Raw genomic sequence first — 56,556 nt, 5'->3', positions numbered from 1 at the left:
GCGCTCATGACGCTGTGGCGCGCGCCGTGCAGGGCGGACAGGTTCAGGCGGGCGGCCTGAGCAAGGCGATTTTCGACTCGCTGGTCGCCAAGGGCTCCGTCGACGGCGCCAAGATCAAGGTTCTCGCCGAGAGCGATCCCATTCCCAACTATCCGATGGTGATGCAGGGCGACCTCGACTCCAATCTGAAAGCGGCGATCAAAAAGGCCTTTCTCGATCTCAAAGACCCCGAGATCCTGAAAACATTCCGCGCGGACGGGTTTGTTCCCACCGGCGACTCTGCGTACGACATCCTGCGCGAGACCGCCAAAGTGCTGTCTCTCGACCTGACCAAGATCAAGGGATGAGCGCCAGCGTAGCCCACGACGCCATGATCGCACATGACGCCATGATCGTCCGCGACGACAGATCGCGGGCGAAACGCATGTTCCTCGTCGCCGCGCTCGCGCTCGTCGTGCTGGCCTCGATGTGGGCGACCGGCGTGCTCGACCCGGAACGTTTCGCCGACGCCTGGCCCGCGATCGTGCAGATCTCGCGCGAAATGTTTCCGCCCGATTTTCGGCGCGCCGCGCAATGGGCGCGGCCTCTGCTCGACACTTTCACAATGTCGATCTCCGGCACTGCATTGGCCGTCGCGCTCGCGGCGCCTCTGTCCCTGCTGGCGGCGCGGACGACGACGCCGAGCATGATCCATTATCGCATGGCGCGCCTGCTGCTGAATCTGCTGCGCTCGATTCCCGAGCTGATCATGGGCATTCTCTTCGTCGCCTTCGTCGGATTCGGATCGCTGCCGGGCGTGCTCGCGCTCGGCCTGCATTCGGCCGGCATGGTGGCGAAATTTTTCGCCGAGAGCATAGAGCACGCCGACCCCAAGCCGCTGGAAGTCGCGCGCGCCGCCGGCGCGACGCCGTTTCAGATCATCTGGCGCGCGCTGCTGCCGCAAATTCTGCCGCAGCTCGCCGACACCGCCATCTATCGTTGGGAATATAATTTCCGGGCCTCCACCGTGCTCGGCGCGGTGGGCGCGGGCGGCATCGGCTTCGAGCTGATCTCGTCGCTGCGCATCCTCGATTACGCGCAGGTCTCGGCCATCATCATCTGCATCTTCGTCTGCGTGACAATCGTCGACGGCGTCGGCGCGCTGCTGCGCGAGAGACTGGAATGAAAGAACGAGAAGAATGACCGAAAAGCCGTCGATCGTCGTCACAAATCGCATTTTCGCCGAAACCGCGGAGCGTCTCGCGACGGTGGGAACGGTCGTGATCAATCCGTCGGAGGAACCATGGCCGCGCGACGAGCTGCTCGCCCGCGCGTCGCAGGCGGAAGCGGTGATGGCGTTCATGACCGACCGGATAGACGCGGCGTTTCTCGCCGCCTGTCCAAAGCTGAAAATCATCGCCGCGGCGCTGAAGGGCTACGACAATATCGACATCGCCGCGGCGGAAGAGGCCGGGGTATGGGTCTCGATCGTGCCCGACCTCCTCACGGCGCCGACCGCCGAGCTCGCCATTGCGCTGATGTTGGCGCTCGGACGCAATGTCCTCGCGTCCGACAGACGGATTCGCGCGGAGGGGTTCCACGGCTGGCGCCCGACGTTCTATGGGCGCGGCCTCGCGGGCGCCACCGTCGGAATCATCGGCTATGGCGCCGTCGGCCAGGCGATCGCACGCCGCCTGTCCGGATTCGATTGCCGAATTCTCGCGACCGATCTCACGCGCTCGCATGACGAAGCGGCCGAGATCGCTCCTTTCGAGCAGATCATCGCAGTTTCGGATTATGTGGTTCTGGCGCTGCCCCTGACGTCGGCGACCAAATATATTCTCGATCGCGAGACCATCGCGCGGATGAAGCCGGGCGCGCTTCTGATCAATCCGGCGCGCGGCTCACTGGTCGATGAGGCCGCTGTGGCGGAGGCCCTCGCTTCCGGCCATCTCGCCGGCTATGCGGCGGATGTCTTTCAATGCGAAGATTGGGCGCAAGCGGATCGCCCCAGCGGCGTCGACCCGCGTCTCGTCGCGCCCGATGCGCCGACGGTGCTGACGAGCCATATAGGTTCGGCCGTCACGGAGGTGCGCCGCGCCATCGAACGCTCGGCGGCGGAGAGCATCGTCGCGGCGCTGTCCGGCCGCGCGCCGCGCGAATTGGCGAATTTTCGGCAGAAGTGACGAATGTGCTGAATTTGAATCACGTCCAGACCTTGCTGAAGGTCGTCGAGCTCGGTGGCTTTCGCGCCGCCGCGCGTCAGCTCGGACTGTCGGCCTCGACGGTCGTCGAGCATGTCGATCAGCTCGAAGCGGAATTGGCTGTTCGAATACTGGTGCGCGACCGCGGCAATGTGGCGCTCACCGAGCAGGGACGATCGTTCGAGCCCTTGGCGCTCGCTTTGATGGAGATCGAGTCGCATTGTCGTTCGCTGAGATCGTCGCGACCGCTGCGCGTCGCGGCGGCGAGCAATGTCGGCGTCTATCTGCTGCAACCAGCGCTCGCCTCCTTCGCCGCCGCCCATGGCGCCGCGATCGAGCCGTGGATCGGCGCCAATCCCGCGGTCGCCGAGCGTCTGGAATCCGGAAAGGCCGATGTCGCGCTCATGGAATGGTGGGACGATCGTCCATCCTTCGCGGCCCGCGCATGGCGAAAAGAGCCCATGGTCTTGGTCGCGCCCAAGAGCCATGAGTGGGCGCGTCGCGGCGAGATCGGTCCAGAGGAATTGACGAGCGAGCCCCTGCTCGGCGGCGAGAGCGGCACGGGAACAGGCGCGGCGTTGCGCCGCGCTCTCGGGCCGCTCGCGGAGAGTTTGAAAGTTCGAACCGGCTATGGCAGCACGGAAGGGGTCAAGCGCGCTGTCCGGGCGGGGCTCGGCGTGTCTATCGTCCTCGCCGCGGCGGTGCGCGAAGAAATTGCCGATGGACTGCTCGCCTCGGTCGCGATCAAAGGCGTTCGGCTGGAAAAAGAAATCATGATCGTCTCGAGGAGCTGGTTCAGCGCCAGCCCATCGATCCAGACGCTCATCGAGCATCTGGTGGATGAGGCGAGAACATGATCGCCCGCATCCGTCCAGGCGCCATGCCGCGTCGGCCGAGCGACATCGGCAAATATCGGCGCCCGCACGCCGCGAGCCGCCGTGGCGGTCGAGCGCCGGCGTCCCGCCAGCCTCGCGCGGTCAGCCGCAGCGTCCAGAAACGAAGTCGCCGACGAGCCGGCTCCGCGGCCTCTCGAATATTTGCCGGCTCGGTCCCGCTTCGACGAGGCGTCCGTCCATCATGAACAAGACATGATCGCTGATGCGCCGCGCCTGGCCGATGTCATGCGTGACCACGACGATCGGATAGGACTCGCGAAGCGCCAGAATCTGCTCCTCTATGTGGCGGGTGGAAAACGGATCGAGCGCCGAGCATGGCTCGTCCATCAGAATCGCGCGCGGCCTATTAGCGAGCGCGCGCACCAGGCAGAGCCGTTGCAGCTGTCCTCCCGAAAGTCGCGACGCGCGCTCGTGCAGACGATCCTTCACCTCTTCCCAAAGATTGACCTGTTCCAGAAACACGCGCGCGTAGGATTCGCGATCGGCTTTCTTGCAGAGGCCGTGGAAGAGCGCCCCGAACAGGACATTCTCGAGGATCGACATTGGAAACGCCACCGGCTGCTGATGGATGAGGCCGAGGCTGCGCCGCGCCGCGCGCGGATCGACGCCCGGCGCATAGAGGTCGAGGCCGCCGAAGCTCACCGAGCCGGAGACGCGGGTCGCGCCGGACGTGAGCTCCAGCGTGCGATTGAGCGCCCGGACCAAGGTCGACTTGCCGCAGCCGGACGGACCTATGATCGCAGTGACCCGCCGATCCGGAATCGCGCAAGAGATGTCGTGAAGCGCCGGCCTGCCTCGATAGGCCGTCGTCAGCCGCTCGACCTCGAATGCGGCCGGCGGATTCGGCGCCTGCTCGGGCTCGGATGCGCGCTCCAATGCGATCATCGGTGTCTCCTCGATAGGCCGCGCGCTCAGCGCGCGAGCCGCCGTTTCAACGCTCCCGCACAGACATTCGCGATCAGCAGCCCGCACACCAGCGCCAGCGCGGTCGCATACACACGCAAGGCGACGCGCATCTCCGCCCGGCTGCCGACGTCGCAAGAGGCGCAGGATCTGGCGGCGCCCCCACCGCCCCCATCCTCGCCTGGAGCAGCGTCAACGCCGACGCGGATGGGCGCCCGATCGATCTCGACGCCAGCGCATTCGCGGCCTCGCGTGTCGACATCATTTTTGACGACGAAAGTTCCTGAGCGGCGATTGCAGTCGCCGCACAATCTGCATAACATCGCCACCGGCGACGGCACTCAACAGATTGATTTTACAGGATTTATGCGCCCGCACTTCGCCTCCTACCCGGCCCACCAATGAAATCAAATGGATAAGATCGAAATTAAATTGGATGCCTCGATCGTCCACCGATTAGACCACCGAAACGCTCAATGGCGCCCGATCGCTAACGCCGCCTCGTCTTGGTAGTCCGGCGCGAGGTGACCGTAATGATTGATGATCATTTGTTCGCCTGTCCCGATGAAGTCCGCGATCATGCGAGTCGGCAGTCCCTTCGCCACTAGCCAAGACGCCGCGGAGCGCCGCAGCGTATAAGCGGTGACTCCCGAATCGAGCCCGGCAAGTTTCACGGCACGACCCAGAGCAACCTTGACGCTCCCGATAGGCGCGCCGTTGAATGTAACGACAAAGCCTCGCTCATTGTCGATCCGACGCCATCGCTTCAGATGAGCCTGGAGGCGCGGCGATAGCTTCACGCTCGGCTGTCTTTTGTCATACCCATCACTATATCCTTCCGCTAATCAGTTCGTTGGCATCGATATCGGCAATGTCGGCGCGCTCGGCCCGCAATGGGCCTACGCTGGCACACCCGGCAATGATTTGCGTCCAAATACGGTGTCTGTCATAGGTGAGAACGACGGCGGCACCTATCCGAACAATATTCCGAAACTACAGATCGGCTTGCCACAAAAGGCGGCCCCTGACATCATAATCACGGGCCACGATGCGCTTAGTAGTGCTGGCGGTGATGTAATCAAGCCGATAAACGGTGGTATGTTCCGTGTCTGCTACTACATCGCATCCAGAATTGCTGGTTCTGCCGGCAGTTGGTCTCTCGGACTGGAGTGGAACGATGGCGTTTCACAAGCGGCCGTAATCAACAGCGTGTCTGCCGCAACCGCCAATCTCGAGAGCGATGGATGCCGCACAGTCTATAATGTTTCTGGTAATACGATAGGCTATTCCGTCGTCCATACTGGAACGGTTGGAAGCCCTACTTTCGATCTCCACATGACAGTCGAGCGGCTAAACTGACAGCTGCTCTCTGCAGAGCTTTATATCGAGTGATCCGAGCGCATCCCGCCATCCGTCAACTCTGCCAGCGAAGTGGCCTTCTACGCCGTCGTGCCATTCGCCGTAGTCTCCGACAGTGACGACGCGGATGTCCGACGAGCTATCTGTTGTGGGGATCGTTGGATTGACGACAATGAGCGTCGGGGCGGCCGCGGGAAAGCTTCGGCGCAAAGCGGCCAGCACATCATCATAGATCGATGCTGAAAAGCACGCCGCCCGTAGATCATCGCTTATGGCTTGATGCGCGCCGTCGCGATCCAGAAATAGGCATGGCCTGCGCGCACCATCGAGCCAGCGCGCCATTCTGTCGCCGAGGAATGTGTATTTCTCGGCGACAGAATGGATTTCGCTCCTCCAATCCGCGACGACGCGGTGGTTAGCGTCGCGAGAAAACGAGTGGTGGAGCAAAATTCCAGTCGGCAGGGGCATGATGCTATCGACGCCTTCACCGAGCGATACAGGCTCGAGTGTGCCATCGGCAATATCGATACGGATGCGCGCATCGATCAAGCCGGGAATGGAGGCTATAGGGGTCACAAACCAATCTAATAGGCCTGACCGATCTACCCCGTAGAACGCGCGCAAGTTATGCGTCATCTCGCACAGCGTTCCGAGCGATAGGATTAGGTCTGTTTCAATCGGCATTCTGGCCCCCATTAACTGATTATCTAGTATCTGGCTAAAATACCCGACCATCCCATAAAGCACGCCTCCACGCCTCCCCGCAAGAATGAGCGCGGCCGAGGCCCTTATCCAAACGCCAGCCCAGGAAATCCATCATGACGATCTATCACCGCCTCGTCGCGGCGCTCGCGCTCGCGGCGACGATGCTTTGCGCCGCCGCCCCGGTTCGCGCCGATACGACGATCTATTCGCCGTCGGCGACGCCTATTCTCGCCACCGATTGGACCGATCTCGGCGCCGAGCCGGCGGATGTCCAGAATCTGAGCGTCGGGACTGTCTACATCGCCGGCGCGACCTCCAAGCCCTCCTCGAGCGCGCTCGGCTCTGTGCTGATGTCGAGCCAGGGTAGGGCCAGCTATTCGATTTCGACGCATCTCTGGGCGCGCGCGGTCGACGCCAGCGTGACGACATCCGCGAAGTCTCCCTTCGTCGCGGTGACGAGCTATCCCGGCGCGATCGTCGGCAGCGCGCAGAAGATCACCACAGCGGCGACGATCGCCAGCGGCCAGACGGTGAGCGGCGCGATCGATCTCGGCACAGCGCCAACTCTGGGCGATCGCCGGATATTTCCGCCCCCATTCGCTCGCTTCGAATGCGCCGAGGGCCGCAGCGCCGGCCTCGTCGTCGAGCGCCGCCCATTGCGAGGCATGATCGCCGCGGTACTCCAGCACCATCCGAACCGCCCGTTCCCGAACCTCAGGTGAAAATTTGTTCGATGTCTTCTTCTTCGCATCCATAGGCCCATCTTCTCAAGAGTTCAGGCCTCCGGCAATCTCAGGGCGGTTCAAGCCGCATCGCGCCGTCGAAGGAGCGTGCGTCACGCCGTCACAACTCTACTTACCCGCCGTCGAGCGGCAGGCGACACGCAATCCATTGCGCTCGACCACGAGCAGACCGAACAACGGCGCGTCCGTCTCATCCGTCGTGACACCCCAAATGGCGATGGAGTCCAACGCGTCGAAACTGTCATCTCGAATGATGAGCACATGGCGCCGCTCGCCTTCGTAGCCCTTGCCTCCGGCAATGGTCGCGGACGTCGGACGTCGCGGCGCCCGCCATGAGCCGAACCTCCGAGGCTTCGCTGCCCGCGCCAATAGTCCGAGCGAATTCGACTCATCTCGGATTGCGATCTCGCTCCGTCGGTCTAATTCAAGGTATGATCCGATTCGTGAAGTCTCCAAAAATTGCTTTAAGGGAGTAGGCCAATGAACATCAGCATCGCGCACCTCCAGCCGATCGTCTCGCTGCTCGCCGGCGTTCTCATTCTGATCATCCCTCGGCTTCTCAACTACATCGTCGCGGTCTTTCTGATCGTATCGGGAGTTCTGGGCCTCGGGTGGATCAAATGACAGGACGGCTTTGGCGATCCAGGAACGGTTCAAATTGCTGTGCCAGCTCTCCCAGAGTCTTCTCGCCTTTGATCGCGGCCAAAGCCACCTTCGCTTTAAACGCCGGGGAATGCGTCCGGCGGCTCTTCTTCGTCATCGAATGCTCCTAATTCGTAGCGAGAATCCTCGCCACTGTCAGAAAATCCACTCGAGCTACTGTCCGAATTTCCGAGGCCGGCTCTCTCTACAGTAGTGGAGTCGTCCTCAGTTTCGGCGACAAGGTCATCGGCGTCGGCTTCGAGACACTGGCGACGCCCGCTCTGCGGTGATCGGTCAGGTAGAGCCGGCGGCGCGAGAAGGCGTCTGAGAAGTGCAGCGTCGATGTCTTCGGCATCCATCTAAACATCGGCAAGTCCATCCACTTCTTCGAACCGCGATCGCCGCTCTGCAACCCGCGTTTACCGTCGAAGGCTCGCGCGGGCGTAAATCTAAATATTTTGTTGCGCACCGCAAAAAATAAGTCCTATTTATGGCTCAGACGCCGCAATGCGGGGTCGTAGCGTTGTTTCGAGAAGTGGTATTTTGCCCATGAGCACTCGTCGTATTTGGGTCGCCGGTCACAGAGGCATGGTCGGTTCGGCCGTCACACGTTATCTGGAAGCGCGAGGCGACAAAGTATTGAAAGCCGATCGCTCGGTTGTCGACCTCCGCAATCAGATCGCCGTTGAAGTATGGCTGAAGCAAAATCGGCCCGACGCCATCATCTTCGCCGCGGCGAAAGTCGGCGGCATCTATGCGAACGACACTTACCCCGCCGATTTCATCTACGACAATCTGGCAATCGAGACGAATATCATCCATTCGGCCCACGCGGCGGATGTCGACCGTCTCATCTTTCTCGGATCCTCCTGCATTTATCCGAAATTCGCGCCTCAGCCCATCCGCGAGGACTCGCTGCTTACCGGCCCTCTCGAGCCGACCAATGAGTGGTATGCGATCGCAAAGATCGCCGGCATCAAGCTCTGCCAAGCCTATCGCAAGCAATATGGCCGGCGTTACATCTCGGTGATGCCCTGCAATCTCTATGGCCCGAACGATAATTTCGATCTCCAGACGAGCCATGTGCTGCCCGCGCTCATTCGCAAATTCCATGAAGCGAAGGAGTCGAGGAAGGCGGAGGTCGTCGTATGGGGAACCGGGACGCCGCTTCGAGAATTCCTGCATGTCGACGACCTCGCGCGCGGCGTCGTCTTCTGCCTCGACAATTACGACGGCTATGAGCACATCAATTGCGGCGCAGGTTCGGAGATCACGATCCGAGGGCTGGCGGAAACCGTGCAGAGAGCGGTCGGATTTTCCGGCGAGCTCGTTTTCGACACGTCGAAGCCGGATGGCACGCCCCGCAAGCTGATGGACTCGGGCCGCATTCGCGCCCTCGGATGGGAGCCTGAAATCTCGCTGGAAAACGGAATTGCCGGCTCCTACCGCTGGTTCCTCGAGAATAAAAGCGTCTCTCCCGCGCTGGAACTCGCGACCGCATAAGCTCGATTGCCCGCGTGATTTCGATCGTCATCGCTGGAAATAGCGTCGAACCTTCATGCGATGGACCCTGAGATCGATCTCCGCCATTGCTCGAAGAGCGCAAATCTTCTGGGCTGACGGCGCCGCCGGCGCCACGCCCTTTCCTGCAAATTATTTCGACGGGTGGGCTTCATCAGCATTTATGCATCCACCTCGCCTCCTCCCGGCCCACCAGGGAGGCCTGTCGATATTGTCCCTCGGCGGAAGATTCGCCCGGTCTCGTCCTCCGCCGTGTTGCGCTTATGCAACAGAGAAAGGGCTTTCGCTGGTCCGCCCGCCCCTGAGCTTGACACTGCATAGCGTCCGGGGCTTCCGTATGGAGAATGGACACGTTCGCGCTCTGGCCGAAGGGAATTGCCCGCGTAGTGATCGTGGGCCTCTTGGCTTGGGCGCTCCTCTTGCCAGGCATGGCCGCCGCCGCTTTGGCCCATTCGGCCGAACACGGACTCGTCGCCGCGGACGCCGGCCATTGCGCAGCTCCCGACCGCGCCGGCGACCACCGTCATTCCTCCGGCCTGCATTTTTCTTGCTCCTGCTGCATTCCATGCCGATCCGGTCAGATCGACGGTTCAGCGGGATTTCTCTCCGTCATTCCGAACGGAGCAGATTTTTCATTCCCGGCCGCCGAGATCGCTCCAGGAGACGTTTTTCCGATCGTGGGGACATCATGGCCGGCGGGTTGGACCAGTTCCTGGTCGCAGCGCGCCCCGCCGCGCATTTTTTCGATCCCATTGCCGCCAGCCCTCGAGGCGTAGCGATCCCTCAACGGGACCTGCCGCTCGGGCTTTGATAGCAATCTCGATCAGCCCTCGCCGGTGAAAAATGCTCGATTCTGCCTTGCGGCGCTCCGTGGGCGAGCTTTTCAAGCGCCACGGTCGTCAGCTTCTCGTCTACCTGCGCGGCAAAGCGGGCGCGAACGACGCGCCGGATCTGTTGCAGGAGACCTTCATCCGCGCGCTGCGCCGTGGCGGCCTCGAAGCCATGCCCGATCCGGAGGCGTTTCTCCAGTGATCGCGACGAACCTCGCGCGGGATCGCGTGCGGCGCCGCAATACCGAAGCGAAATATCTCGAATTCAAAGAAGAGCTGCCGGATGCGCCCTCGCCAGAAGCTCCGCCCGGGGAAGCGAGCGAGGAACGTGAAAGGTCGCAGCTTCTGATCGCGACGATCGATTCGCTTCCACCCCGTTGCCGCAAGGTCTTTGTCCTCGTCATGCGAGAAAACATGCCCGTGAAGGAGGCCGCGGCGCGGCTCGGCATATCCGACAGCATGGCGCGACGGCATATCCGCCTCGCCTTTCGGCGCTGCCGCGAGGCGGCGCTCTGATCATGCGCTCATATGGGGAGGTTCCGCTTTTTCCATCCAGCGCGTTGTACTCTATAGATGACCCGCGCAGGGCGACCAGGAATGGGGCCCGACGGCGTTCTGCGGCGCCCTCCCTGACATCAATCTCCATGCCGATTAGGCGGCGACGCGCATGAGCTTCGACAGCGACACGCCGGAAGACCCACACGACAGCGCTGTGGACTGGATCCTTCGCAAGAAGGAAGGACCGTTGACGCGCAAGGAGCAGGCGGCGCTCGACGCTTGGCTCGCAGCCGACCCCGCGCATGCGGCGGCGTTGCGCGAGGCCGAGGGCTTGTCCGCCGAATTTTCCAGGCTGAACATGCGCCGTCCTGCGACGCAGCCGCGGGCCGGGCGGAGAAAGCGCCCATTGGCGGCCGCTGCGGCCTGCGCCGTCGCCGCCACGGCCTTCTTCCTTTCCCGCGGCGACCTCTCCCCATTCGTTTTCTCCGACTATTCCACCGGCGCCGGCGAAACGCGGCGCATGACGCTCGACGATAGATCGCGTGTCGAGCTCGGCGCGCGCTCGGCCGTCGCGCTCCATTTCACCGCGGCGAGCCGCCGCCTCACTCTCCTGCGCGGAGAAGCGTGGTTCGATGTGGCGCCCGATGCGTCGAGGCCCTTTATCGTCGAAGCCGCTGGAGGCACGGCGACGGCGCTCGGCACATCTTTCGATGTCGCTCTCGATGAGGGCGGCGCCCGCGTGACGGTCACTGAGCATCGCGTGGCGGTCGCGAGCGGCGGCAAGGAGGTCGTCGCCCAGGATGGGCAGGAGACGAGCTTTCTGCGCGGCTCTTCCGCGAGCGCGCCCGCCGCCGCGAATGTGGCGAAGCTCACCGCCTGGCGGCGCGGCAGGCTGATCGTCGAAGACGAGGCTCTCGGCGATGTGCTCGCTATGCTCGGCCGCTATCGCCACGGAGTGGTTTATTGTCTGCGTCGCGAGATATGCGCGCGCCGCGTGACCGGCGTCTATCGCACGGATGATCCGCTACAGGCCGTCGCCGACATCGAAGCCGCGCTCGGCCTCTCCGCCTATCGCCTGTCGAACTATCTGATCCTGCTCCATGAGTGACGAACCTTGATCCGCCGCGCATCTCTCGCGCGGGTTTCGCGATTTCGGACGGTCCGCACTCGGAACGCGCGCCGAAAAAATTCTTCGACTTTTTTTTCGTCATGGTTCCGAGGCGCAGATCGACCGCGTTGAATCCAATGAGGGGGCATTTTCGCGTCCTCATGAGATTCGAAGGGCGGCACAATGGCGAGGACGGGGGCCCCGAAGGGGAAGAGCGATATGGGTTCGGCAATCGCGGCGGCGACAGTCGGGTTCTTGATGGCCGGAGCAGGATCGACGTCTCGTCCGGCCGAGGCCGCCATCGCTCCGCAAGAGCGAGACGGCGCCATCAAATTCTATCGCATCGACCAAATCCCGCTCACGGAAGCGCTCACCGCCTTCGCGGATCAGAATGATCTTCGCCTGTCCTATGATGCGCGGCTGACGCGCGGCGTGAGAACGCGCGGACTGTCCGGCAAGTTCACCATGCAGGACGCCTTGCGCACCCTGTTGGACGGAACCACGCTCACTTACAGATTCGCCGATAACGGCCGCTCGGTGCTGATCACTCTCGCGCAGGCGGACAATGGCGTCCGCAATGACGCCGGGGCGGAGGCGCTGCCGCCGATCGATGTGGGGGCGGAGCGCGCCGCGCCGGCAGGACGGCCGGGCGGCGGCTCCGGCGGGGACGCCAAAACCTACAGTCCCAAGAACACATCGACAGCGACCAAGACCGACACGCCGATCATGGAGACGCCGTTCTCGGTGAAGGCCGTGCCGCAGCAAGTGCTGCAGGATCAGCAGGTGATCCGCGTCGAGAAGGCCCTGCAGAATGTGAGCGGCGTGCTTCAGGTGCCATCGAACCAGGGTGGTCTGGATGTGTTCCTGCTTCGAGGCTTCCGCAATGACACGATCTACCGCGATGGCTTCTTCCTGCCGAGCGTGATCGGCGGAGGCGCCACCAAACGCAACACCGCAAATCTGGAGCGCGTCGAGGTTCTGAAAGGGCCCGGTTCGATTCTCTACGGTCGTAGCGAGCCGGGCGGAATCATCAATCTGGTAACGAAACAACCGCTGGAAACTCCTTATCGCGCAATCCAGCAACAAGTCGGCTCATTCGATAATTATCGAACCACGATCGATTCGACAGGACCGCTCACGAATGACGGGTCACTCCTCTATCGTTTCAACATGGCGTATGAAAACCTCGGGTCATTTCGTGATTTCGTCCATAACGAGGGAGTATTCATCGCGCCTGTGGTGCGTTGGAACATCAGTCCCACTACTCAGGTGACCGCCGAATTCGAATATCAGCAATTCGATGGAAAGCCCGACCCTGGAATCCCACCGATCGGCGACTGGCCGGCGCAGGTGCCGCGCAGCCGCTTTGTCGGAGACCCGCTGAATGATCGCAACAAGGGCTTTAGGGTCCTCGCCGGCTTCCACTGGTCGCATGAATTCGATCAAGACTGGAAAACTCTGCAACGATTCACCTATGAGCATATGTCGATCGACTCGCGAACGCTCTTTTTTGGAAAGGCGTCTGCGAGCGGGACGCTCAATCGCTCGTTCAACATTGGTGCGGACACCAACACCGATCGATTCTACACGACAGTGAATCTCCTCGGAAAGGTGGAGACCGGGCCAATCAAGCACAAGCTGCTATTCGGTTTCGATTTCTTTTATATCGATGATAATCTGACAAACAATTGCTGTACGTCGGTGCCGGCATTCAATATTTTCTTCCCGACCTATCTACCCACCATGCTCCAGTTCAATGATCCAGCGCTGAGCACGCGTTTGGATTATAGCCAAGAGTGGTATAGCTTCTATTTTCAGGATCAGATCGAGCTTCCCTACAATTTCTTCCTGCTGGGCGGGTTGCGATACGATAATGCCATCGGTCGCAATAATATAAAAAATATTGTATCCACAAATGACGGCCGTGTGAGCCCTCGCGGAGGAGCGCTCTGGAGACCGGTTTCATGGCTCTCTGTGTACGGCAGCTATTCCGAAAACTTTGGAGCCTCGAACAGTCTGTTCCAGACCAACGGGGTGCTGTTGAAGCCCCAAACTGCGCAGCAATGGGAGATCGGGGCAAAGACAGAGTTCTTTGACGGACGCTTGTCCGCGACACTGGCCTATTTCGACCTCAAAAAGCAGAACGTTCCCGTTCCCGATCCCTTAAATCCCAATTTTTCGCGTACCATCGGCGAAGCGGAATCGCGAGGCATCGAGTTCGACTTGGCCGGCGAGGTTGCTCCTGGCTGGAGAGTCATCAGCGCCTATTCCTATCTTCCCTTCGCAAAGATCACCAAGGACGCCGACTCGGCAGGCGGGTATGGAAATCAAGGCAAGCGGCTGTACCACGCTCCTCAACACTGGGGCAGCCTCTGGAGCACCTATGAATTCCAGACTCCGGAATTGGCCGGACTGAAAGTCGGCGCGGGTTTCATCGCTGTCGGACCTCTGCCGGGCAATGCGGCCAATAATTACGAAGTGCCAGGATACACCACGGTAAACATGATGACGAGCTACTCATGGTGGTTCGGCTCCACGAAATGTACGGCTCAGATCAATATCGACAATCTGCTGGACAAGCCGTATTTCGTCGGCACGAATAGTGGCAGTTTCATCCTGCCCGGCGCGCCGCGCACAATTCTCGGCTCGCTCAAAGTCGAGTTCTGACAATGGCGCGCTCCTTCTTCGTCTTCGCGCATCGTTGGGTCGGGCTGACCATGGCCGGGTTTCTGATCGTGGTCGGCCTCACCGGCGCGCTGCTCGCCTTTCTGCCGGAGCTGAACCATTTTCTGTCGCCGCGGCTCTTCCCCGCCGGGCAGGCGGACGTCACGCTCGACGCCGGCGAGCTGGCGTTTCGCGCCGAGGCGCTGGTCCCGGAGGCGCGCGCCCGATCGGTCTTCTTCAACGCAATGGGCTCGGCGACCATTCGCATGGAGGCGCGCCCCGGCGCGCCTCCCCCGGACTTCAATCAGCTGTTCCTCGACGCGGGCTCCGGCGAGGAGCTGGGGCGCCGCTCGACGATGGGGCTCCCCGATGGGCCGGACACGATCCTGCCCTTCGTCTATCGTCTGCATTATGCGCTGGCGCTCGGCGAGATCGGCGGCTGGATCCTCGGCCTCGTCGCGATCGCCTGGACGATCGATTGCTTCATCGGCTTCTATCTGACGCTGCCGTCGCAGGGCGGGACGCATAGGCACGGCTTTCTCACGCGCTGGAAGCCGTCCTGGCTGGTGAAATTCCGCGCCTCCTTCTATCGCGTCAATTTCGATCTGCATCGCGCCGGCGGCCTATGGCTGTGGGCGGCGCTGCTCGTGTTCGCCTGGTCGAGCGTGTTCATGAATATGAACGGCTTCTATATGAGCGTCACCGAGCTGCTGCTCGATTTCGAGCGGCCGATCTGGGCGCGACGCGCACCGCCGCTTACGCATGAGGAGCCGCTGGGATGGCGGCAGGCGCAGGCGATCGGCGCGCGGCTGATGGATGAGCAGGCGCAGGCCAACGGCTTCACGGTCGACCGGCAGGTCGCGCTCGCCCTCGCGCGCGAAGAGGGCCGCTATCGCTATAGCACGCACAGCAGCCGCGACATCGGCGAGAAATACGGCAGCACCTCGGTCTTTTTCGACGCCCAAACGGGGGCGTTTCTGAGCCTCGATCTGCCGTCTGGACGACGCATCGGCAATACGCTGACCACATGGCTGATGGAGCTCCATATGGCCAATGTGCTCGGCTTCGCCTATCGCATTTTCGTCTGCGTTCTCGGCGTGGCCATCGCCATGCTCTCCGTCACCGGCGTCACCATCTGGTTGAAGAAACGTGCGGCGCGGCGCTTCCGCAAGACGCAGGGCGCGGCAGCCGGCGCGCCGCTGGAGACGACGAACGCCGAGTAGCCAAGGCGTTCGAAGCCATTGCCCCGATCGAAAGCAGCGCGACGATGAGGCCGATCGCCGTCGCCTTCAGGGCGAGCGCGAGGCCGGCCATGATCTTGCTGGCATCGGCCGAGGCGTCGAGACCCATATTGTAGAAGGTCAGCATGATGCCGAGCAGGCCGAAATAGGGATGACGCCGAAATCGACTGCCGTCGACAGCCGCTCCATCTGCATCGCTCAAATCGCCCGGACAGGATAGCCGCGACTCTGCGGCGCATTCCGAGGGTTCCTGTTTCTACCGCGTCCGAATAATGGGGGATCGACCTAACGGGAGCCACCGGAATCTATGTGTGTTACATCACGTAGCGGCAGGATGGCGCCTATCGGACAGAACGGACGCGGTCGTATTATTCATCATGCGCCGAAATATTCACGATAATCTGCATATTACGAAGCGTATCTGCTGGATATCGCTCAGATCATGCCAACTTGCGCGGACTATACTTTAAATAAAACACCTAAATTGCCTTATTTTACAATTATTTATTTTAGCTATGACCATTATAAGCGCAATACTACGATAAATGCGGCCACTGCGATGACTCACATCAGGCGGCGCCCGATATTTGACCCATTTGCACCGCTTTTTCGCATTACGTAGGGTACTTGATGATGTAATCACTCTACTTAATGATATTCGGGTCGCGCGCATCGCGCCTGCACCTGAAAGCCGGGTGGGATGCGCCGCAGCCGATGAGGCCGGGAGCCGTCCATCTCGGAGGCCATTAGGGGACGAGAGGTTTATGGCGATGAGCTGCGCCAGGATCGAGACGCCGAATACGAAGACCCGCCGGGCTGCGGATGTCTCGACCCGCCGGCGCATATCCCAAGCCGATTCGTCGGTTAAGCGGAGCGATTCCGCCACGACGGCGATCGCGGCTGCGCTCGCCCATCCGACGGGAAGCGCGATCGCGGCTGCCGCGCCGTCCGTCAGTGAAAAGTTGCAAGACGAAGGGCCGGCGGAAACAACGTCGCCCGTTACGCGCGCTCGTCCCCGCCGCATAGCCGCGGCAACCGCGACTAGCCTCCGGAAGCCAGTCGCGCGCAGCGCAGACTATGGCGCGCGCATTCGCAGCATCGATGTCAACGGCCAGCATTTCGATCTCGGCAATGGCGGCAGGAACAACGCGCCCGCGCCCAAAGCCCAATCATGATTTCCCGGATCAGAAAGGTCGATCCTCAAATGAAGATCCGCATTCTTCTTCTCTCCTGCGCCGCCACCCAGGCGCTCATCTTCGCCGCGCCGCAGGCCTTCGCGCAGAGCGCCCCTGCTCCTGTGCTGCCCTACAATATCGGCGACGCCGTCCGTCAGGCCGAGGAAGCGCGCCCCGCGCCGCCGCGGCAGGCTGCGACGCCCGTGCTGCCGCAGATCGCCGAGCCGCGCTTCACGCTCGCCAGCAAGGAGACGCTGTTCGTCAAGCATCTGGTCGTCGAGGGGCCGTTGCTCGTCGACGAGGTCGAGCTGCGCGAAATTCTCGCGCCCTATGAAGGCCGCAAGCTCACGCTCGGCGACATCTATGGCGCCGCCGACAAGGTCACGCTGCTCTATCGCGGCAAGGGCTATCTCGTCGCCAAAGCCTTCGTGCCCGCGCAAGACGCGCGCAGCGGCTCCTTGAAGATCAAGCTCGTCATCGGCAAATACGGCAGCGTGCTGGTGAGGAACTCATCCGCCGTCGATACGGACTTCCTGCAAGGCGTCGTCGACAACGCGCTGGAAGACGAAGCGCTGATCCACAGGCAAGCGCTGGAGCGCGCGCTGCTGCTCGTGTCCGATCTGCCGGCGGCAGGCGTGCCGCGCATCATCGTCTCGCCGGGCAAGAGCCAAGAGACCTCCGATTTCCAATTCGCCGTGCCGGAAGGAAAGCGCATCGAAGGCTATCTGCTCGGTGACAATTTCGGCTCGCCCTATACGGGCCGCGATCGTCTGAACGGCGGCTTCGCCATCAACTCTCCGCTCGGCTTCGGCGACCGTCTGTCGGGCTCCGCGATCGTGTCGGAGCGCGCCGCGCTCGCCAATGGCCGCGTCGCCTATTCGCTGCCGCTCAGCTATGACGGGCTGCGCGCCGAGATCGGCGCCTATCGCACCACTTACGCGCTCGGCGGCGCCTACAAGGATCTCGACGCCACCGGCAGCGCCTATGCGCTCACCGCGACGCTGAGCTATGCGCTGATCCGTCAGCGCGAGGAGAGCGTCTCGCTCTTTGCGAACTTCACCCACAAATGGCTGAACGATAAGATCGCCGACACATCGACCGCCAATCGCAACATCGCGCTCGGAACGCTCGGCGTGACACGCGACACGGTGCAGGATCTGCTCGGCCTGCCGCTGGCGACGAGCTCGACGCTCTCCTTCACCTCCGGCTATGTGAATTATCTCGACGTCACGCAGAAGATTCAGAACCGCGCAGGCGTCGATACGGTCGGCAATTATTATCGCATCAATCTGTCGATCAATGCGACTGTCGCGCTGGATGAGAAATTCTCGCTGTCGACTTATCTGCGCGCGCAAAAGGCGCTGTTCGGCAATCTCGACACCAGCGAGCAATTCAGTCTCGGCGGCTTCTGGGGTGTTCGCTCCTTCGATGAAGGATTGGCTGGCGACAGCGGCTATATCGTGACGCCGGAATTGAAATATGCGCTGCCGCAGATCGAGAATTATCGCCATGCGCTGGGCGTGTTCACAGACATCGGCGCGGTGTGGCTGGAGAACGGCTCCTATACGACGACGCAGCGCAGCTATACGGGCGTGAACGATCTCGGCCTCGCCTATTATGCGACCTATGACATGGGCGGCGGCAGCCTTCTGGTGCTGAAGGCGCAGGCGGCGCACACCTATGGGACGAACAGTGGAGCGACCGCCTATGACCGGCATACGAAAGGCCTGTTGCAGGTCGGATTCACATTCTGAATAAGGTCACGAATAGCGATAAGACCAACAAGGGAAGATCGGCGCACGACAACAACACATGGAGCGTAGCGTGGCATTTCTCCTCAGTGAGCGTATCGAACGGCTCGATCGAAGCTTCCTCGCGGTGAGCGAGCAAAGGCTCCTCGATGTGATCCTCGCTGCCTTGCCGGCGTCGGTCACGCCGCTGCGCCTGACCAAGATCGGCGTCATCGGCGCCGTCGTCGCCGCGGCGGCGCTCGTCGGCTGCCGCTGGTCGTCGGCATGGTTGCCGCTTTTCCTGTCCGGAATTGTCCTCAACTGGCTCGGCATGGCGCTCGACGGGCCGCTCGCCCGACGCCGCAACGAGACCGATCGGAGGCTCGACGTCATCGGCCAGGTCAACGACCTCTTGTCGCAAGTCCTGCTCATCGTGATGTTCGGAGCGTCGCCCTTTCTGTCGTTCCAATCGGCGCTCGTCATTCTCGCCTGCTATCTGCTGTTCTCGGCCTATAATTACGTGCGCACGATCGCGCATCATGCGCGGCCGATGGCTTATATCGGCCTCGGCCCGAGCGAGTTCCGCATTCTCATGGCGGCTTGGCCCTTTATCGCTCAGGCGACGGGCGTCGATGAGGGCTTGTCGCGACTGGACACCGCGATCCTGATTCTCGCCGCGATCGGCGTCGCGGGACTCGCCATCAAAGCTCTTTCCGACGCCCGGCAGATCGCCGCCGAGGAATAGATCGAGGCCGCGCATTTCGGGAGCCGGCCTCGAACCAGGCGGACCCAAATGCGCCGTCAGAGCGCGCCGATGATTCTCAGAATGGCAGGCGAGCTCATTGGCCAATGATCCGATGGGACAGCCGCCCATTTCGTCAAAAGCATCGATCAATCTCGATGTCGCCGGCGAGGTCAAAACCGGGCCGCTCGACCATAAATTATTGTTCGGCTTCGACTACTTCGACTATCATAGCCTGTTTCTGGGCGACAATCCGGGGCCCAAGGCGGCGCCGGAAATCCCCGCCTCCAACATATGGGCGCCGGTCTATGGCGGCATAAACTGGTCGGTCCTCGCCGCGCAGCAGGCCTACGCCCACAACAACAAGAGCCGAAACCAGTCGATCGACGCCGGCTATTATGTTCAGGACGATATTTCTTACGACGACTTCATCCACTTTCTGATCGGCGGGCGCTACGACATCGCTTTCGACGCCAGCTCGGAACTCGCGTTTGCGACGGTCAGCGGAAGTTCGTGCTACCCGCTCTGCGACGGCCATTACAATCCGCCGTGGAAGGGCAATCCGACCTATCGCAAGATTTCGCCGAACGGCGGACTCTGGGTCAAGCTGACTCCGGAATATTCGATCTATGCGAGCTATTCGGAATCCTTCGGCAATTCCAACGCCACCGCGCGAAGCGCCAGCGGAACGCAGTTCAAGCCGCAGGAAGGCCAGCAGTTCGAGATCGGCGCCAAAGCCAGCCTGCTCGGCGGCAAGGTCACCGCTTCGATCGCCGCTTTCGACCTCACCTTGACCAATGTGCTCACTGCCGATCCTGTCAATACCGGCTATTCTATCGCCGCCGGCAAGGTGCGCAGCCGCGGCGTCGAATTGGACGTTGCGGGACAGATCACTGACAATATCAGCATCATCGGCAGCTACACTTACGACGATGCGATGGTCGTGAAAGACAACACCATCGGCACGGGCGCCATTCTCGGCAAGCGACAGCCGGGCGTGCCGCGTCACGCCGGAAACATCTGGGCCAAATACGATACCGCGCCCGGCGAGAAGGAGGGCTTCAGTTTCGGCTTCGGCGCGTCCGCCAATGGCCTGCGCGAAGCAACCGCCACCAACGCCTATGCGCTGCCCGCCTATGTGCGCTTCGACACGATGATCGGCTATCGAACCTTGCTCGAAGGCCATGCCGTCGAAGCGCAGCTCAATGTGGTCAATCTCGCCGACGCCAAATATTTCGACACCACCGTCAACAGCCAATATGCCGTCTATGGACAGCCGCGCACTTTCATCGGATCGGTGAAAGTCAAGTTCTAGCGTCCCTGCGATCGATGAGGGCGGCCGTCGCGGCGGCAGCCTCTCCCCAAGCGAAGGACGGACCATGCGCGCTTTCTGGGTTTGGCTGCATCGCTGGACCGGGCTGCTGATGACGGGCTTTCTCGTCGTCGTCGGCCTCACCGGCAGCATTCTGGCGTTCCACAATGAGCTCGATCGGCTGGCGACGCCCTGGCTCTACGCCACGCCGCAGGACGCGCCGCCTCTCGACTTCGCGGCGCTCGCCGAAAAGGCGGAGGCGCTCGTTCCTCAGGGACGGGTGCGCAATATCGGCTATCGCTTTCCCGAGCAGGTCATCGTCGGCATGACGCCGCGCAAGGACGCCGCGACGGGAAAGCCCTATGAGCTCGGCTTTCGTCAGCTCTTTCTCGATCCCTGGACCGGCGACGAGCTTGGACGGCGCACGCCCGGCGACCTCTCACAAGGTCGCATCAATCTGATGACCTTCATCTATCTGCTGCACGACGCGCTGATGCTCGGCCCGACTGGGATCACCATCCTCGGCGTCGTCGCGCTCGTCTGGACGCTCGATTGCTTCGTCGGCTTCTATCTGACGCTGCCGATCGCACGCAGCGCCTTCTGGCGTCGCTGGAAACCGGCCTGGCTTATCAAAAGTCGCGCCAGCGCCTATCGCGTCAATTTCGATCTTCATCGCGCCAGCGGGCTGTGGCTGTGGCCCGTGCTGCTCGTCTTCGCCTGGTCGAGCGTGATGTTCGACTGGCGCCCGCTCTATGACGGCGTCATGCACGCGTTCTTCCAATATGAAGCGCCGCGAGAAGCGCTCGAGGCGCTCCGCGCGCGCCCGACCCCGCACCACCGTCTCGACTGGCGCGCCGCGCAGGCGACGGGCGAGGCGCTGATGGCGAAAGAGGCGGCGGACCGCGGCTTCACCGTCACGCAGGCGCGCGCGATGACCTATTTGATCGATAAGGGCGTCTATATTCTGTCGTTCCGCAGCAGCCTCGACGTGGACGCGATCCACGCCGGCAATTGCTCGGTCTATTTCGACGGCGACAGCGGCGCTCTGCTACGAGTCATGCTCCCGACCGGTCAATATGCCGGCAACACGATCACCAGTTGGCTCTACGCCCTGCATATGGGCGGCGTCTTCGGCCTGCCCTATCGCATTTTCGTCTGCGCTCTCGGCTTGATCGTCGCTATGCTATCGGCCACGGGCGTATACATCTGGTCGAAGAAGCGGCGCGCTCGACGACTGGGCGCTCGTCATTCTCGCTTCGCCGATGAGCGCGAGCCTCGCACAGACCGCCAACATTCCCTACCATGAGCGCCCTCGAATTCGAGCAATTTCCTCGAGCTGGCCGTCGCGACGGCGATCGCTTTGCTCGGCCTCCATTCGCGCGCGGCGCTCGCGACCGTCGTCGGCGTGCCGGCGAGGCGCCGGTCATGCTCTCCGTCGTCCATATCGTCCGCCGCTCTCGGGCATGGGACGAAGCCACCGCGCGCCTGAGCGACGCTGAGATCGGAGAATGAGCCGGAACCGCAAAGGCAACGACCGCAGGGGTGCGAATAGCGCCGCCCGTGGTTCAGGCGAGATCGTATTCATAGCGCAAATAGCCCGCTTCCTCTCGCGTCGTGGCGCGAAGGCCGGGCGCCTCGGCGAGACGGCGAGCAGCCGCCGGCGCGGAATCGAAGGCGACAGTGACGCGACGACCCAGCGGCGCGAAGGACCAGGGTTTCGCATCGGGAATGGAGCCGCCCCCGCGCAGGAAGCGCTCGACGGCGTCGCGATTGGAATCCGGCGCGCGCAGCACGACGTTTCGTCCGTCGAGCCCGGGGAACTTGCCGCCGCCGTCGGCGCGGTAATTATTCGTCACGACGATGAATTCCTGCGCGGGATCGACCGCGCGGCCGCCATAGCTCAGATCGACGATGCGCGAGGCGTCGGGGCGAAGATTGCCGCTCGCGTCGTAGCGCGCCGGCGCCGAGACGTCGATGCGATATTGGAGACCGGCTATGACATCGAAATGGTAGGAAGGCGTGCGGCGATCGATCAGCAGTTGCGGGCCTGCCGCGTCGCGATCGATGCGCCGGAACACGCGCGCCGCGCATTCCAGCCATTCGCGCAGCGCGGCGCCGGTCACGCGTACGGCGACGAGCGCATTTGGATAGGGGTAGATGTCGGCGACATGCCGCAGCGCCACGGGACCAGTGTCGAGATCGATATAGGAGTCGGGGGTGTAGCCCGCCCGAAACGGCGCGACGGCGGAGAGCAGCGGAAGCCCCGCATGCGGCGTTCCCTCGAGCAAGGGGCGCGCATAGGCGAGCTGCGCCGCATTGACGAGCGCGCCGACGGAATCGATCCCGATCCAGACGAAATAGGAGAACAGTGGAGACGCGATCTCGCCGATCGGCTGATCGACCCAGCGTCGCGTCGCCTCGTGCTCGGGCGCGACGATCGACGCGATCGCGGGATCGGCGTCGGCGAGCGCGGTGATTTTCGAAGCCTCGCGCTTATAGATCGGCCGCGCTTCCGTCCGAAAGCGGTCGACGGTCCAGCGCTCGCCGTCGCGCGCGAGCGTGAGATCGATGACGCCGAGATGGCTGCCCCAGAAGCCCGGCATCACCGCAGGGATTCCGGCGAGCGTTCCACGCTCGGCGTCGACGCCCTCGACGCCGGCGTAATCGGGACCGGGAAAGACGCGATGGGCATGTCCCATCATGATCGCGTCGACGCCGGGAACAGCGGCGATCTGAAGACAGGCGTTCTCGGCGCCGGCCGCGGCGCGCACGTCGATCCCGGAATGGCAGAGCGCAACCAGAATATCGCATTGCGCGCGCAGAATGGGAACATATCGGCGCGCCGCGACGACCATGTCGCCGCAACGCAGGCGGCCCTCGAGATGGGCCCGATCCCAGATCATGATCTGCGGCGGCGCGAGGCCGAGGACGCCGATCCGCAATTCGCGCGAAACGCCGCCGTCATCCATGAGCCGTCGCGTGAGAATGCGGAAAGGCGGCAGAAAAGCCGCGCCATCGGCGCGTTCGATATTGGCGCCGATATAGGGGAAGGCGGCGCCGGCGAGCGAGCGTTCGAGAAAGTCCAATCCGAAGTTGAATTCGTGATTGCCGGGCGTCGCCGCGTCATAGCGCATGTGATTCATCGCGCGAAAGACAGGATGCGCGCCGGAGGCGAGTCCCCCTTGCCGCGCGACATAGTCGCCGAGCGGGCTGCCCTGGAGAAGATCGCCATTGTCGAAAAGCAACGCATTTTGCGCTTGCGCGCGCGCCTCCGCGACAAGGCTCGCGATCTTGCTCAGTCCGACAGTCGGGTCCGGCCGCGCATGATAATAATCCCAGTCCAGCACGAACATATGCAGGTCCGACGTCTCGAGCAGACGCAGCTCGACGCGTGGCGCGGCGCGCGCAAGAGTGGGAAAGCCCACGGCGAGCGCCGCGCTCCCGGCGATAAGCTCGCGTCGCGTGATCGGCATGGGCGTTTCCCCCTCGGGTCGCGCGTCGCTATTCGGCCGCCGCCGGCAGCCTGTCGCGCGTTGCGGCGAGCAGCGCGCTCTTGAAGCCGTCGATGATGACGTCCGCTTGACGATGCAGCAGATTATGGGCGATCAGCCCGACGAGCGCCGTGCCGATGCCGACCGCCGTGGCGACGAGCGCAGCGGCGATGCCGCGGCTCACGGCGGCGGGATCGGAGACGCCGCCAGACGACAGAGCGTTGAACGTGTCCATTATGCCGAGGATCGTGCCGAGCAGACCGAGCAGCGGCGCCGCGGTGACGATCGTGTCGAGCATCCACAGGCGCGCGCTGACCTTGGCGTCGACCCGGATGAACAGCGCCGAGGACAGATCCTCGACGCGGGCTCGGGTGCAGCCGGGCTCATTCTGCACGGCGACATATTCCGCGAAGCTGCGGCTGAGCTCGTCATCGCCGAAAGGCTTCGGCGTCGTCGAGGTTCCGAGCGCATGGGCCTTTATCGCGGCGCGGATCGTGCGGGACCGCAGCGCCAGCACCGCGTAATAGACGAGCCGCTCGATGAGCACGAAGGCGAGCAGAACGAGACATCCGTAGAGGATATCGATGCAGACCGCGTGGAAGAAGGCGTGATCGATCTGCATGCTCAGAACCCCACGGAGAAGGTCGCGGTCGCCGAGAAGCCCTGGCCGACATAATAGGTCGGCGCGCTGGCAGAGACCATGTTGCCATAGACGCCGCGCGTCGCCACCGCATTGTTCTTGATGCTGTTGGCGCCGGTCAACGCATGGGTGCTGGTGATGTTGTAGAGATTGACGCGCAGCTCCGGCTTCTTGCCGAAGGCGATATCGTCGAAGCGATAGCCGACCATTGCGTCGACGCGGGCGTAGGGCGAGATGGATTCGTCGTTCATGAAGGTCGAATATTGCCGGCTCGTCACCTTGGCGGCGAGATTGCCGAGGATGTGGCCGTCGTCATAGTCGACGCCGAGCGCGCCAGTCCATGTCGGCGAATTCGGCAGATGCTTGCCCTTGGTCGGCAGGAAATCGTTGATCGAGGACACCGGCGAGCCAGCCGGCGTCGCGCCCGAGGTCGACAGATTGTCGAGAATGCGCGTCTGCAGATAGTTGGCCGAGAGATAAGGCCTGAAATTGTAGATCGGCCGCGTGCCGATCTCCGCCGCGACGCCCCAGAGATCGACCGCGCCTGCGTTGATCGTCGTGCTGACCGATGAGCTGGAGTTCGGCAGGAACACCGTCGTGCTGATCTGACGGTTTTCGTAATGCGAGCCATAGAGCGACACCGAGGTCGCGAACAGCGGACTCTGGTAGCGATGGCCGAGCTCGACTGTGACGGCTTTTTCCGGCGCGAGATGATTGGCGGGAGTCAGCGATCCATTGCTGGTGTTCACCGAATCGGCGAGCGCGAAATTCGGCGACGCGCGGAACGACGTCCCGACCGAGCCGAAGATCTGATGATAATCCGCGAACTTGTAGCGGAAGCCCGCTTGCGGCAGCGCGACGAGATCGCTCTGCGTGCGCAGCGGCGTGACGCCCGGCAGGAAATTATAGACGGAGCGATGGATCGAGGAGACTTTCACGCCGGATTCGATCGTCAGCTTGTCGTCGAGGAGAGTCCAGGTGTCGCCGACGAGGCCGGTGTTGGTGACGGTCTGCGTCAGCAGGTCACGAAATTGAGGCGCGCCGACGCCGGGAATGTTGATCGCGCCGGAGTCGAAGAAGGGATCGACGACCGAGCCGTCGCCGTTGAGGAAGGCGTAAGGCGCCGTCTGACGGTGGTTCGCATATTCGAACCAATAGCCGAGCATGAGCTTATGGTCGCCGAGATCGAAGGTGAATTTATTGACGAGTCCGGGGCGGAGCGTCTCGGTGATCGAGGGATTGTAATACATCCCTTTGTCGTTTTTGGTGACAACGCCATTATTGTTCCAGTCGGCGCCGCCGACGTTGTAGCGGCCGTAATAGAACGAGTTTTCCGTCACCGACGACACGCCGCCGCCACTGCCGTATCCGTACCAGAAATAGGGAATGGCGTCATAGGTCACGCCGCTATCGATCGAGATGGTCGTCGGCGCGCTGACGATCAGATTGCGGAACGGATTAATGCGCCATTTGTAATAGAGGCTGGCCTGATTGGCGGAGCGATCCCACGCCGCGGGCGGCGAGCCGGCCGGCGGATTGAAGTATGACGCCGGCAGAGCCGTATTGTAGCCGACGGCGTTGGCGCCGAGTATGTTGTAATTGCCGAGCGTCGGATTCTGGTAGAAATTATTGAGCGCATCGTTGAAGATCACCGAAAGGCCGACGCGATTGCCCTGCCCCGGCTCCCATACGCCCTTGAAGTCGACGTGCTGGCGCTCGTTGGAGCCAGGACCCGCCCAGTGATTTTCCGTGTAATGCGAATAGGACACATAGCCACGGAAATCGCCGATCTGGCCGGTCTCCGCGCGCGCGAATTCACGAGTCAGGCTGTGCATGCCATAGGAGAAATCGACGAAGCCGCCGCGCGTCTTCGAGGGATCCCGCATATAGATGTTGATGACGCCGCCGGAGGCGCCGATATGCGGGCTATCGAGATCGGGCGAGCCTTGCGCGATCGAGATCTGCTCTATGTTCTCGCTATCGACATATTCCTGCGGATAGAGCGCGTAATTGCCGGAATCGTTGACCGGCATGCCCTCGATCGTGAGGCCCAGCTGATCGCTGTTGTAGCCGCGAATGCGGATGTTGCCGCCATTGAGGCCGGAATTGTCGGTGCTGGTGATGACGACGCCCGGCAGGAGATTGATCATCTGATAGGGATTGGCGGTCGGCGACATTTTGGCGATAGCGTCGCGCGTCACTGTCGAACGCGTCTTTACCGCTTCTTCCTCGATCATATAGCCGCCGCCCAAATCCTGGCGGTTGACGCCGTCCGGCGGCAGCGGCGCGGCGCCGGCGCCGTAAATGTCGACGCGGCCGAAGTCGGTCGGCGCCGCGGTGAGGCCGCTCTGCGAACGGTTGTCATGCGCCGGCTTTTGCGGCTCCTGCGCAGATTGCGCCAGAACGAGGGTCGGCGTCGAGGCGCCGGCGAGCAGGGCGAGCGTGAGGACACGGAACTTCATCGGAAGACCTCTGTTGCGAACTATCTCGGGTGGAAGACGACAACGCCGCTGAGCGACCCTCCGCCCGCTGCGGAGGCGCAGGCGACGGCGCGTGAGCGCGCAGCGGAATCGAGGATCGCTGAGCCGGAGCTTTTGGTGACGGACGCCGAGCCGCTCGAGATCGCGATGCCGACGGAGCCCGAAGGCTTTTGCAGCCGCGCGTCCTTGGACGTCGGATAGGGCGCGCCGGCGAGACAGGCGCGAAAAGCGGCGACATTGCCGGACGCGCGCGCGCTTGGCTCGGCCGCGGCGGCTTCGCCTCGCCGCGCGACGGCAGGCTTCTCGCGCGCTTCTCTTCGCGAATCGGCCTTCGAGTCGTCGCTGCGTTCCTTGCGCGGACGCTCTTCCGCTTTCGGCTGCGGCTTTTCGGGCTTTTGCGGCTTTGGTCGCGCCGCGACCGGCGCCGGCGCGTCGCTCGGCGGCGGCGTCTCCTCGAGCGTCTGTGGCTGCGGCGCGTCTATGGGCGTCTCTTGAAGCGGCTCCGGCTGAAGCGGCTCCGACGCTTCCGTCTCGACCGGCAGATCGAGCGCGATCTCCGTCGTCTGCGCGCCTAGATCGGCCGGCGAGACCAGATTTGTCTCGGGCGCCATCGTCAGCGCCAGAGCGAGCAGCGTCAGCGCGCCGGCGAGGCCGGCGGCGTTGCTCGCGACGTCGAGCCTGTCCATCGCCAGTCTGGCCCGCACTATTTCGGCCTCGTGACGATGGAGGCGCTCGCGACCTTCGCCGCCTTGAGCGCGTCCAGGACCGAGACGAGATTTTGAAGTCCCGCGCCCTCGTCGCCGCTGATGACGACGGCGAGCGGCTTGTCCTCGCTCGCCAGGCCGCGCAGGCGCTCGGGGAGCTCGGATAACGAGATCGGCTTGCCGTCGAGATAGGTGTCGCCGGCGCGATCGATGCCGATCGTCACGCGGGTCCGCTCGACGACCTTGTCCGGATGAGCAGAGCTCGGCGGCGTGACTTTGAGCCCGAGCGCCGGCAGCACATTGATGCTGATCAAGACAAAGAAGACCAACAGGAACATCATCACGTCGATCATCGGAATAATTTCGATGCGCGCGTGTCTCTCGCGGCGCTCCGGCCAACTCCGCATCCGACCTGCTCCCTAGGTAGTTATCGACTTCGAACTACTCATGAGGGGGCATTTGATTCAGATTCATGACTATAAAAGTCACCTGACATTCAAAAATATGACGTCTTTTCGCCTTAATAGGCGCCCAGGCCCAGCATTGGCTAAGCATAAGTACGTGTCCGCGCAATTGTTGCGCTTCTGCCACAGGCGCCGCGAAATCGAATCTGCGCGCGCTTGCCTCAGGCTCGACGCGGCGATCCGAACGCCGCCGGCGGAGCGATTTTTCGTGCGGAGCTATGAAAGGGAGGAGTCGCCCGTCATCGATCGGCGCGAGCGCTGTCCATCATGGAGCGTCGAAGAAGAGATCGAGATTCGCCTCGAACAGATCGCCGATGTCCAAGGGATGATCGCGGTCGAGCAAGCCATTATGAATGATGGCGAACCAGATCGGCGCGATGAGCAGATGGGGATATTTCTCGAGCTCGACGCGGCGCAGCTCCCCGGTCGATCGCGCTGTCGCCGCCAAAGTCCGGATCTGATTCAAAAGCGGTTCGAACATCACGCGGCGATAAATGTCCGTCATCTCGGGAAATCTCGCGCCTTCGACGAGCACGAGGCGGGCGATGGCGGCGCGACCATTGCGCTCGATCTCGCGTATCGATACGAGCATGGTGCGCCGCAAGAACGTCGACGCCGTCTCATCGGGTCGGCGATTGGCCGGATCGGCGTCGATCACGGCGCCGGCGATCTTCTCCCGCACGACCGCTTCGAACAGAGCTTCCTTGGCCGGAAAATAGCGATAGGGCGTGCCCTTGGCGACGCCGGCGCGCTTGGCGACGCCGTCCATCGTCGTGTCGGCGTAGCCTTTCTCCAGAAATTCGCCGAGCGCCGCATCGACGATGACGCGGCGCGTCTGCGCAGTCTTCTCCGGACTCGGCCCTCTGCGCGCCCGCGGCGCTTCCGAGGCCTTGGTGATCTCGGTCGGTCCATCCGCCATGCGTCTCGTTCCTTTCGGCTCGACCCCACTCGCCAGATTACGGCTTGACATAAAATGACCTAGTAGTCATTTTTATCGAAGCCCCGGCCAGACGCAAGCGGCTTCGCTGCGTTCGCCGGTCCGCGCGGGACACTTTCATGACCTTTTTCAGCGGGAGCCATTGGTTGTTCACGGTCAAGACCTTCGTCGCCGGAATGACGGCGCTAGCCGTGAGCTTCTGGCTCGATCTGCCGCGGCCCTATTGGGCGCTGGCGTCGGTCTATATCGCGTCGCAGCCGCTCTCCGGCGCGACGACGTCCAAGGCCGCCTATCGGGCGGCGGGCACCTTGCTCGGGGCCGCGGGCGCGGTGCTGATGGTTCCCAATCTCGTCGACATGCCGCTCGCGCTCGCGCTCGCCATGTCGATCTGGGCGGGGCTCTGCCTCTATCTCGCTCTCCTCGACCGCACGCCGCGCGGCTATGTGTTCATGCTCGCCGGATATACGGCGGCGATCGTCGGATTTCCCGCCGTCGACGCGCCGGAGACGATTTTCGATCTCGCTCTGTCGCGAACCGAGGAAATCCTCGTCGGCATCGCCTGCGCCACGCTGGTGTCGAGACTCGTCTTCCCGCGCTCGGTCGGCCCAGTGGTCGCCGAACGGCTCGACGCCTGGCTGCTGCACGGGCGCGCCGCCGCGGTCGACGCGCTCGATCCGGAACGACGAATGGCGAACGATGCGCATTGGCTGCGCCTCGTGACGGATGTGGTGGAGATCGAGATGCTCGCAACCCATCTCGCCTTCGATGCGGCGGTCGAGCGACGATCCCTCGACAGAGTTCGTCGCATCGTGCCGCGCATGCTCATGCTGTTTCCGGTTCTGTCGGCGATTTCCGACCGGCTGGCGGCGCTCGTCGATCTCGGCGGCGAGTCGGAGCGCATTTGGTCGCTGGTCGAGCGCGCACGCGCCGTGGTCGCGGCGCCCGAATCCGCCGATGCTCACGAGGACGCGACCGAGTTGCGACGCGACCTCGCGGCGGCCGCATCGCCGAGCCTGGACGCCTCCTGGCGCGCGCTCGTCGAGGCGAGTCTCTGCCAGCGCCTGCGCGAGCTGCTCGACATTTTGCACGACTGCGCCGCGTTGACGCGGGCGCTCGCCGAAAAAAAGGCCGAGCCGGCGCCCTTGCGCCTCACGATCGAGCTGCGCATCGAACGCGTCCGCCATCTCGATCACGGCTCGGCGCTGCACGCCGCCTTCACGCTCGCCTGCGCGATTTTCGCCTGCTGCCTGCTCTGGATCGTCACGGCCTGGCCAGAAGGCTCGATCGCCGCGATGATGGCGGCGATCGTCGGAAGCCTCTACGCCTCCCAGGACGATCCGACTCCATCGATCGCCGGCTTCGCCGAATGGACGATCCTCGCCGCGATGATCGCGGGCGTCTATCTTTTCGCTATTCTACCGCACGTCCACAATTTCGAGACGCTGGCGCTGGCGCTCGCGCCCGTCTACCTCGCCTTCGGCCTGCTGATCGCTTCACCGCAGACGATCCGCATCGGCCTTCCGCTCGCCATCGTGACGCCCACCGCCATGGCCTTGCAGGAGCTCTATTCCGCGGAGGCCGAGGCTTTCGTCAATTCGAGCCTCGCAATGTCCGCCGGCATGGTGCTGATGGCGATCGTGACGGCCGCGATCCGTCCGGCCGGCGCGCAATGGCGCGCCCGCCGCTACGCGCGCGCGAACCGCGCCGCCCTCGTTCAAGCCGCCGATCTGCGAGCCGGCAACGATGAACGGCTGATGGGTCTGATGCTCGATCGGCTGTTTCTGCTCGCGCCCATCGCCCATGCGGTCGGACATACGCTGCCGCAGGCGCTGTGCGATCTGAGAACAGGCCTGAATATTCTCGATGCGCGCCGGGCGCGAAGCACGCTCGACGGCGCGCCCAGAAGAAGGATCGACGCACTGCTGATGCATCTTTCCCGATCGTTCCGCGCAGCGGCGCCGACGCCATCGCGCGCCTCTCTGCAGGCGATCGACCGCGCGCTGGCGACGGCCCGACGCGCCGGCGACGAGCGCCTGCTGCTCTCCCTGGTCGGCCTGCGGCGCTGCCTCTTCGCCACAGAGCCCGCGCCCGAACGATCTTCGACGGAGGCGGACATCGCATGAATGCGGAAATCAGCGTTTTCGGCGTGTTCCTATCGTCGCTGCTCGCCTTCGCGGTCGTCGCGTTCCTCCTCGAAATCATGATCAGGCGAGCGCTCGAAGCCGTCGGCTTCTACCGCTTCGTGTGGCATCCGGCTCTGTTCAACCTCGCCATGTTCGTCTGCTTGCTCGGCGCCTGCGTTCTACTCTTATCCACGGAACGGCTTTGAAAACGAAACTGCTCACTTTCCTTCGCATCGCGACGACGTCGGCGCTCGCGCTGGCGGCTGCGCTCGTCGTCTGGCGCCTCTGGGAACACTATGAAATAGAACCATGGACCAGGGACGGGCGCGTGCGCGCCGATGTCGTCGCCGTCGCCGCCGACGTGTCGGGACTCGTCAGCGAGGTGCTCGTCCATGACGATCAGTTCGTTCGCAAGGGCGACGTGCTGTTCCGCATCGATCGGGAGCGCTTCGTTCTCGCGCTGCGCCAGGCGGAGGCGATTCTCGACGGGCGCGCCGCCGCGCTCGACGCCGCGACGAAGGATCTCGCACGCTATCGCGCTCTCGAGGCGACGAAGACGATCGCAGTCTCCAAGCAGCAGCTGGACGCGGCGATCTCCACACAGGCCCAGGCCCAGGCGGCGTCGCGGCAGGCCGCGGCCGACCGCGATCTCGCCCGACTGAACCTGGAGCGATCCGAGGTCCGCGCCTCGGTCAGCGGGCCCTTGACCAATTTCGACCTGAGGCCCGGCGCCTATGTGACGGCGGGCAAGGGCGTCGCGGCGCTCATCGACGCGCAGAGCCTGCATGTGGACGGCTATTTCGAGGAGACGAAGCTGCCGATGATTCATGTCGGCGACCGCGCCGAGGTCCATCTGATGGGCGAGAACAAAAAGATAATCGGCCGCGTCGAAGGAATAGCGGGGGGCATAGAGGATCGCGAGCGCAGCGCCGGAACGTCGATGCTGCCGAACGTCAATCCGACATTCAGCTGGGTGCGGCTCGCTCAGCGCATTCCGGTGCGCATCGCGCTCGATCCGGCGGCAGGCGAGGTCGCATTGATCGCGGGCCGCACGGCGACCGTCGTCATCGCCGCCAAGAGCCCGCCCGCCTCGTGATCATCGGCGTTGAACAATTCACCTTGCTCGGCGAGGTCGGAAGCAAACGAGATCGCGCATTTCGACCCTTTCCGAAACGAGCTGCGGATCTCACCGGGCAATTAGTTAGGTCGGCGCCTGCCGTCGTGACGCCCCCCCCCAGTGGGGGCGCTCGCGTCGGCAATCCGTCGACGCGGCGCGCAGACGAGCCAAAAAGCGTTGAGCCGGCGCCTCGCCCGTGGCACCACAGAGAAGACGATTCTCCTCTCGATCTCGCCGACCGCCACCTAACTCACTGTTTTCCATGGTGAGCGCGATGGGACTCGAACCCATGACCCTCTGATTAAAAGTCAGATGCTCTACCAACTGAGCTACGCGCTCGCTCGAAAGTCTCTCGGAACCGCAGGGCAATCGCCTCGCGGGTCATCGTGACTACAGCGCTCGACCCCTACCCGTTGCCGACCGACCGGTCAACCCCGCCTCGACCGGATAGTCCCTCTATCCGACCCAGTTCACATAAAGCGCGAAGAGCGTGAACAAAACCGCAGAAACCACCGTCGTCACGACGGCCTTGATCCAGAGCTTCGGCGCGATCGGAGCGCCGGGGTCCCCTCCGGTCGGCGTGTCGCCCTCCTCCTCCGAAGAGCGAACCCCGAACGGCAGAATCGCAAAAAGCAGGATCCACCAGATGGTGAGATAGATCGCGACCGCGAGCGGCGTCGAGAATGGCAAAGTTTGCGCTCCTTGACCTCACGCCGCCTCCGGCGAAGGACCCGGCTCAGGCCTGCTCGAGCTCGAGCAGCGCCCCGTTGAAGTCCTTGGGGTGCAGGAAAAGCACCGGCTTGCCATGCGCGCCGATCTTCGGCTCTCCGTCGCCCAGCACGCGCGCGCCTGACGCTTTCAGCTGGTCGCGCGCCATCACGATGTCGTCGACCTCATAGCACAGATGATGAATGCCGCCCGCCGGATTCTTGGCGACGAAGCCCGCGATCGGCGATCCTTCGCCGAGCGGCTGCAGCAGCTCGATCTTGGTGTTGGCCAGCTCGACGAAAACGACCGTGACGCCATGCTCGGGAATAGCCTCCGGCTCGGAGACCTTCGCGCCGAGCGTGTTTTTATAGGTCGCCGCCGCCGCCGCAATATCCGACACGGCGATAGCGACATGATTCAAGCGTCCGATCATGATGCTTCCCTGAGACTTCACAGAAACCTAAATGCGCCATCAGGCCTCGATGATCAATACATGCACCTGAGGCTTCTTGCCCCAGACGGCATTGACGCTGGCCCGGACGGCGCGCTCCACCGCCGTCGCCGCCGCGTCGAAATCCCGGCGCTTCTGCCGCGGCAGATTGTCGAAGGTGCGGAAAATGGCGTCGTCCACGACCTCGCCCATATCCTGCCCGTCACGGCCCTTTTTGGGCAGGCCGGAGATCAGCACATCGGGGTCGCCGATGAGATCGCCGCGCTTGTCGATGGCCAGCGCCAGCGACACCACGCCCGAAAAGCCGAGCTTGACGCGCTCCCGCACGGCGCCGTCATTCTCCGAGACCAGCACGTCGCCATCTTTGAGAAGGCGCCCCGTCGGCGCCTTGCCGACGATGCTGGGCACGCCGGGAAACAGGCGCACGATGTCGCCATTGCGCGCGCCGATGGTCGTCTCCACGCCGCGCGCCTTCGCGAAAGCGGCGTGGACGGAGAGATGATGCCCTTCGCCATGCGCCGGCACCGACACCCGCGGCCGCACCCAATCATAGAACTGCGCCACCTCGCCGCGCCGCGGATGGCCGGAGCAATGAACGAGATGGTCGTGGTCGGTGATCACCTCGACGCCCAGATCGCAGAGCTTGTTGATGACGCGATGCACCTCCCGCGTATTGCCGGGAATGGCGCGCGACGAAAAAATGACCCTGTCGCCGGCGACGAGCTTGATGACCGGATGCTCCTTTTCCGCGACGCGCGCCATGGCCGCGCGCGTCTCGCCCTGGCTGCCGGTCGCCAGCACGACGATTTTGTCACGCGGCAGACCAGCGAACGCATCGAGGGACAGAAAGGGCGGCAGCCCGTCGAGAAAACCGCATTCGCGCGAGACCTGGATGACGCGCTCCATCGCGCGCCCGGCGATGACGACGCTGCGGCCCGCCGCCTGCGCCGCCTCGGCGACGGCGCGAATGCGCGCGACATTGGAGGCGAAGGTCGTCACCAGGACGCGATGCTTCGCTTCGCCGATGAGCTTGCGCAGCGTCTGCGCCACGTCGCTCTCCGAGAAGCTGTCGCCCTCGCGCAGAATATTGGTCGAATCGCAGATGAGCGCGTCAACGCCCTCGTCGCCGAGCGCCTGCAGCCGCGCCGCGTCGATGCGGTGGCCGACGCCGGGCTCGGGATCGATCTTCCAATCGCCGGTGTGAATGGCGAGCCCGAGCGGCGTGCGGATCGCCAGCGCATTGGCCTCCGGAATCGAATGCGCCACGGCGACGAACTCGACATCGAATGGGCCGATGTCGAGGCGTTGGCCGGTCGCCACGGTGACGACCTTCACATTCGGCGCCCCGGCCTCACCGAGACGCCGCGCCTCGAGCAGGCCGGCCGCGAAACGCGTCGCATAGACGGTGCAGCCGAGCTTGGGCCAGAGGAAGGACAAGGCGCCGATGTGATCCTCATGCGCGTGGGTGATGACCAGCCCCACGAGGTCGCGGCGGATTTTTTCGACGAAGGACACATCCGGCATCAGCAGATCGACGCCCGGCAGCTCCGGGCCGGGAAAGGCCAAGCCACAATCGACCATCAGCCATTTCCGCGCCTTCGGCGGCCCGAAGCCATAGAGAGCGGCATTCATCCCGATCTCGCCCAGACCGCCTAGCGGCGCAAAGACGAATTCGTTGGTTTCCTCGGTCATCGGCTTCGCTCCGGCTCGGGCCGGGCCGACGCGAGGGCCGGCAAGAAAATGTCTCCCGCTTCGATGGCGCGTCGGCCGCTGCGGGTGGAAATAATAAGGCGTCCGTCGGCGTCGATCGTCTCGAATGTCCCGGAAACCGTCTCGCGCGCCAACCGCGCCTCGATCTCGCCGCCCAATCCGGCAGCATGTCCGAGCCAGCGCTCGCGCAGCACGGCGAAAGCGGACCCGCCGGCCCACAGAGCCAACGTCTCCGCCATTTTGTCCGAGAGCAAAGCAAAGAGCGCGCCGGCGCCAGGGCCCGACAAACGCGACAAATCGCTCGCCGGCAAGGGGAGATCGTGCGGCGCGGCAACACAATTGACCCCGATGCCGATGACGCAGCCGAAATGCGCGCCCGCCCCGCCCGGCTGGACGCCCTCGAGCAGCACGCCCGCCAGCTTCTCTCCGTCGAGCAGCACGTCGTTCGGCCATTTGAGCGCGAGCCGATCGACCGCGCCAGTCGCCTCGATCAGCGCGGCGATCGTCGCGAGCCCGGCGACGAAGCCGAGCTGTGGCGCAAGGGCCGGCGGCCCGAAACCCGACAGCAGCAGGCTCGCATGAAGATTGCCCTCGAGCGAGCTCCAGCTGCGGCCGAGTCGGCCGCGGCCCTTGGTCTGGCGCGCGGCGACGATCCACAATGGACCATCATCGCCCGCCTCCGCGCGACGTTTGGCTTCGTCGTTCGTCGAGTCGATTTCGTCGTAAATCTCGAGACGAACGCCGCGCGCGAGAGCGCGATCACCGAGCTTCACGCCTTCCATCAGAACAAGGATTTCGCCGCCGCGGTCGCCGCTTCCACGACCGGCGCGGGATAGAGCCAGAAGCCGAGCAGGAACAGCGTCGAGACCGCGAGCACGGCGCGCAGCGACAAAGGCGAATGATCGAAGGCCGGAGCGGGATCGTCAAAATAGATCACCTTGACGACGCGCAGATAATAGAAGGCCGAGATCGCGCTCGCCAGCACGCCGACGATGGCGAGCGGAAACAGCCCGGCCTCGACCGCGGCCAGCAGCACGTAATATTTGGCGAAGAACCCGGCGAGCGGCGGCACGCCCGCCAGCGAGAACATCAGCATGGCCAGGAAGAAGGCCGCGACGCCATTGTTGCGCGAGAGCCCGGAGAGATCGGCGATCTTCTCGACCGGATGGCCCTCGACGCGCATCTGCAGAATGGCGGCGAAAGCGCCGAGCGTCATCACCAGATAAATGGCGAGATAGATGGCGACGCCGCGCACGCCCGCCTCATTGCCCGCCGCGAGGCCGACCAGGGCGAAGCCCATATGGCCGATCGACGAATAGGCCATCAGACGCTTGATATTGGTCTGGCCGATCGCCGCGAAGGCGCCCAACAACATCGAGGCGATGGCGAGGAAGATCACGATCTGCTGCCATTGAACGACAATGCCCGGAAAGGCCGTGAACACAATGCGCGCCGTGATCGCCACCGCCGCCATCTTGGGCGCCGAGGCGAAGAAGGCGGTGACCGGCGTCGGCGCGCCCTCGTAGACATCCGGCGTCCACATATGGAAAGGCGCGGCGGACATTTTGAACGCGAGGCCGGCCAGCACGAAGACGAGACCGAAGATCACGCCGAGCGGCGGAGCGCCGGTGATCGACTTGGCGATGCCGTCGAAGGAGATGGTGCCGGCGAAGCCATAGAGCAGCGAGGCGCCATAGAGCAGCATGCCGGACGACAGCGCGCCGAGCACGAAATATTTGAGTCCCGCCTCGGAGGCCCGCGCATCGTCGCGGTCGAATGCGGCGACGACATAGAGCGCGAGCGACATCAGCTCGAGGCCGAGATAGAGCGCGATGAGATTGTCGGCGGAGACGAGCAGCAGCATGCCGACCGTCGACAGCAGAACCAGCACCGGGAATTCGAAATGGCCGAGCCGGGCGCGCTGCAGATAGTCGCGCGACATCAATATCGTCACCAGCGAGCCGAGGAGCGTCAGCGCCTTCACGAAGCGCGCGAAGGCGTCGTCGACGAAGGCGCCCTCGAACAGCGAGGCGTCCGACGTCTGGCCGAAGAACAGCGCCAGAATGGCGAGTCCGATCAGCGCCACGGCGAGCTCGTTGACGAGGCCGAAGGCGCGTGTCCCGCGCCAAGCGCCGATCAGGATCAGCGCCAGCACGCCGAGGACGAGAATGGATTCCGGCAGGAAGTGATGCGCGAGCGCGGTTGAGAACGACATCGTCAGCGACCGATCATTGAACGGCCTGGGCGACGACTTTCGCCGCATTGGCCAGGGCCGTGTGAGATTGCAGGAGATTGGCGACGGAGGCCGCGGAAGCCTCGAGGATCGGCCCCGGGCGCAGGCCGTAATAAATGGTCAGCGCGATGAGCGGCACGAACAGGACGAGCTCGCGCGCCGTGAGATCGCTGATCGACTGCAGCGACGGCTTGTCGAGCGGTCCGAAGACGACGCGCCGATAGAGATAGAGCGCATAGGCCGCCGACAGCACGACGCCCGTCGTCGCGAACAGCGCCACCCAGCTATTGGCGACGAAGGCGCCGGCGAGCGTCAGGAACTCGCCGACGAAGCCCGAGGTTCCGGGCAGGCCGACATTGGCCATGGTGAAGATCATGAAGGTGACGGCGTAGAGCGGCATGCGATTGACGAGGCCGCCATAGGCGGCGATCTCGCGCGTATGCATGCGGTCGTAGATCACGCCGACGCAGAGGAACAGCGCGCCGGACACGAAGCCGTGCGAGATCATCAGGAACATCGCGCCCTGCACGCCCTGGGTCGTCAGCGTGAACAGCCCCATGGTGACGAAGCCCATATGCGCGATCGAGGAATAGGCGATGAGCTTCTTGATGTCCTCCTGCACCAGCGCGACCAGCGAGGTGTAGATGACCGCGATGACCGACAGCGCATAAATGAGCGGCGCGAAATAAGCCGAGGCGTCCGGGAACATGGGCAGAGAGAAGCGGATGAAGCCGTAGCCGCCCATTTTCAGCAAAATCGCCGCGAGGATCACCGAGCCCGCGGTCGGCGCCTCGACGTGAGCGTCGGGCAACCATGTATGCACCGGCCACATCGGCATCTTCACCGCGAAAGAGGCGAAGAAGGCGAGCCACAGCCATGTCTGCATCGACGGCGGGAATTGCGTCTCGAGCAGAGTGACGATGTCGGTTGTGCCGGTCTTGCCATAGATCGCCAGAATGGCGATCAGCATCAGCAGCGAGCCCACCAGCGTGTAGAGAAAGAATTTGAAGCTCGCATAGACGCGCCGCTTGCCGCCCCAAATGCCGATGATGAGGAACATCGGAATGAGGCCGCCCTCGAAGAAGAGATAGAAGAGCACGAGATCGAGCGCGCAGAACACGCCGATCATCAGCGTCTCGAGGACGAGGAAGGCGATCAGATATTCCTTCAGGCGGAACGTCACCGACTCCCAGGAGGCGAGAATGGCGAAGGGCGTCAGGAAGGTCGTCAGCAGCACGAAGGGCATGGAGAAGCCGTCCACACCCATTTTATAGGTGAGGCCGGAGCCGAACCAGCTCTTCTGCTCGACGAGCTGAAAGGCCGCGCTCGCCGTGTCGAAGCGCCCCCAGACGACGAGCGAGAGCAGGAAGACGACGATCGTCGTCAACAGCGTCGCCCATTTGGCGTTGCGCAGCGTCGCCGCGTCCTCGCCCTTCAGCGTGAGGATGAAGGCCGCGCCGACGAGCGGCAGAAAGGTGAGGCCCGTGAGAATGCCGAAACCGAACATCAGCGCAGTCCTCCCGCGACGAACCAGGTGACGACCGCCGCGACGCCGATCAGCATGGCGAAGGCATAGTGATAGACATATCCGGTCTGCAGCTTCACGGCGAGACGCGCTCCGTCCACAACGCGCGCGGCGACGCCATCGGGGCCGAGCCCGTCGATGATGCGACCGTCGCCGCCCTTCCACAGCAGCCGACCGAGCGCAAAAGTCGGACGCACGAAGATCGCGTCATAGAGCTCGTCGAAATACCATTTGTTGAGCAGGAAACGGTAGAGGCGCGGGAAGGCGTGCGCGATCTTCTGCGCCGTGCCCGGAGCGAGCTGGTAGACGAAGAAGGCGACGAGGAAGCCCGAGATCATCATCACCGTCGCGGCATAGGAAACCCAATGCGGGACTTCATGCATCGCGTGCAGAATGTGATTGTCATGGCCGGTGAACAGAGCGCCCTTCCAGAACTCGTCATAGGCGTGGCCGGCGAAGTCGCTCATGAACACCGCGCCCGCCGCGACCGCGCCCACCGCCAGCACGGCGAGCGGAAACAGCATCACGATCGGTGACTCGTGCGGAGTATGATGGCCATGGCCGTGGGAGTCATGCGCATGATCGTCATGAGCATGGTCGTCGCCATGCGCATGAGCGTCGCCTTGTGTCGCATGAGCGTCGCCATGCGTCGCATGGGCGGCGCCATGCGCCTCCTTGGCCTTGCCGAAGAAGGTCATGAAGACCAGACGCCAGGAATAGAAGGAGGTGAGCCCCGCCGCAATCACCGTCGAGACGAAGGCGAAATAGGCGACGCTGTGATGCTCTCCGGCCGCGAAGGCCGCCTCGATGATCGCATCCTTGGAGAAGAACCCTGCGAAGCCGAGATCCGTGCCCGGAATGCCGACGCCGGTGAGCGCCAGAGTGCCGATCGTCATCATGGCGAAGGTGAAGGGAATCTTGTTCCACAGCCCGCCCATGTTCCGCATGTCCTGCTCGTGATGCATCGCATGGATGACCGAGCCGGCGCAAAGAAACAGCAGCGCCTTGAAGAAGGCGTGGGTGAAGAGATGGAACACGCCGAGCGAATAGGCGCCGACGCCTTCGGCCACGAACATATAGCCGAGCTGCGAGCAGGTCGAATAGGCGATGACGCGCTTGATGTCGTTCTGCACGAGGCCGATCGTCGCGGCGAAAAAGGCGGTCACGCCGCCGATCAGCGTGACGAAGGCGAGCGTGTCCGGCGCATATTCGAAGATCGGCGACAGGCGCGCGACCATGAACACGCCGGCGGTGACCATTGTGGCGGCGTGGATGAGCGCCGAGACCGGCGTCGGGCCCTCCATCGCGTCCGGAAGCCATGTGTGCAGCAGGAATTGCGCCGATTTGCCCATCGCGCCGGTGAACAGCAGGAAGGTGGCGAGCGTCAGCGCGTCGAAATCGGCGCCGAACACATGGATCTTATGGCCAGCGATGCCCGGCACGGCGGCGAAAACCTGCTCGAAGCTGACCGACTGAGTGAGCTGGAAGACGAGGAAAATACCGAGCGCGAAGCCGAAATCGCCGACGCGGTTGACGACGAAGGCCTTGATGGCGGCGGCGTTGGCCGAAGGCTTCTGATACCAGAAGCCGATGAGCAGGTAGGAAGCGAGGCCGACGCCTTCCCAGCCGAAGAACATCTGGACGAGATTGTCGGACGTCACCAGCGTGAGCATGGCGAAGGTGAAGAGCGACAGATAGGCGAAGAAGCGCGGACGATCAGGGTCCTCGTGCATATAGCCGATCGAGTAGAAATGCACGAGCGCCGAGACCGTGTTCACGACGACGAGCATCACCGCGGTCAGCGTGTCGACGCGCAACGCCCAATCGACGCTGAGCTTGCCGGAGGTGAACCAATTGGCGAGCACGGGCGCGCTGGCGTGGCCATGGCCGAGCGCCACGTCGAAGAACACGATCCAGGAGAAGCCGGCCGCGATGAACAGCAGCGTCGTCGTCAGGAGCTCGGACGCGCGCGCGCCGATGCGCCGTCCGAACAGGCCCGCGACGAGAAAGCCGATGAGCGGCAGGAAGACGATTGCTTGGATCATCGGCGCTCAGCCCTTCAGAGAGTTGATGTCCTCGACCGCGATCGTGCCGCGGTTGCGGAAATAGGTGACGAGAATGGCGAGGCCGATGGCCGCCTCCGCCGCCGCCACCGTGAGGATGAACAGGGCGAAGACCTGTCCGGTCAGATCGCCGAGCGAGGCCGAGAAGGCCACGAGATTGAGATTGACCGACAGCAGGATCAGCTCGACCGACATCAATATGATGATGATGTTCTTGCGGTTGAGGATGATGCCCGCGACGCCGAGCGTGAACAGGATCGCCGAGACGACGAGATAATGAGTGAGGTCGACGACCATTGCTGCGCTCCCCTCAGAGGCCCGCCCGCGAGGGCACTTTCTTGATCTCGATGACATTGTCGCGCGTACGCGCGTTCTGCTCCGCGATCTTCTGCCGCTTGACGCCGGGCCGGTGATGCAATGTCAGCACGATCGCGCCGATCATGGCGGTGAGCAGCACCAGGGCCGAAGCCTGGAAGAAGAGGAAGTATTTGGTGTAGAGCACCTGGCCCAGCGCCGCCGTGTTGGAGACGCCCGCGACGATCGGCGCAGCCGCCGCCTCCCGCGCGCCGGGGGCGCTCTGCCAGCCGAGCGCGACCAGGCCGAGCTCGCCGAGCACGACGGCGCCCACCGCGGCGCCGATCGGCAGATATTTGGTGAAGCCCTGGCGCAAAGCGGCGAAGTCGACGTCGAGCATCATCACCACGAAGAGGAACAGAACGGCGACCGCGCCGACATAGACGACGACGAGGATCATGGCGAGGAATTCAGCCCCGGCGAGCAGGAAGAGCCCCGCGCCATTGACGAAGGCGAGGATGAGATAGAGCACCGAATGGACCGGATTGCGCGAGACGATCACCGCGAAAGCCGATGCGATCAGCACCGCCGAGAAGAGATAGAAGAATGCCACAGCCACTTTGTCGTCCTCTCTCGAGAGCCTCGTAATCCGCGCGATCTCGCTTTTAGCGATAGGGCGAATCGAGCGCGATGTTGCGCGCGATCTCGCGCTCCCAGCGTGCGCCATTCTCGAGCAGGCGCTCCTTGTTGTAGTAGAGCTCCTCGCGCGTCTCGACCGCGAATTCCTGGTTCGGCCCCTCGACGATGGCGTCCACCGGGCAGGCCTCCTGGCAGAAGCCGCAATAGATGCATTTCACCATATCGATATCGTAGCGAGTCGTGCGGCGCGTGCCGTCGTTGCGGCGCGGACCGGCCTCGATGGTGATGGCCTGCGCCGGGCAGATCGCCTCGCACAGCTTGCAGGCGATGCAGCGCTCCTCGCCATTGGGATAGCGGCGCAGCGCATGCTCGCCGCGGAAGCGCGGCGAGATCGGGTTCTTCTCATGCGGGTAGTTGAGCGTCGCCTTCGGCTTGAAGAAATAGCGCATCGACAGGAAGAAGGCCGCGATGAACTCGGCGAGGAAGAGCGACTTTGCCGCTTGATCGAGCTTCATGACGTCACCCCTTAGTTCGCGCCCGCCGAGCCGGCGAATTGCAGCACGGCCGCGACGACGATGACCATGACGAGCGAGATGGGCAGGAACACCTTCCAGCCGAGCCGCATGAGCTGGTCATAGCGGTAACGCGGCACGAAGGCCTTCACCATGGCGAAGAAGAAGAAGAAGAACGTGACCTTCAGGACGAACCAGATCGCGCCCGGCACCAGAGTGAGCGGCGCGATGTTCACGGGCGGCAGCCAGCCGCCGAAGAAAAGGATCGTCAGCAGCGCGCACATGGTCAGGATCGCCACATATTCGCCGAGCATGAACAGCATGTAGGGCGTCGCCGAATATTCGATCATGAAGCCGGCGACGAGCTCCGACTCCGCCTCGACGAGATCGAAGGGCGGGCGGTTCGTCTCGGCCAGCGCCGAGATGAAGAAGATGACGAACATCGGCAACAGGCGCAGCCAATACCAGCCCAGCACGCCATATTGCGTGTCCTGCGCGCGGACGATCTCGGTGAGATTGAGCGAGCCGGCGCAGAGCAGCACTGTGATGATGACGAAGCCGATCGAGACCTCGTAGGACACCATCTGCGCCGCCGAGCGCAGCGCCGACAGGAAGGGGTATTTCGAGTTCGACGCCCAGCCGCCCATGATGATGCCATAGACGCCGAGCGAGGAGATGGCGAAAATATAGAGAACGCCGACATTGAGATCGGCGACCGCCCAGCCGTCGGCGACCGGAATGACCGCCCAGGCGGCGACCGCCAGCATCGCGGTCACGAAGGGCGCGAGCAGAAACACGCCCTTGTTCGCCGTATCCGGGATCACCGGCTCCTTGAGCACGAATTTCAGCATGTCGGCGAAGCTCTGGAGCAGGCCCCAGGGTCCGACGACATTGGGACCGCGGCGCAGCTGCACGGCGGCCCACACCTTGCGATCGATATAGATCGCATAGGCGAGATAGATCAGCAGAGCGACGGTGAGAACGACGCTCTTCAGGATGATCAGGAGAAGGTTCAGCAGCCAGCCGTCGATCACGTCCCTTGCTCCTATTCCGCTGCTTGCTTCAGCCGGCCCTGCGCCAGCGCCGAACATTCCGCCATCGTGGCCGAGGCGCGCGCGATCGGATTGGTGAGATAGAAATCGGCGATCGCGGGGACGAAATCGTCTTTCCACGCCGTCGCCGGCTGCAGCGCCACCGCCTCGAGATCGGCGGCCGAGCCGGGCTCGATCCGGTCGAGCTTGCGCAGATGCGGATGCGCCTCGCCGAGCTTGGCGCGCAGCTGCTGCAGCGAATCGAAGGGCAGCGGCGAACCGAGCGCGCCGGAAAGCGCGCGCAGGATCGCCCAATCCTCGCGTGCGTCGCCCGGCGGGAACGCAGCGCGCAGCGCCTCCTGCACACGGCCTTCCGTATTCACGAAGAGGCCGAACTTCTCCGTATAGGCCGCGCCCGGCAAGATCACGTCGGCGCGATGCGCGCCCTTGTCGCCATGCGTGCCGATATAGACGACGAAAGCGCCGGGCTCGATCGCGATCTCGTCGGCGCCGAGGTTGAAGACGAGGTCGAGCGCGCCGGCCTTGGCGATGTCCGCCGCCTCGAGGCCGCCCTGCCCCGGCGTGAAGCCGAGCTCGAGCGCGCCGACGCGCGACGCCGCCGTATGCAGCACGCTGAAGCCGTTCCAGCCCTCGGAGAGACCGCCGTGCTTTCTCGCCGCCTGGGCGGCGAGCGCCAGAATGGCGCGCCCGTCCGGACGCGTCAGCGCGCCCTGCCCGATCAGCACGATGCGCTTGGCGGAGCCTGTCGGCGCGCTGTCGATGAAGCGCGCCAGAGCGTCCGGACCGGCGCCGAGATAATCATAGTCATAGGTCAGATCGGCCGGCTCGCCGATCAGCGCGATCGGAAAGTCGCCCTTCAGCCAGCGCTTGCGGACGCGCGCATTGAGCACGGGCGCTTCCTTGCGCGGATTGGAGCCGACGATCAGCAGCGAATCCGCCTCGTCGACGCCGGCGATCGTGGCGTTGAACAGATAGGAGGCGCGGCCGAAGCGCGGATCGAGCTTGGTCCCGTCCTGGCGCGCGTCGAGATTGACGCTGCCGAGCCCTTCGACGAGCCGCTTCAGCGCGAAGATTTCCTCGAGCGCGGCGAGATCGCCGACCAGCGCGCCGATCTTGGCGGCTTGCGTCGCCTTCGTCTTGGCGGCGACGGCGCCGAGCGCCTCCTGCCAGGAGGCGGGACGCAGGCGGCCATTCTCGCGGATATAGGGCCGGTCGAGGCGCTGCGCCTTCAGCCCGTCGACGACCTGGCGCGTCTTGTCGGAGATCCACTCCTCATTCACCGCCTCGTTGAGACGCGGCAGAATGCGGATCACCTCGCGGCCGCGTGCGTCGACGCGGATCGCCGAGCCGAGAGCGTCCTGCACGTCGATCGTCTCGGTCTTCTGATACTCCCAGGGCCGCGCGCGGAAATTCTGCGGCTTGGGCAGCAGCGCCCCGACGGGACAGAGATCGGTCACATTGCCCTGCAGCTCGGAGGTCATCGCGCTCTGCAGATAGGTGGTGATCTCCATATCCTCGCCGCGGCCGATCGCGCCCATGTCGCTGGTGCCGGCGATCTCCGCCGAAAAGCGCACGCAGCGTGTGCAATGGATGCAGCGGGTCATCGCCGTCTTGACCAGCGGGCCGATATATTTGTCCTCGACCGCGCGCTTGTTCTCCGCGTAGCGCGAGCTGTCGCCGCCGAAGGCGAGCGCCTGATCCTGGAGATCGCATTCGCCGCCCTGGTCGCAGATCGGACAGTCGAGCGGATGATTGACGAGCAGGAACTCCATCACGCCTTCGCGCGCCTTCTTCACCATGGGCGTCTTGGTGAAGACTTCCGGCGGCGCGCCATCGGGGCCGGGACGCAGATCCTTGACCGCGATGGCGCAGGAGGCTTGCGGCTTGGGCGGTCCGCCTTTCACCTCGACGAGGCACATGCGGCAATTGCCGGCGATCGACAGACGCTCGTGGAAGCAGAAGCGCGGCACCTCGGCGCCGGCCTCCTCGCAGGCCTGCAGCAGCGTATATTCGGCCGGAACATCGACCTCGACGCCATCGACGAGAATTCTGGTCATTGGAATGCCCTACTCCGCCGCCACGCGCACAGGATCGGGATGCGGATTGGCCGCATAACGATCGATGCGCTGCTCGATCTCGCCACGGAAATGATTGATGAGGCCCTGGATCGGCCAGGCGGCCGCGTCGCCGAGCGCGCAGATCGTATGGCCTTCGATCTGCTTCGACACGTCGAACAGCATGTCGATCTCGCGCTTATGGGCGCGACCTTCCGCCATGCGGGTGACGACGCGCCACATCCAGCCCGTGCCCTCGCGGCAGGGCGTGCATTGGCCGCAGCTCTCATGCTTGTAGAAATAAGAGAGGCGGGCGATGGCGCGGATAATGTCGGTCGACTTGTCCATCACGATGACCGCCGCTGTGCCGAGGCCGGAGCCGAGCTTGACGAGGCTGTCGAAATCCATCGGACAGTCGATGATCTGATCCGCCGGCACGAGACGCACAGAGGAGCCGCCGGGGATGACGGCGAGAAGATTATCCGAGCCGCCGCGCACGCCGCCGCAATGGCGGTCGATCAGCTCGCGGAAGGGGATCGACATCGCCTCCTCCACATTGCACGGCTTGTTCACATGGCCGGAGATGGAAAACAGCTTGGTGCCGGTGTTGTTGGGCCTGCCGATGCCGGCGAACCAGCTCGCGCCGCGGCGCAGAATCGTCGGCGCGACGGCGATGGATTCGACATTGTTGACCGTGGTCGGGCAGCCGTAGAGTCCGACATTGGCCGGGAATGGCGGCTTCAGCCGCGGCATGCCCTTCTTGCCCTCGAGGCTCTCGATCAGCGCCGTCTCCTCGCCGCAGATATAAGCGCCGGCGCCGTGATGGACGTAGAGATCGAAAGGATAGCCGTGAATATTGTCCTTGCCGATGAGCCGCGCCTCATAGGCCTCGTCGATCGCCTTCTGCAACGCGACGCGCTCGGCGATGAACTCGCCGCGCACATAAATATACGAAGCATGCGCGCCCATGGCGAAGGAGGCGATCAGCGCGCCTTCGATCAGCGTCTGCGGATCATTGCGCATGATCTCGCGATCCTTGCAGGTGCCCGGCTCCGACTCGTCGGCGTTGATGACGAGATAGGAGGGACGCGCCGGATCGGGCGTCTTGGGCATGAAGGACCATTTGAGGCCGGTGGAGAAGCCGGCGCCGCCGCGCCCGCGCAGCCCCGAATCCTTCATCTCCTGAATGATCTTGTCGCGGCCGAGTTCCAGCAGCGCCTTGGTGTTGTCCCAGGCGCCGCGCGAGCGGGCTCCGGCGAGGCTCTTGTCGCCTATGCCGTAGAGATTTGTGAAGATGCGATCCTTGTCGGCGAGCATTAGTCGTTCACTCCGCCTGCGCTTTGGCGCCGTCGCCGTAGAAGGATGTCAGGCTCGTCAGTCCGCCCGCCGGCTCCGAGGAGACGCGGCCCGTCTGCGAGCCGATCTTCACCGGCCGGCCGGCGGCGAGATCGTCGAGCAGCGTCTCGAAATTCTCAGCCGTCAAATCTTCGTAATAGTCGTCGTTGATCTGCACCATGGGCGCATTGCAGCAGGCGCCGAGGCATTCGACCTCGAGCCAGGAGAACAGCCCATCCGACGTCACGTGACGCTGCGGACCCACTCTCCGCTCCAGCACGGCGATCAGCTCGTCGGAGCCGCGCAGCATGCAGGGCGTCGTGCCGCAGAGCTGGACATAGAATTTGCCGACCGGCTCGAGATTGAACATCGTGTAGAATGTCGCGATCTCGAGCACGCGAATATACGGCATGCCCAGCGTGTCGGCGACTTTCTCGATCGCCTTTTGCGGCAGCCAATAGTCGTTCTGCGTCTGCGCCTGCCACAAGGCCGGCACGACCATCGAGGCTTGGCGCCCGTCTGGATATTTGGCGATTTGCGCCTCGAGCCACGCCTTGTTCTCGGGCGTGAATTCGAAGCTCGCGGGCTGCTGTTCGGCGAGACGACGTATGGACATCAGCGATCGACCTCCCCGAAGACGATATCGAGCGAACCAAGGATCGCCGAGACGTCGGCGAGCAGATGGTCCTTGCAGAGAAAATCCATGGCCTGCAGATGCGCGAAGCCCGGAGCGCGGAGCTTGCAGCGATAGGGCTTATCGCTGCCGTCGGAAACGAGATAGACGCCGAATTCGCCCTTGGGCGCCTCGACCGCCGCATAGACCTCGCCGGCCGGCACCTTGAAGCCTTCCGTATAGAGCTTGAAGTGATGGATGAGCGCTTCCATCGAGCGCTTCATCTCCGCGCGGGGCGGCGAGCATATCTTATTGTTCACCGTCGCCACCGGGCCGCGATTCTCGGCCTTCAGCAGCTTGTCGACGCATTGCTTCATGATGGAGGTCGATTGACGCATCTCCTCCATGCGGATGACCGCGCGGTCATAGCAATCGCCATTCTTGCCGATGGGGATGTCGAACTCCATCTCCTCGTAGCAATCATAGGGACGCGCCTTGCGCAGATCCCAGGCCGCGCCCGAGCCGCGCACCATCACGCCGGAGAAGCCGAACTTCCACGCGTCCTCGAGCGAGATGACGCCGATGTCGGCGTTGCGCTGCTTGAAGATGCGGTTGCCGATGAACAGCTCGTCGAGATCCTCGAGGACCTTCAGGAACGGATCGCAGAAGGCGCCGATGTCCTCGACGAGCCGGTCCGGCAGGTCGCGGGCGACGCCGCCGGGGCGGAAATAATTGGCGTGCATGCGCGCGCCGCTCGCCCGCTCATAGAAGACCATGAGCTTCTCGCGCTCCTCATAGCCCCAGAGCGGCGGCGTCAGCGCGCCGACGTCCATCGCTTGCGCGGTGACGTTGAGCAGATGCGAGAGCAGACGCCCGATCTCGGAATAGAGAACGCGGATGAGCTGGCCGCGGCGCGGAACTTCGACGTCGAGCAGCTGCTCTATGCCGAGACAGAAGGCATGCTCCTGATTCATCGGCGCGCAATAGTCGAGCCGATCGAAATAGGGCACGTTCTGCAAATAGGTCCGCGCCTCCATCAGCTTCTCGGTGCCGCGATGCAGGAAGCCCACATGCGGATCGCAGCGCTCGACCACTTCGCCGTCGAGCTCGAGGATCAGGCGCAGCACGCCATGCGCCGCCGGATGCTGCGGGCCGAAGTTGAGATTGAAGTTGCGGAGGCTCTGGTCGTTCATCGAGACAGTCCCAGGCGGAGGAAGAGCGAGTGGCGAGAGAGGGAAGCGGCGCGACGATTCATGACGCGCGCTCTCACTTGCTGGCCTTTTCATCGCCGGGGAGATCATATTGCACGCCCTCCCACGGCGATAGGAAATCGAACTTCCGATATTCTTGAGTGAGGTTCAGCGGCTCATAGACGACCCGCTTGCGCTCGTCGTCATAACGCACCTCGACATAGCCGGACATCGGGAAATCCTTGCGCAGCGGATGCCCCTCGAAGCCATAGTCGGTCATGATGCGGCGCAGGTCCGGATGGCCGTCGAACAGAACGCCGAACAAATCATAGGTCTCGCGCTCGAACCAGTCGGCGCCCGGATAGAGGCTCGTCAGCGAAGCGATCGGCGTCGCCTCGTCGGTCTGCGTCTTCACGCGAATGCGCCGATTATGCTTGGGCGAGAGCAGATGCAGCACCACGTCGAAACGAAGATCGCGCTCCGGATAATCCGCCGCCGTGATGTCGGTGAAGCTGACGAAGAGGAACTCCGGATCGTCGCGCAGCACGCGGGCGACGTCCAGCCAGCGCGAACGCTCCACGTCCACGGTGAGCTCGCCATAGGCGATTTTGAGGCTTTTCACCAAGCCCGGCAGGGCCGCGGCGACCTTCTCGCCGAGCTTTTCGAGTTCCGCGCTCATTTCTCACCCTCGGATCATGAGAAACCGACGGCTCTTCGCGCGTCGGCTCGCATCGCATTCTTCGCTTTTGCTCGCGCTCTCGAGGAGGCGCGAGATATCACCGTTCGATCGTGCCGCTGCGGCGGATCTTCTTCTGCAGGAGCAGAACGCCATAGACGAGCGCCTCGGCCGAAGGCGGACAGCCCGGGACATAGATGTCGACGGGAATGATTCGATCGCAGCCGCGCACCACCGAATAGGAATAGTGGTAATAGCCGCCGCCATTGGCGCAGGAGCCCATGGAGATGACGTAACGCGGCTCCGGCATCTGGTCGTAGACCTTGCGCAGCGCCGGGGCCATCTTATTGGTCAGCGTGCCGGCGATGATGATGACGTCCGACTGGCGCGGGCTGGCGCGCGGCGCGAAGCCGAAGCGCTCGAGATCATAGCGCGGCATGGCCGCCTGGATCATCTCGACCGCGCAGCAGGCCAGACCGAAAGTCATCCACATCAGCGAGCCGGTGCGCGCCCAATTGATGAGGTCGTCGGTCGCGGTGACGAGAAAGCCCTTGTCGGCGAGCTCGTCATTGAGTCCGAGATAGAAAGGATCGTCCGCGCCCACCGGCTTGCCGGTGCGCGGATCGACGAGACCCTTGGCGGACGAGGCGACGAGAGTCGGGCTCTGGCGAGTGATCAATCCCATTCGAGCGCTCCCTTGCGCCATTCATAGACGAAGCCGACGGTCAGCACGCCGAGGAAGAACATCATCGACCAGAAGCCGAAGCTGCCCGCCTCCTTGAAGGCGACCGCCCAGGGAAACAGAAAGGCGACCTCGAGGTCGAAGACGATGAACAGCAGAGCGACGAGATAGAAGCGCACGTCGAATTTCATGCGCGCGTCGCCGAAAGGATTGAAGCCGCACTCATAGGCGGAGAGCTTCTCCGGATCCGGCGCCTTGAAGGCGACCAGGAAGGGGAGAACGAGCAGCGCGCCGGAGATGATCGCCGCGAGGGCGATGAAGATCACGAGCGGCAAATATTGTTCGAGCAGGCTCGGCATGGCGATGTCCGACGTTTGCGGCGGGGGCGGCGCGGTGTTTCTCGGGGCGGAAGCCCCGGGCGCCGTCTGACCGCGCGTTCCGTAACCCAGCGTATAGGTCAAAGCAAGAGCCGAGCACGTCTTTACCCGAAGGGCGAGCACGCTTTACCCGAGGGATCGAGCGCACGAGCCTCGGCCCCGCCCGGGCGCGACGCGAAATTGCACGCCGGCGCCCGTAAATCAGGCGGCGCCGGCGAAGAATTCAGCGATCCGGGCGGCGGCCTTCATCTCCACGAATCGCCGCGCGCGGCGCGCCGTCGCCTCTTCATCCGCGCCCCAGGCGCTTATTTGATGGTCCTCGTCGACATGGGCGGCCGCCCAGGCGGCTTCCACATCCATTTCGCCGAGCGCCACCGCCAGAGCGATGAGGCTGGAGCCGGTCAGCGTCGTCATCGTGTGCAGCGCCGCGAGCCGGAACGGCGCCGCGGGCCCCTCCCCCGCATAGGCGCGCACGGCCGCGGCGACCGCGGCGATCGCCTCCGGCGCCTGGGCGAGAAACATCACGCCCGAGGTTACGGCGAGCTCGGCGCCGAGCCGCTCCCGGGCGAAGGCGAGGAGCGGGTCCCAGGCCTCGGCCTGCGCCGCAGCGAGGCCGGCGGGCTCGACGGCGCGATAGCTCACGAGGTCGGAGCCGGCATATTTGGCGACGTCGGCGACGACCTCATCCATCCGCTCCGCGACGCCGTCGATCGCCGAATTAACAAGTCGTGTCAATGGCATGGACGATGGAGCGAGCCTTTCGCCCTGTGCCGCCCATTCCGCCGCGAGCGCCGCGGTCAAGGGCGAGGACGGGGTTGTCAGCGTCCGCCGCGCCGGCGTCTTGACCGTCCTGCCGTCCAGCAGCACGGCATAGCCGTCCTCGGTCTCGCCCACGCCTGCGGATTTATAGAATCGCTTCGGCAATTCGGGCCGTGCGCCCTGAACCGCGGCGCGCAGCGGATTGCGCTCCTCATTCGGCACGAACAGGCCGTCGGCGAGATTTTCGCTATCACGGGACATGAGGGTCTCCTCGGACGCGGCGCGTCAGGCGTCCGGCGCCGCCATTATGGGATCGTCCCGCCCCACGTCGAAGCCGAAGAAGTCCCAGCTCTCGCGCATATGTTCCGGCAGCGGCGCGGTGACGTCGAGCGTCCCGCCTCGGGGATGGGGCAGAATCAGCCGCCGCGCCAACAGATGCAGCTTGGGCGCGAGCTCGGCCGGCATGGCGCGCATCGGATCGCGGCGGCGGATCTCGTCCTCCTGCCTATGTCCATATTTCGGGTCGCCGACGATCGGGCAGCCGATCGCCTCCGCATGGGCGCGGAGCTGATGGGTGCGCCCGGTCAAGGGCTTCATCGACAGCCAGGCGCAGCGCGGCGCGGCCTTGTCGACGACCGCGTAATAGGTCAGCGAATGCTGCGCCCCATCCTCCCCATGCCGGGCGACGCGCATTTTCTCGCGCGCGTCGGAGGGCTCGGCGGCGCGACGATCGCCGGTGCGGCGGGAGCGCTCCTCGCCCATATCCGCGCCCTTGGCGAGATAGAGCGAGACGCGGCCCTGCGCCGGCTTGGGCACGCCCTCGACCAGCGCCCAATAGATTTTCTGAGCCTGGCGCGAACGGAAGATTTCGCCGAGATCGGCGGCGGTGCGACGATTCTTGGCGATGAGCAGCACGCCGGACGTGTCCCGATCGAGCCGATGCACCAGCACCGGCCGCTTATCGCCCACCGCCAGCGATTCGAGCATGCCGTCTATATGCCGCTTCATGCCGGAGCCGCCCTGGACGGCGAGGCCAAAAGGCTTGTTCAGCACGATGAGATGCGCATCCTCGAACAAGGTCATCTCGGCCAGCTCGCGGGCGTCCTCCGGCCGTGCCCGGATGATCGCCGGCGCGGCGATCGTCTCCAGCTTGAGCGGCGGCACGCGAATCTTCTGGTTTTGCTCGAGCCGGGTCGACGTATCGGCGCGCTTTCCGTCGACGCGCACCTCGCCCTTTCGGCAGATTTTGGCGAGATGCGAAAGCGCGAGCGCCGGGAACCGCCGCTTGAACCAGCGGTCGAGCCGCAGTCCCGCCTCGTCCTCGTCGACGATCAACGTCTGCACCGGCGTCGATTGCGGCGCCTCGGCCGCGGCCCCACTCACGTCAGCGCCCTCACCAGATAGAGTCCGAGAAACAACGCGGCGACGGACAAGCCGACCGAGCCGGCGAAATAGCGCCCCGCATCGACGAAACGCCTCGGGACTCCGACCGAGCCGGCCCCGAGAAAGATGAGAAGAAGTGCGCGCATGACCCGCCTTCTAGCGCAAGCGGGCCTCGACGTCACGAAGCGCGACGTCGTCAATTGCGCAGCTTCGATTCAACCCCGATTTACGTATTGCCGTTATGATGCGTAATCAGCCCCCGATGGCGGCGCGCCGCCATCGGGTAGAAGCCATTGAAATTTCTAGATATTGCCGGTCGTGCAGCGGCCGCAACTCGTCAGCGCCCCGGTTCATGATCGACCGGCGAGCGCCGCGCATGTGGAGCGACGGCCGTGGCACGACATGATTTGCGCCCGAAGAACGGGGAGGAGCGCCTCGCCGCCGAGACGATCGCCGAGCCGAGATTCGACGGCCGCTTCTTCCTGCCGCCCGATCAGCGCCGCTACCCCTGCCGCACCATAGACATGTCGGCGGAGATCGTCGCCTTGCGCAGCGACTATCGGCCCGCGGTCGGCGAAAAGGTCACGCTCGATCTCGACCGCTGGGGTCGCTTCGACGGGGCCGTCATTCGCCTCTTCGACGGCGGCTTCACACTGGGCCTCGAGGTCGAGGACAGGCCCCGGGCCCATGTGGCGATGCAATTCGCCTGGCTGACGCGGCATTTTGCGCCGGACGCCGCGCGATGCCGCTCCCATGAGCGACTACGGCCAAAGCGGCGATTCACGACCTTCACCGTGGCGCAGGTGACGCTGCCCTGCGAGATTCTCGATCTATCGCGCAGCGGCGCCTCGCTGAGAACCGAGGTGCAAGTTCCACCGGGCGAGAAGATCACGATCGGCAAAAAGACGCAGGCGGAGGTCATTCGCCCGACCGAGGATGGTTTCGCGGTCCGATTCCGCCGTCTATTGCCGCTCGAGATATTCGACGAGGACATCGACCTCTGACGCGAGGGCCCGCCCGGGTGAAAAGCTCGAAAGGCGCATGAGGCCGATTGCAGCGGCCGCACGGTTGCGATAGTGAAGATGCAGAAGCCTCACGCGCCCGTAGCTCAGCTGGATAGAGCGCTGCCCTCCGAAGGCAGAGGTCAGAGGTTCGAATCCTCTCGGGCGCGCCATTCCTGAACAGTAGTGGGCACCATGCCGCCGTCGAACGGCGAGCCGCCGGCGACGCGGGAACGCAGCCGGTCATTGCGGCCGCGGATCAGGGCGACTTCCTTCCCGACGCGGATCTCGTCGATGAGAAGGCGAAGATAGGTCTTCCGGAACGGAATCTCTCCCGCCGTGATGGCGTCGCGCATCACGGCGCCAAAAGCCACGACCTTGTCCGGCGTGATGTCAACGCCGTTGACGCGCCGGGCCACAATGCGCTCTTTCGCCACGGCCGCGACGTCCCTGTCTGTCGTGGCCTTGGCGATACGAGACGCGAACTGCGCGTCCGAAGCGTCCACGATTCCCTTTTCGATCGCCTCGTGAAGACGGTCGAGTCGCAGCTTGGCCTCCGCGAGTTCGGCTTCGACGCGAAGCAGCTCCCCCCGATCTCGGCTGTCGACTTCCTGCATCCGATCGCCGATTTCCCGCAAAAGATTTTCGAGGCGGCTCGGCTCCAGCACGCGCTCGCACAGGGCCGAAGTGACCGCCTCGTCGAGTTGCTCCATGCGGACGGAAAGCCCGGAGCACGCCGATTTGCCGCGCGCCTGGGCGTTCGCACAGGAATAATACCGATAGCGTCCCGACTTGCCCGTGCGGATCGTCATGGCGGCCCCGCACTCCGCGCAACGCGCGACACCGGTGAGAAGAATGGGCCCGCTCACCGTCTGCGGCGGATTGACCCTCGGATTCTTCGAGCGGAGGATTTCCTGAACGGCGGTCCATTGATCGACAGAGACGATCGGGGGAACGGCGATCTCCACGATCTCATCCTCGCTGCGCTTGGCGCGGGTTCGCGAGTCGGACCGATTATATTGATGCACGCCCTTGTAGGTGGAGCGAGTGAGGAGTTGGTGGAGGGGCCCGATATGCCAATAATTGCCGTTTCGGGTTCGGAAGCCGTTGTCGTTCAGGTGCGAGACGATCTTCTTGACGCCGAGCGGGCCCGATTTTCCGACGCCCTTCGAGGCGAGATCGAATATGCGACGCACCACCGGCGCCTCGACTTCGTCCACCTCCAGCTTCTTCTTCTCCTTTTTTCCTCGGACCTCGGCGACGATGGTCTTGTAGCCATAGGGCGGGGCCGCGCCGTTCCAAAATCCTTCCTTCGCATTGGCGACCATGGTCCGGCGGACGTGCTTCGCGTTCTCCTTCGAGCCATACTCGTCAAAAATGGCGAACACCTGCCTGATCATGCTGCCCGCGTCATCGTTTCCGGTGGGCTGCGTTATCGAGCGATATTGTATGCCATTCGCCCGCAAGTCCCTGACGGTGAGCTCGAGAATCGCTGCGTCACGGAAAAATCGTGAGAAAGAGTGTACGACGACGACCTCGAATTGGCGTGGAATCGAATTCGCGTCCGCGAGGAGCCGCTGGAGTTCGGCCCTCTCATCGGTCCGCCCGCTGACGCCTCGCTCTATATATTCCTCGACGATCACCTCTCCTCGGGCAGCGCAGTCCGCTCGAACGGCGCGTTGCTGGTCTTCGAGAGACAACCCCTCCTTGGCTTGGCGCTGCGTCGACACTCGATAGTATGCGGCCACTCTCACCGTCATTTCCGATCAACCTCGTTTCTCGGCGAAACGTTCTTTACGTCGACCGCCGCGTCCTCGGCTTGCACCGACGTATTCGATATATGGTAGCTCCCCTGGAAGATCGCCCGAATTTCGCCAGCGAAGCCCATCATAATATAGTCAATCTCTTCCGTCGAAATCTCGAGGCGCGTTTCGGAAAACCATCTCGCTCGGGGCGGAGGTTGTCGCCGATCAGTGATTTTTCGGGGCGAGGACACGACAACGTTTTCCGGATTCGACAATTCCGGCTATCATCGTCGTCACGAGATCGGACGCTCCCCACTTAATTCGGAAATGGGCAGATTTTTCGTTCTGGACGCATAATGTCAGGCACGAGGCGACAAATGGCGATTATAGACCACAATGTGTCCATGCCGCGGTCGATATTTGAGGCAAAAAATTTAATTTCTAATCCACACATCCTCGCAATATTTATTACCGGAGATATTGATTACTTTAAGCGCATCAAACAGCCGGAACTACTCTGGCACATACGGCAAGCCTTGCGGCCCGGCGTCACATATATCGAGGCAATTTGGACGCCCGATTTTTTTAAAGGCTGGACGATCACGCCGCATTTTCCTGACAAAACCCCTGGATTGCTCGGCGGGGCGTCCAACGCGATCAAAATATTTGATGGGAATTTGCAGGTGGGAATAACACTGCCGATGGCTCTGTTTCCGGCGGCTCCGAATCCGAGAGGGCGCCCTGGTATTGCAGATGTCGAGACGCAAATTTCCGACGCAATCGATGCAGAAGTCTATTTTCTTATGCGATATCTAAAGGCTTTCTACTTGGATCCGAAATTGGGCTTCGTTTCCGCTGAAAAAAGTGCAACGGCGACCCTCATGCGGCACATAGAACCGATCCGCACATTATTTTACGTAGATAGATCCAAGATCGATAAAGATCTACTCGACAAAGAGGATTTGGCGCTAGCAAATTTAGACAAAATCGTCTGCGATATGCACGAACGAGGCTCAAGAGCGGCAGCGACCTTATGGGAGGCCGATCGCCGCGATATGGAAGCGAGAAGGCTCTCTCAACTAGGCGCGAACATAGCAAAGGCGCGTCAACGAGCAGTTCCGGAGGACGCGGCGGACTACCGGACTCGACTGGGGCAACTCGATTTGCTCGTAAAATTTCGTCTTGCGGCACATACGGTCGCGAACGCTCATACCAACTCTCTGAGAGGCCGACTCACGTGTGGGATTCCCGAATCGGCTGAAATTTGATTCGACCAGGCGAACACATGGAGGTTCGCCATGGCGGCGGCGATTGGGCTTCGAGGCGATTATGACGCGCGCTCCTTG

57 protein-coding genes, 2 tRNA genes and 1 pseudogene (1 of these 60 only partly in view) are annotated in these 56,556 nt (G+C 63.4%); 25 read left to right on the top strand and 35 right to left on the bottom strand.

Annotated elements, in window-relative coordinates:
* The 4 genes in view from phnD to VIF40_RS15650 are tightly spaced (at most 13 nt apart) and all read left to right on the top strand, a layout consistent with a single transcriptional unit that may run on beyond the window.
* Positions 1-347 carry the 3' end of a phosphate/phosphite/phosphonate ABC transporter substrate-binding protein gene (gene phnD, locus VIF40_RS15665; RefSeq protein WP_331938444.1) on the top strand. It extends 523 nt beyond the left edge of the window, so the window shows 347 of its 870 coding nt (coding positions 524-870); the start codon falls outside the window, past its left edge; the stop codon is at positions 345-347.
* Positions 344-1,165 (top strand): phosphonate ABC transporter, permease protein PhnE, encoded by an 822-nt coding sequence (gene phnE / locus VIF40_RS15660; protein ID WP_331938443.1) that lies wholly within the window; start codon positions 344-346, stop codon positions 1,163-1,165. Before phnD ends, phnE begins: the two co-directional genes overlap by 4 nt.
* Positions 1,166-1,178: 13 nt before the next feature.
* Positions 1,179-2,165 (top strand): phosphonate dehydrogenase, encoded by a 987-nt coding sequence (locus VIF40_RS15655; protein ID WP_331938442.1) that lies wholly within the window; start codon positions 1,179-1,181, stop codon positions 2,163-2,165.
* Between the two features lie 5 nt (positions 2,166-2,170).
* The gene (locus VIF40_RS15650) at positions 2,171-3,040 is read left to right on the top strand and encodes a LysR family transcriptional regulator (RefSeq protein ID WP_331938441.1); all 870 of its coding nucleotides are present in this window, start codon (positions 2,171-2,173) and stop codon (positions 3,038-3,040) included.
* A 120-nt stretch (positions 3,041-3,160) separates the two neighbouring features.
* On the opposite strand, the gene VIF40_RS15645 is transcribed toward VIF40_RS15650, so the two are convergent.
* Together VIF40_RS15645 and VIF40_RS15640 are read right to left on the bottom strand one after the other, a co-directional pair.
* The gene (locus VIF40_RS15645; RefSeq protein WP_331938440.1) at positions 3,161-3,964 is read right to left on the bottom strand and encodes a phosphate ABC transporter ATP-binding protein; all 804 of its coding nucleotides are present in this window, start codon (positions 3,962-3,964) and stop codon (positions 3,161-3,163) included.
* A gap of 491 nt (positions 3,965-4,455) precedes the next feature.
* Positions 4,456-4,782, bottom strand: a complete 327-nt coding sequence (locus VIF40_RS15640) for a tyrosine-type recombinase/integrase (protein ID WP_331938439.1) — start codon at positions 4,780-4,782, stop codon at positions 4,456-4,458.
* 13 nt (positions 4,783-4,795) lie between these two features.
* Here VIF40_RS15640 and VIF40_RS15635 point away from each other — a divergent pair, with 13 nt between their 5' ends.
* Positions 4,796-5,341: a hypothetical protein gene (locus tag VIF40_RS15635; protein WP_331938438.1), complete on the top strand. Its 546-nt coding sequence runs from the start codon at positions 4,796-4,798 to the stop codon at positions 5,339-5,341.
* On the opposite strand, the gene VIF40_RS15630 is transcribed toward VIF40_RS15635, so the two are convergent.
* Positions 5,333-6,025: a hypothetical protein gene (locus tag VIF40_RS15630; protein WP_331938437.1), complete on the bottom strand. Its 693-nt coding sequence runs from the start codon at positions 6,023-6,025 to the stop codon at positions 5,333-5,335. The genes VIF40_RS15635 and VIF40_RS15630 overlap by 9 nt on opposite strands.
* Before the next feature lie 134 nt (positions 6,026-6,159).
* On the opposite strand from VIF40_RS15630, the gene VIF40_RS15625 reads away from it, so the two are divergent.
* On the top strand, positions 6,160-6,768 hold the full coding sequence (locus VIF40_RS15625) for a hypothetical protein (protein WP_331938526.1): 609 nt from the start codon (positions 6,160-6,162) through the stop codon (positions 6,766-6,768).
* A 129-nt stretch (positions 6,769-6,897) separates the two neighbouring features.
* On the opposite strand, the gene VIF40_RS15620 is transcribed toward VIF40_RS15625, so the two are convergent.
* Complete coding sequence (locus VIF40_RS15620; RefSeq protein ID WP_331938436.1) at positions 6,898-7,050, bottom strand: hypothetical protein; 153 nt, start codon at positions 7,048-7,050, stop codon at positions 6,898-6,900.
* Positions 7,051-7,269: 219 nt separating this feature from the next.
* On the opposite strand from VIF40_RS15620, the gene VIF40_RS15615 reads away from it, so the two are divergent.
* On the top strand, positions 7,270-7,413 hold the full coding sequence (locus VIF40_RS15615; RefSeq protein ID WP_331938435.1) for a DUF3096 domain-containing protein: 144 nt from the start codon (positions 7,270-7,272) through the stop codon (positions 7,411-7,413).
* Here VIF40_RS15615 and VIF40_RS15610 read toward each other — a convergent pair.
* Positions 7,406-7,549, bottom strand: a complete 144-nt coding sequence (locus VIF40_RS15610; RefSeq protein ID WP_331938525.1) for a hypothetical protein — start codon at positions 7,547-7,549, stop codon at positions 7,406-7,408. The genes VIF40_RS15615 and VIF40_RS15610 overlap by 8 nt on opposite strands.
* Positions 7,550-7,971: 422 nt before the next feature.
* Here VIF40_RS15610 and fcl point away from each other — a divergent pair, with 422 nt between their 5' ends.
* The 6 genes from fcl (at position 7,972) to VIF40_RS15580 (ending at position 15,275) form a co-directional block, all read left to right on the top strand.
* Entirely contained in the window at positions 7,972-8,934 is a 963-nt protein-coding gene (gene fcl / locus VIF40_RS15605; RefSeq protein WP_331938521.1) for a GDP-L-fucose synthase, read from the top strand.
* A gap of 876 nt (positions 8,935-9,810) precedes the next feature.
* Entirely contained in the window at positions 9,811-9,984 is a 174-nt protein-coding gene (locus tag VIF40_RS15600) for a hypothetical protein (RefSeq protein WP_331938434.1), read from the top strand.
* Positions 9,981-10,298 (top strand): RNA polymerase sigma factor, encoded by a 318-nt coding sequence (locus VIF40_RS15595; protein ID WP_331938433.1) that lies wholly within the window; start codon positions 9,981-9,983, stop codon positions 10,296-10,298. Before VIF40_RS15600 ends, VIF40_RS15595 begins: the two co-directional genes overlap by 4 nt.
* Positions 10,299-10,449: 151 nt before the next feature.
* Positions 10,450-11,388, top strand: a complete 939-nt coding sequence (locus VIF40_RS15590; protein ID WP_331938432.1) for a FecR family protein — start codon at positions 10,450-10,452, stop codon at positions 11,386-11,388.
* 219 nt (positions 11,389-11,607) lie between these two features.
* A complete protein-coding gene (locus VIF40_RS15585; protein WP_331938431.1) occupies positions 11,608-14,055 on the top strand; it encodes a TonB-dependent receptor in 2,448 nt (815 codons plus the stop codon).
* A gap of 2 nt (positions 14,056-14,057) precedes the next feature.
* Entirely contained in the window at positions 14,058-15,275 is a 1,218-nt protein-coding gene (locus VIF40_RS15580) for a PepSY-associated TM helix domain-containing protein (RefSeq protein WP_331938430.1), read from the top strand.
* On the opposite strand, the gene VIF40_RS15575 is transcribed toward VIF40_RS15580, so the two are convergent.
* Positions 15,181-15,495, bottom strand: coding sequence for a MotA/TolQ/ExbB proton channel family protein (locus VIF40_RS15575; protein ID WP_331938429.1), 315 nt, complete (start codon positions 15,493-15,495; stop codon positions 15,181-15,183). The two genes, VIF40_RS15580 and VIF40_RS15575, sit on opposite strands and share 95 nt — an antisense overlap.
* Before the next feature lie 562 nt (positions 15,496-16,057).
* On the opposite strand from VIF40_RS15575, the gene VIF40_RS15570 reads away from it, so the two are divergent.
* From VIF40_RS15570 to VIF40_RS15545, 6 genes and pseudogenes are all read left to right on the top strand, one after another.
* Positions 16,058-16,468, top strand: a complete 411-nt coding sequence (locus VIF40_RS15570; protein ID WP_331938428.1) for a hypothetical protein — start codon at positions 16,058-16,060, stop codon at positions 16,466-16,468.
* Positions 16,469-16,497: 29 nt separating this feature from the next.
* A complete protein-coding gene (locus VIF40_RS15565) occupies positions 16,498-18,222 on the top strand; it encodes a ShlB/FhaC/HecB family hemolysin secretion/activation protein (RefSeq protein ID WP_331938427.1) in 1,725 nt (574 codons plus the stop codon).
* 70 nt (positions 18,223-18,292) lie between these two features.
* Positions 18,293-18,943 carry a CDP-alcohol phosphatidyltransferase gene (locus VIF40_RS15560; protein WP_331938426.1) on the top strand — a complete coding sequence of 217 codons (651 nt, stop codon included), beginning with the start codon at positions 18,293-18,295 and terminating at the stop codon, positions 18,941-18,943.
* 97 nt (positions 18,944-19,040) lie between these two features.
* Positions 19,041-20,255 (top strand): TonB-dependent siderophore receptor, encoded by a 1,215-nt coding sequence (locus tag VIF40_RS15555; RefSeq protein WP_331938425.1) that lies wholly within the window; start codon positions 19,041-19,043, stop codon positions 20,253-20,255.
* A 64-nt stretch (positions 20,256-20,319) separates the two neighbouring features.
* Positions 20,320-21,558: a PepSY-associated TM helix domain-containing protein gene (locus VIF40_RS15550; RefSeq protein WP_331938424.1), complete on the top strand. Its 1,239-nt coding sequence runs from the start codon at positions 20,320-20,322 to the stop codon at positions 21,556-21,558.
* Between the two features lie 12 nt (positions 21,559-21,570).
* Positions 21,571-21,764, top strand: a pseudogene (locus tag VIF40_RS15545) (arsenical-resistance protein); the annotation flags it as partial.
* A gap of 53 nt (positions 21,765-21,817) precedes the next feature.
* Here VIF40_RS15545 and VIF40_RS15540 read toward each other — a convergent pair.
* From VIF40_RS15540 to VIF40_RS15515, 6 genes are all read right to left on the bottom strand, one after another.
* Positions 21,818-23,725: a bifunctional 2',3'-cyclic-nucleotide 2'-phosphodiesterase/3'-nucleotidase gene (locus VIF40_RS15540; RefSeq protein WP_331938423.1), complete on the bottom strand. Its 1,908-nt coding sequence runs from the start codon at positions 23,723-23,725 to the stop codon at positions 21,818-21,820.
* Positions 23,726-23,753: 28 nt separating this feature from the next.
* The gene (locus tag VIF40_RS15535) at positions 23,754-24,365 is read right to left on the bottom strand and encodes a MotA/TolQ/ExbB proton channel family protein (RefSeq protein ID WP_331938422.1); all 612 of its coding nucleotides are present in this window, start codon (positions 24,363-24,365) and stop codon (positions 23,754-23,756) included.
* A gap of 2 nt (positions 24,366-24,367) precedes the next feature.
* Entirely contained in the window at positions 24,368-26,845 is a 2,478-nt protein-coding gene (locus VIF40_RS15530) for a TonB-dependent receptor (protein ID WP_331938421.1), read from the bottom strand.
* A 20-nt stretch (positions 26,846-26,865) separates the two neighbouring features.
* A complete protein-coding gene (locus VIF40_RS15525; protein ID WP_331938420.1) occupies positions 26,866-27,567 on the bottom strand; it encodes a hypothetical protein in 702 nt (233 codons plus the stop codon).
* A complete protein-coding gene (locus VIF40_RS15520; RefSeq protein ID WP_331938419.1) occupies positions 27,567-27,974 on the bottom strand; it encodes a biopolymer transporter ExbD in 408 nt (135 codons plus the stop codon). Before VIF40_RS15520 ends, VIF40_RS15525 begins: the two co-directional genes overlap by 1 nt.
* 322 nt (positions 27,975-28,296) lie before the next feature.
* Positions 28,297-28,950 carry a TetR/AcrR family transcriptional regulator gene (locus VIF40_RS15515; RefSeq protein WP_331938418.1) on the bottom strand — a complete coding sequence of 218 codons (654 nt, stop codon included), beginning with the start codon at positions 28,948-28,950 and terminating at the stop codon, positions 28,297-28,299.
* Between the two features lie 137 nt (positions 28,951-29,087).
* Here VIF40_RS15515 and VIF40_RS15510 point away from each other — a divergent pair, with 137 nt between their 5' ends.
* The 3 genes from VIF40_RS15510 to VIF40_RS15500 are packed head-to-tail and all read left to right on the top strand — an operon-like array spanning position 29,088 to position 32,187.
* Positions 29,088-31,091 (top strand): FUSC family protein, encoded by a 2,004-nt coding sequence (locus VIF40_RS15510; RefSeq protein WP_331938417.1) that lies wholly within the window; start codon positions 29,088-29,090, stop codon positions 31,089-31,091.
* Entirely contained in the window at positions 31,088-31,297 is a 210-nt protein-coding gene (locus VIF40_RS15505) for a DUF1656 domain-containing protein (protein ID WP_331938416.1), read from the top strand. Before VIF40_RS15510 ends, VIF40_RS15505 begins: the two co-directional genes overlap by 4 nt.
* A complete protein-coding gene (locus tag VIF40_RS15500) occupies positions 31,294-32,187 on the top strand; it encodes an HlyD family secretion protein (protein ID WP_331938415.1) in 894 nt (297 codons plus the stop codon). The genes VIF40_RS15505 and VIF40_RS15500 overlap by 4 nt, the downstream gene beginning before the upstream one ends.
* A gap of 284 nt (positions 32,188-32,471) precedes the next feature.
* Here VIF40_RS15500 and VIF40_RS15495 read toward each other — a convergent pair.
* The 22 genes from VIF40_RS15495 to VIF40_RS15390 all read right to left on the bottom strand — a co-directional run bounded on the left by VIF40_RS15495 (position 32,472) and on the right by VIF40_RS15390 (position 52,610).
* Positions 32,472-32,547: transfer RNA gene (locus VIF40_RS15495), tRNA-Lys, on the bottom strand.
* A gap of 117 nt (positions 32,548-32,664) precedes the next feature.
* On the bottom strand, positions 32,665-32,898 hold the full coding sequence (locus VIF40_RS15490) for a DUF1467 family protein (protein WP_331938414.1): 234 nt from the start codon (positions 32,896-32,898) through the stop codon (positions 32,665-32,667).
* 46 nt (positions 32,899-32,944) lie between these two features.
* On the bottom strand, positions 32,945-33,349 hold the full coding sequence (gene mce, locus VIF40_RS15485) for a methylmalonyl-CoA epimerase (protein ID WP_331938413.1): 405 nt from the start codon (positions 33,347-33,349) through the stop codon (positions 32,945-32,947).
* 39 nt (positions 33,350-33,388) lie between these two features.
* Entirely contained in the window at positions 33,389-35,059 is a 1,671-nt protein-coding gene (locus VIF40_RS15480) for a ribonuclease J (RefSeq protein WP_331938412.1), read from the bottom strand.
* Positions 35,056-35,859, bottom strand: a complete 804-nt coding sequence (locus VIF40_RS15475; RefSeq protein WP_331938411.1) for a biotin--[acetyl-CoA-carboxylase] ligase — start codon at positions 35,857-35,859, stop codon at positions 35,056-35,058. Before VIF40_RS15475 ends, VIF40_RS15480 begins: the two co-directional genes overlap by 4 nt.
* On the bottom strand, positions 35,859-37,292 hold the full coding sequence (gene nuoN, locus VIF40_RS15470) for an NADH-quinone oxidoreductase subunit NuoN (protein WP_331938410.1): 1,434 nt from the start codon (positions 37,290-37,292) through the stop codon (positions 35,859-35,861). The genes VIF40_RS15475 and nuoN overlap by 1 nt, the downstream gene beginning before the upstream one ends.
* A 13-nt stretch (positions 37,293-37,305) precedes the next feature.
* The gene (locus VIF40_RS15465) at positions 37,306-38,817 is read right to left on the bottom strand and encodes an NADH-quinone oxidoreductase subunit M (protein ID WP_331938409.1); all 1,512 of its coding nucleotides are present in this window, start codon (positions 38,815-38,817) and stop codon (positions 37,306-37,308) included.
* Positions 38,817-40,880, bottom strand: coding sequence for an NADH-quinone oxidoreductase subunit L (nuoL, locus tag VIF40_RS15460; protein WP_331938408.1), 2,064 nt, complete (start codon positions 40,878-40,880; stop codon positions 38,817-38,819). The genes VIF40_RS15465 and nuoL overlap by 1 nt, the downstream gene beginning before the upstream one ends.
* Before the next feature lie 6 nt (positions 40,881-40,886).
* Positions 40,887-41,195 (bottom strand): NADH-quinone oxidoreductase subunit NuoK, encoded by a 309-nt coding sequence (gene nuoK, locus VIF40_RS15455; protein ID WP_331938407.1) that lies wholly within the window; start codon positions 41,193-41,195, stop codon positions 40,887-40,889.
* A gap of 13 nt (positions 41,196-41,208) precedes the next feature.
* On the bottom strand, positions 41,209-41,811 hold the full coding sequence (locus VIF40_RS15450; RefSeq protein ID WP_331938406.1) for an NADH-quinone oxidoreductase subunit J: 603 nt from the start codon (positions 41,809-41,811) through the stop codon (positions 41,209-41,211).
* A gap of 46 nt (positions 41,812-41,857) precedes the next feature.
* Positions 41,858-42,346: an NADH-quinone oxidoreductase subunit NuoI gene (gene nuoI / locus VIF40_RS15445; RefSeq protein ID WP_331938405.1), complete on the bottom strand. Its 489-nt coding sequence runs from the start codon at positions 42,344-42,346 to the stop codon at positions 41,858-41,860.
* A gap of 11 nt (positions 42,347-42,357) precedes the next feature.
* On the bottom strand, positions 42,358-43,377 hold the full coding sequence (gene nuoH, locus VIF40_RS15440; protein WP_331938404.1) for an NADH-quinone oxidoreductase subunit NuoH: 1,020 nt from the start codon (positions 43,375-43,377) through the stop codon (positions 42,358-42,360).
* 11 nt (positions 43,378-43,388) lie between these two features.
* The gene (gene nuoG / locus VIF40_RS15435) at positions 43,389-45,452 is read right to left on the bottom strand and encodes an NADH-quinone oxidoreductase subunit NuoG (RefSeq protein WP_331938403.1); all 2,064 of its coding nucleotides are present in this window, start codon (positions 45,450-45,452) and stop codon (positions 43,389-43,391) included.
* Between the two features lie 9 nt (positions 45,453-45,461).
* Positions 45,462-46,766 carry an NADH-quinone oxidoreductase subunit NuoF gene (nuoF, locus tag VIF40_RS15430; RefSeq protein ID WP_331938402.1) on the bottom strand — a complete coding sequence of 435 codons (1,305 nt, stop codon included), beginning with the start codon at positions 46,764-46,766 and terminating at the stop codon, positions 45,462-45,464.
* A gap of 7 nt (positions 46,767-46,773) precedes the next feature.
* The gene (nuoE, locus tag VIF40_RS15425; protein ID WP_331938401.1) at positions 46,774-47,400 is read right to left on the bottom strand and encodes an NADH-quinone oxidoreductase subunit NuoE; all 627 of its coding nucleotides are present in this window, start codon (positions 47,398-47,400) and stop codon (positions 46,774-46,776) included.
* Positions 47,400-48,590 (bottom strand): NADH-quinone oxidoreductase subunit D, encoded by a 1,191-nt coding sequence (locus VIF40_RS15420; protein ID WP_331938400.1) that lies wholly within the window; start codon positions 48,588-48,590, stop codon positions 47,400-47,402. Before VIF40_RS15420 ends, nuoE begins: the two co-directional genes overlap by 1 nt.
* Before the next feature lie 73 nt (positions 48,591-48,663).
* Positions 48,664-49,266, bottom strand: a complete 603-nt coding sequence (locus tag VIF40_RS15415) for an NADH-quinone oxidoreductase subunit C (protein WP_331938399.1) — start codon at positions 49,264-49,266, stop codon at positions 48,664-48,666.
* Between the two features lie 97 nt (positions 49,267-49,363).
* A complete protein-coding gene (locus tag VIF40_RS15410; protein ID WP_331938398.1) occupies positions 49,364-49,948 on the bottom strand; it encodes an NADH-quinone oxidoreductase subunit B family protein in 585 nt (194 codons plus the stop codon).
* Positions 49,939-50,304 (bottom strand): NADH-quinone oxidoreductase subunit A, encoded by a 366-nt coding sequence (locus tag VIF40_RS15405; protein WP_331938397.1) that lies wholly within the window; start codon positions 50,302-50,304, stop codon positions 49,939-49,941. Before VIF40_RS15405 ends, VIF40_RS15410 begins: the two co-directional genes overlap by 10 nt.
* A 219-nt stretch (positions 50,305-50,523) precedes the next feature.
* The gene (locus VIF40_RS15400) at positions 50,524-51,342 is read right to left on the bottom strand and encodes an ATP12 family chaperone protein (RefSeq protein ID WP_331938396.1); all 819 of its coding nucleotides are present in this window, start codon (positions 51,340-51,342) and stop codon (positions 50,524-50,526) included.
* A 24-nt stretch (positions 51,343-51,366) separates the two neighbouring features.
* Positions 51,367-52,464, bottom strand: a complete 1,098-nt coding sequence (locus VIF40_RS15395; protein WP_331938395.1) for an RluA family pseudouridine synthase — start codon at positions 52,462-52,464, stop codon at positions 51,367-51,369.
* Entirely contained in the window at positions 52,461-52,610 is a 150-nt protein-coding gene (locus tag VIF40_RS15390) for a hypothetical protein (protein WP_331938394.1), read from the bottom strand. Before VIF40_RS15390 ends, VIF40_RS15395 begins: the two co-directional genes overlap by 4 nt.
* 246 nt (positions 52,611-52,856) lie before the next feature.
* On the opposite strand from VIF40_RS15390, the gene VIF40_RS15385 reads away from it, so the two are divergent.
* Positions 52,857-53,468, top strand: coding sequence for a PilZ domain-containing protein (locus VIF40_RS15385; protein ID WP_331938393.1), 612 nt, complete (start codon positions 52,857-52,859; stop codon positions 53,466-53,468).
* A 93-nt stretch (positions 53,469-53,561) separates the two neighbouring features.
* Positions 53,562-53,638 (top strand) — tRNA-Arg (locus VIF40_RS15380).
* Here VIF40_RS15380 and VIF40_RS15375 read toward each other — a convergent pair.
* Complete coding sequence (locus VIF40_RS15375) at positions 53,609-55,225, bottom strand: recombinase family protein (RefSeq protein WP_331938392.1); 1,617 nt, start codon at positions 55,223-55,225, stop codon at positions 53,609-53,611. The two genes, VIF40_RS15380 and VIF40_RS15375, sit on opposite strands and share 30 nt — an antisense overlap.
* Positions 55,226-55,587: 362 nt before the next feature.
* On the opposite strand from VIF40_RS15375, the gene VIF40_RS15370 reads away from it, so the two are divergent.
* Complete coding sequence (locus tag VIF40_RS15370; protein WP_331938391.1) at positions 55,588-56,478, top strand: hypothetical protein; 891 nt, start codon at positions 55,588-55,590, stop codon at positions 56,476-56,478.
* Positions 56,479-56,556 lie beyond the last annotated feature (78 nt).

Source organism: Methylosinus sp. (assembly GCF_036560965.1).
GTDB lineage: Bacteria > Pseudomonadota > Alphaproteobacteria > Rhizobiales > Beijerinckiaceae > Methylosinus.
The sequence above is the reverse complement of the archived record's forward strand: the minus strand, read 5'-3'. Positions and strand labels throughout refer to the sequence as shown.

Excerpts from the sequence above, each read along its gene's own strand:
- VIF40_RS15475 (WP_331938411.1), bottom strand. The coding sequence starts at position 35,859 with ATGGAAGGCGTGAAGCTCGGTGATCGCGCTCTCGCGCGCGGCGTTCGT.
- VIF40_RS15410 (WP_331938398.1), bottom strand. The coding sequence starts at position 49,948 with ATGGGATTGATCACTCGCCAGAGCCCGACTCTCGTCGCCTCGTCCGCC.
- nuoE (WP_331938401.1), bottom strand. The coding sequence starts at position 47,400 with ATGTCCATACGTCGTCTCGCCGAACAGCAGCCCGCGAGCTTCGAATTC.
- VIF40_RS15550 (WP_331938424.1), top strand. The coding sequence starts at position 20,320 with ATGCGCGCTTTCTGGGTTTGGCTGCATCGCTGGACCGGGCTGCTGATG.
- VIF40_RS15625 (WP_331938526.1), top strand. The coding sequence starts at position 6,160 with ATGACGATCTATCACCGCCTCGTCGCGGCGCTCGCGCTCGCGGCGACG.
- VIF40_RS15655 (WP_331938442.1), top strand. The coding sequence starts at position 1,179 with ATGACCGAAAAGCCGTCGATCGTCGTCACAAATCGCATTTTCGCCGAA.
- VIF40_RS15585 (WP_331938431.1), top strand. The coding sequence starts at position 11,608 with ATGGGTTCGGCAATCGCGGCGGCGACAGTCGGGTTCTTGATGGCCGGA.
- VIF40_RS15400 (WP_331938396.1), bottom strand. The coding sequence starts at position 51,342 with ATGTCCCGTGATAGCGAAAATCTCGCCGACGGCCTGTTCGTGCCGAAT.
- VIF40_RS15465 (WP_331938409.1), bottom strand. The coding sequence starts at position 38,817 with ATGTTCGGTTTCGGCATTCTCACGGGCCTCACCTTTCTGCCGCTCGTC.
- mce (WP_331938413.1), bottom strand. The coding sequence starts at position 33,349 with ATGATCGGACGCTTGAATCATGTCGCTATCGCCGTGTCGGATATTGCG.
- VIF40_RS15370 (WP_331938391.1), top strand. The coding sequence starts at position 55,588 with ATGGCGATTATAGACCACAATGTGTCCATGCCGCGGTCGATATTTGAG.
- nuoF (WP_331938402.1), bottom strand. The coding sequence starts at position 46,766 with ATGCTCGCCGACAAGGATCGCATCTTCACAAATCTCTACGGCATAGGC.
- VIF40_RS15415 (WP_331938399.1), bottom strand. The coding sequence starts at position 49,266 with ATGAGCGCGGAACTCGAAAAGCTCGGCGAGAAGGTCGCCGCGGCCCTG.
- nuoI (WP_331938405.1), bottom strand. The coding sequence starts at position 42,346 with ATGAAGCTCGATCAAGCGGCAAAGTCGCTCTTCCTCGCCGAGTTCATC.
- VIF40_RS15520 (WP_331938419.1), bottom strand. The coding sequence starts at position 27,974 with ATGCGGAGTTGGCCGGAGCGCCGCGAGAGACACGCGCGCATCGAAATT.
- VIF40_RS15390 (WP_331938394.1), bottom strand. The coding sequence starts at position 52,610 with ATGCGCGCACTTCTTCTCATCTTTCTCGGGGCCGGCTCGGTCGGAGTC.
- VIF40_RS15405 (WP_331938397.1), bottom strand. The coding sequence starts at position 50,304 with ATGCCGAGCCTGCTCGAACAATATTTGCCGCTCGTGATCTTCATCGCC.
- VIF40_RS15645 (WP_331938440.1), bottom strand. The coding sequence starts at position 3,964 with ATGATCGCATTGGAGCGCGCATCCGAGCCCGAGCAGGCGCCGAATCCG.
- VIF40_RS15565 (WP_331938427.1), top strand. The coding sequence starts at position 16,498 with ATGAAGATCCGCATTCTTCTTCTCTCCTGCGCCGCCACCCAGGCGCTC.
- VIF40_RS15610 (WP_331938525.1), bottom strand. The coding sequence starts at position 7,549 with ATGACGAAGAAGAGCCGCCGGACGCATTCCCCGGCGTTTAAAGCGAAG.
- nuoG (WP_331938403.1), bottom strand. The coding sequence starts at position 45,452 with ATGACCAGAATTCTCGTCGATGGCGTCGAGGTCGATGTTCCGGCCGAA.
- VIF40_RS15420 (WP_331938400.1), bottom strand. The coding sequence starts at position 48,590 with ATGAACGACCAGAGCCTCCGCAACTTCAATCTCAACTTCGGCCCGCAG.
- VIF40_RS15590 (WP_331938432.1), top strand. The coding sequence starts at position 10,450 with ATGAGCTTCGACAGCGACACGCCGGAAGACCCACACGACAGCGCTGTG.
- VIF40_RS15540 (WP_331938423.1), bottom strand. The coding sequence starts at position 23,725 with ATGCCGATCACGCGACGCGAGCTTATCGCCGGGAGCGCGGCGCTCGCC.
- nuoK (WP_331938407.1), bottom strand. The coding sequence starts at position 41,195 with ATGGTCGTCGACCTCACTCATTATCTCGTCGTCTCGGCGATCCTGTTC.
- nuoN (WP_331938410.1), bottom strand. The coding sequence starts at position 37,292 with ATGTCGTTCTCAACCGCGCTCGCGCATCACTTCCTGCCGGAATCCATT.
- VIF40_RS15615 (WP_331938435.1), top strand. The coding sequence starts at position 7,270 with ATGAACATCAGCATCGCGCACCTCCAGCCGATCGTCTCGCTGCTCGCC.
- VIF40_RS15480 (WP_331938412.1), bottom strand. The coding sequence starts at position 35,059 with ATGACCGAGGAAACCAACGAATTCGTCTTTGCGCCGCTAGGCGGTCTG.
- VIF40_RS15515 (WP_331938418.1), bottom strand. The coding sequence starts at position 28,950 with ATGGCGGATGGACCGACCGAGATCACCAAGGCCTCGGAAGCGCCGCGG.
- VIF40_RS15375 (WP_331938392.1), bottom strand. The coding sequence starts at position 55,225 with ATGACGGTGAGAGTGGCCGCATACTATCGAGTGTCGACGCAGCGCCAA.
- VIF40_RS15630 (WP_331938437.1), bottom strand. The coding sequence starts at position 6,025 with ATGCCGATTGAAACAGACCTAATCCTATCGCTCGGAACGCTGTGCGAG.
- VIF40_RS15535 (WP_331938422.1), bottom strand. The coding sequence starts at position 24,365 with ATGCAGATCGATCACGCCTTCTTCCACGCGGTCTGCATCGATATCCTC.
- VIF40_RS15510 (WP_331938417.1), top strand. The coding sequence starts at position 29,088 with ATGACCTTTTTCAGCGGGAGCCATTGGTTGTTCACGGTCAAGACCTTC.
- nuoL (WP_331938408.1), bottom strand. The coding sequence starts at position 40,880 with ATGATCCAAGCAATCGTCTTCCTGCCGCTCATCGGCTTTCTCGTCGCG.
- VIF40_RS15505 (WP_331938416.1), top strand. The coding sequence starts at position 31,088 with ATGAATGCGGAAATCAGCGTTTTCGGCGTGTTCCTATCGTCGCTGCTC.
- VIF40_RS15530 (WP_331938421.1), bottom strand. The coding sequence starts at position 26,845 with ATGAAGTTCCGTGTCCTCACGCTCGCCCTGCTCGCCGGCGCCTCGACG.
- VIF40_RS15570 (WP_331938428.1), top strand. The coding sequence starts at position 16,058 with ATGGCGATGAGCTGCGCCAGGATCGAGACGCCGAATACGAAGACCCGC.
- phnE (WP_331938443.1), top strand. The coding sequence starts at position 344 with ATGAGCGCCAGCGTAGCCCACGACGCCATGATCGCACATGACGCCATG.
- VIF40_RS15580 (WP_331938430.1), top strand. The coding sequence starts at position 14,058 with ATGGCGCGCTCCTTCTTCGTCTTCGCGCATCGTTGGGTCGGGCTGACC.